The 57,671-nt window shown below is 36.5% G+C and carries 58 protein-coding genes and 1 pseudogene (1 of these 59 running past the window's edge); 33 read left to right on the top strand and 26 right to left on the bottom strand.

Annotated elements, in window-relative coordinates:
* The 4 genes and pseudogenes from EXE09_RS09980 to EXE09_RS09965 all read left to right on the top strand — a co-directional run.
* A protein-coding gene (locus EXE09_RS09980; protein ID WP_130117163.1) for an RHS repeat-associated core domain-containing protein crosses the window boundary here: on the top strand, positions 1-1,591 show its 3' portion. It extends 3,158 nt beyond the left edge of the window; the window shows 1,591 of its 4,749 coding nt (coding positions 3,159-4,749); the start codon falls outside the window, past its left edge; the stop codon is at positions 1,589-1,591.
* On the top strand, positions 1,581-2,057 hold the full coding sequence (locus tag EXE09_RS09975) for a hypothetical protein (RefSeq protein WP_165382052.1): 477 nt from the start codon (positions 1,581-1,583) through the stop codon (positions 2,055-2,057). The genes EXE09_RS09980 and EXE09_RS09975 overlap by 11 nt, the downstream gene beginning before the upstream one ends.
* Positions 2,058-2,159: 102 nt before the next feature.
* Positions 2,160-3,012: pseudogene (locus EXE09_RS09970) on the top strand (IS5 family transposase).
* Positions 3,013-3,082: 70 nt separating this feature from the next.
* On the top strand, positions 3,083-3,496 hold the full coding sequence (locus EXE09_RS09965) for a hypothetical protein (RefSeq protein WP_130117161.1): 414 nt from the start codon (positions 3,083-3,085) through the stop codon (positions 3,494-3,496).
* Between the two features lie 285 nt (positions 3,497-3,781).
* Here EXE09_RS09965 and EXE09_RS09960 read toward each other — a convergent pair whose 3' ends face one another.
* Complete coding sequence (locus EXE09_RS09960; RefSeq protein WP_130117160.1) at positions 3,782-5,008, bottom strand: pyridoxal phosphate-dependent aminotransferase; 1,227 nt, start codon at positions 5,006-5,008, stop codon at positions 3,782-3,784.
* Between the two features lie 221 nt (positions 5,009-5,229).
* On the opposite strand from EXE09_RS09960, the gene EXE09_RS09955 reads away from it, so the two are divergent.
* Positions 5,230-5,412, top strand: a complete 183-nt coding sequence (locus EXE09_RS09955) for a hypothetical protein (RefSeq protein WP_068974356.1) — start codon at positions 5,230-5,232, stop codon at positions 5,410-5,412.
* 301 nt (positions 5,413-5,713) lie between these two features.
* Here EXE09_RS09955 and EXE09_RS09950 read toward each other — a convergent pair whose 3' ends face one another.
* Positions 5,714-7,129 carry a GGDEF domain-containing protein gene (locus EXE09_RS09950; protein ID WP_130117159.1) on the bottom strand — a complete coding sequence of 472 codons (1,416 nt, stop codon included), beginning with the start codon at positions 7,127-7,129 and terminating at the stop codon, positions 5,714-5,716.
* A gap of 64 nt (positions 7,130-7,193) precedes the next feature.
* On the bottom strand, positions 7,194-7,976 hold the full coding sequence (locus tag EXE09_RS09945; protein WP_130117158.1) for a hypothetical protein: 783 nt from the start codon (positions 7,974-7,976) through the stop codon (positions 7,194-7,196).
* Between the two features lie 178 nt (positions 7,977-8,154).
* Between EXE09_RS09945 and uvrB the strand changes: the two genes are divergently transcribed.
* The 6 genes from uvrB (at position 8,155) to EXE09_RS09915 (ending at position 15,411) form a co-directional block, all read left to right on the top strand.
* On the top strand, positions 8,155-10,176 hold the full coding sequence (uvrB, locus tag EXE09_RS09940) for an excinuclease ABC subunit UvrB (protein ID WP_130117157.1): 2,022 nt from the start codon (positions 8,155-8,157) through the stop codon (positions 10,174-10,176).
* Positions 10,177-10,303: 127 nt separating this feature from the next.
* The gene (locus tag EXE09_RS09935) at positions 10,304-10,894 is read left to right on the top strand and encodes a lipocalin family protein (protein WP_087554008.1); all 591 of its coding nucleotides are present in this window, start codon (positions 10,304-10,306) and stop codon (positions 10,892-10,894) included.
* A 150-nt stretch (positions 10,895-11,044) separates the two neighbouring features.
* The gene (gene rarD, locus EXE09_RS09930) at positions 11,045-11,977 is read left to right on the top strand and encodes an EamA family transporter RarD (protein ID WP_130117156.1); all 933 of its coding nucleotides are present in this window, start codon (positions 11,045-11,047) and stop codon (positions 11,975-11,977) included.
* Between the two features lie 273 nt (positions 11,978-12,250).
* On the top strand, positions 12,251-13,708 hold the full coding sequence (locus EXE09_RS09925) for a glyceraldehyde-3-phosphate dehydrogenase (protein WP_068972795.1): 1,458 nt from the start codon (positions 12,251-12,253) through the stop codon (positions 13,706-13,708).
* Between the two features lie 238 nt (positions 13,709-13,946).
* Complete coding sequence (locus tag EXE09_RS09920) at positions 13,947-14,720, top strand: MFS transporter (RefSeq protein WP_416332365.1); 774 nt, start codon at positions 13,947-13,949, stop codon at positions 14,718-14,720.
* Positions 14,721-14,730: 10 nt separating this feature from the next.
* Entirely contained in the window at positions 14,731-15,411 is a 681-nt protein-coding gene (locus EXE09_RS09915) for a hypothetical protein (protein ID WP_130117155.1), read from the top strand.
* A gap of 104 nt (positions 15,412-15,515) precedes the next feature.
* Here EXE09_RS09915 and EXE09_RS09910 read toward each other — a convergent pair whose 3' ends face one another.
* Positions 15,516-16,373 carry an SDR family oxidoreductase gene (locus tag EXE09_RS09910; protein ID WP_130117154.1) on the bottom strand — a complete coding sequence of 286 codons (858 nt, stop codon included), beginning with the start codon at positions 16,371-16,373 and terminating at the stop codon, positions 15,516-15,518.
* A gap of 125 nt (positions 16,374-16,498) precedes the next feature.
* Between EXE09_RS09910 and EXE09_RS09905 the strand changes: the two genes are divergently transcribed.
* On the top strand, positions 16,499-16,873 hold the full coding sequence (locus tag EXE09_RS09905) for a winged helix-turn-helix transcriptional regulator (RefSeq protein ID WP_068972798.1): 375 nt from the start codon (positions 16,499-16,501) through the stop codon (positions 16,871-16,873).
* 210 nt (positions 16,874-17,083) lie between these two features.
* Here EXE09_RS09905 and EXE09_RS09900 read toward each other — a convergent pair whose 3' ends face one another.
* Positions 17,084-17,722, bottom strand: a complete 639-nt coding sequence (locus EXE09_RS09900; protein WP_130117153.1) for a DUF2238 domain-containing protein — start codon at positions 17,720-17,722, stop codon at positions 17,084-17,086.
* A 210-nt stretch (positions 17,723-17,932) separates the two neighbouring features.
* On the opposite strand from EXE09_RS09900, the gene EXE09_RS09895 reads away from it, so the two are divergent.
* Complete coding sequence (locus EXE09_RS09895) at positions 17,933-18,175, top strand: hypothetical protein (RefSeq protein WP_130117152.1); 243 nt, start codon at positions 17,933-17,935, stop codon at positions 18,173-18,175.
* Positions 18,176-18,570: 395 nt separating this feature from the next.
* On the opposite strand, the gene purB is transcribed toward EXE09_RS09895, so the two are convergent.
* The 4 genes from purB to EXE09_RS09870 form a co-directional block, all read right to left on the bottom strand.
* Complete coding sequence (gene purB, locus EXE09_RS09885) at positions 18,571-19,959, bottom strand: adenylosuccinate lyase (protein ID WP_111858760.1); 1,389 nt, start codon at positions 19,957-19,959, stop codon at positions 18,571-18,573.
* 59 nt (positions 19,960-20,018) lie between these two features.
* A complete protein-coding gene (gene hflD, locus EXE09_RS09880) occupies positions 20,019-20,750 on the bottom strand; it encodes a high frequency lysogenization protein HflD (RefSeq protein ID WP_068972802.1) in 732 nt (243 codons plus the stop codon).
* A 67-nt stretch (positions 20,751-20,817) separates the two neighbouring features.
* Positions 20,818-21,954 carry a tRNA 2-thiouridine(34) synthase MnmA gene (mnmA, locus tag EXE09_RS09875; RefSeq protein WP_130117151.1) on the bottom strand — a complete coding sequence of 379 codons (1,137 nt, stop codon included), beginning with the start codon at positions 21,952-21,954 and terminating at the stop codon, positions 20,818-20,820.
* Positions 21,955-21,958: 4 nt separating this feature from the next.
* Complete coding sequence (locus EXE09_RS09870) at positions 21,959-22,444, bottom strand: NUDIX hydrolase (RefSeq protein ID WP_130117150.1); 486 nt, start codon at positions 22,442-22,444, stop codon at positions 21,959-21,961.
* Positions 22,445-22,681: 237 nt separating this feature from the next.
* Between EXE09_RS09870 and EXE09_RS09865 the strand changes: the two genes are divergently transcribed.
* From EXE09_RS09865 to EXE09_RS09845, 5 genes are all read left to right on the top strand, one after another.
* Positions 22,682-23,437, top strand: a complete 756-nt coding sequence (locus tag EXE09_RS09865) for a hypothetical protein (RefSeq protein WP_130117149.1) — start codon at positions 22,682-22,684, stop codon at positions 23,435-23,437.
* A gap of 13 nt (positions 23,438-23,450) precedes the next feature.
* Positions 23,451-24,497, top strand: a complete 1,047-nt coding sequence (locus EXE09_RS09860) for a linear amide C-N hydrolase (RefSeq protein ID WP_130117148.1) — start codon at positions 23,451-23,453, stop codon at positions 24,495-24,497.
* 9 nt (positions 24,498-24,506) lie between these two features.
* Complete coding sequence (locus EXE09_RS09855; RefSeq protein WP_068972807.1) at positions 24,507-24,989, top strand: hypothetical protein; 483 nt, start codon at positions 24,507-24,509, stop codon at positions 24,987-24,989.
* Between the two features lie 306 nt (positions 24,990-25,295).
* Positions 25,296-26,258: a protease SohB gene (gene sohB / locus EXE09_RS09850; RefSeq protein WP_130117147.1), complete on the top strand. Its 963-nt coding sequence runs from the start codon at positions 25,296-25,298 to the stop codon at positions 26,256-26,258.
* A 203-nt stretch (positions 26,259-26,461) separates the two neighbouring features.
* Complete coding sequence (locus EXE09_RS09845) at positions 26,462-27,604, top strand: acyl-CoA dehydrogenase family protein (RefSeq protein ID WP_068972809.1); 1,143 nt, start codon at positions 26,462-26,464, stop codon at positions 27,602-27,604.
* A gap of 136 nt (positions 27,605-27,740) precedes the next feature.
* Here the strand turns inward: EXE09_RS09845 and EXE09_RS09840 are convergent, their stop codons facing one another.
* A complete protein-coding gene (locus EXE09_RS09840) occupies positions 27,741-28,259 on the bottom strand; it encodes a DJ-1/PfpI/YhbO family deglycase/protease (protein ID WP_130117146.1) in 519 nt (172 codons plus the stop codon).
* Positions 28,260-28,514: 255 nt separating this feature from the next.
* Here EXE09_RS09840 and pheA point away from each other — a divergent pair, with 255 nt between their 5' ends.
* The 3 genes from pheA to EXE09_RS09825 all read left to right on the top strand — a co-directional run bounded on the left by pheA (position 28,515) and on the right by EXE09_RS09825 (position 32,423).
* Positions 28,515-29,621 (top strand): prephenate dehydratase, encoded by a 1,107-nt coding sequence (gene pheA / locus EXE09_RS09835; protein ID WP_068972811.1) that lies wholly within the window; start codon positions 28,515-28,517, stop codon positions 29,619-29,621.
* A gap of 33 nt (positions 29,622-29,654) precedes the next feature.
* Positions 29,655-31,919, top strand: coding sequence for a bifunctional prephenate dehydrogenase/3-phosphoshikimate 1-carboxyvinyltransferase (locus tag EXE09_RS09830; protein WP_130117145.1), 2,265 nt, complete (start codon positions 29,655-29,657; stop codon positions 31,917-31,919).
* 126 nt (positions 31,920-32,045) lie between these two features.
* On the top strand, positions 32,046-32,423 hold the full coding sequence (locus EXE09_RS09825; protein ID WP_068972813.1) for a hypothetical protein: 378 nt from the start codon (positions 32,046-32,048) through the stop codon (positions 32,421-32,423).
* A 75-nt stretch (positions 32,424-32,498) separates the two neighbouring features.
* On the opposite strand, the gene EXE09_RS09820 is transcribed toward EXE09_RS09825, so the two are convergent.
* The 9 genes from EXE09_RS09820 to EXE09_RS09785 all read right to left on the bottom strand — a co-directional run bounded on the left by EXE09_RS09820 (position 32,499) and on the right by EXE09_RS09785 (position 39,736).
* Positions 32,499-32,939: a DUF2147 domain-containing protein gene (locus EXE09_RS09820; RefSeq protein ID WP_068972814.1), complete on the bottom strand. Its 441-nt coding sequence runs from the start codon at positions 32,937-32,939 to the stop codon at positions 32,499-32,501.
* A 214-nt stretch (positions 32,940-33,153) separates the two neighbouring features.
* Positions 33,154-34,185: an RNA 3'-terminal phosphate cyclase gene (gene rtcA, locus EXE09_RS09815; RefSeq protein ID WP_068972815.1), complete on the bottom strand. Its 1,032-nt coding sequence runs from the start codon at positions 34,183-34,185 to the stop codon at positions 33,154-33,156.
* A gap of 491 nt (positions 34,186-34,676) precedes the next feature.
* The gene (locus tag EXE09_RS09810) at positions 34,677-35,138 is read right to left on the bottom strand and encodes a DIP1984 family protein (protein ID WP_087554025.1); all 462 of its coding nucleotides are present in this window, start codon (positions 35,136-35,138) and stop codon (positions 34,677-34,679) included.
* A gap of 12 nt (positions 35,139-35,150) precedes the next feature.
* Positions 35,151-35,888 carry a hypothetical protein gene (locus EXE09_RS09805; protein WP_130117144.1) on the bottom strand — a complete coding sequence of 246 codons (738 nt, stop codon included), beginning with the start codon at positions 35,886-35,888 and terminating at the stop codon, positions 35,151-35,153.
* A 23-nt stretch (positions 35,889-35,911) separates the two neighbouring features.
* Entirely contained in the window at positions 35,912-36,310 is a 399-nt protein-coding gene (locus EXE09_RS09800; RefSeq protein ID WP_130117143.1) for a hypothetical protein, read from the bottom strand.
* 3 nt (positions 36,311-36,313) lie between these two features.
* Positions 36,314-37,573 (bottom strand): RtcB family protein, encoded by a 1,260-nt coding sequence (locus EXE09_RS09795; protein ID WP_130117231.1) that lies wholly within the window; start codon positions 37,571-37,573, stop codon positions 36,314-36,316.
* A 549-nt stretch (positions 37,574-38,122) separates the two neighbouring features.
* Complete coding sequence (locus tag EXE09_RS18800; protein WP_162994939.1) at positions 38,123-38,269, bottom strand: hypothetical protein; 147 nt, start codon at positions 38,267-38,269, stop codon at positions 38,123-38,125.
* Positions 38,270-38,359: 90 nt separating this feature from the next.
* Positions 38,360-38,635 carry a hypothetical protein gene (locus EXE09_RS09790; RefSeq protein WP_130117142.1) on the bottom strand — a complete coding sequence of 92 codons (276 nt, stop codon included), beginning with the start codon at positions 38,633-38,635 and terminating at the stop codon, positions 38,360-38,362.
* Between the two features lie 123 nt (positions 38,636-38,758).
* Positions 38,759-39,736 (bottom strand): ribonuclease Z, encoded by a 978-nt coding sequence (locus tag EXE09_RS09785; RefSeq protein WP_130117141.1) that lies wholly within the window; start codon positions 39,734-39,736, stop codon positions 38,759-38,761.
* 214 nt (positions 39,737-39,950) lie between these two features.
* Here EXE09_RS09785 and EXE09_RS09780 point away from each other — a divergent pair, with 214 nt between their 5' ends.
* Together EXE09_RS09780 and rtcR are read left to right on the top strand one after the other, a co-directional pair.
* Entirely contained in the window at positions 39,951-41,456 is a 1,506-nt protein-coding gene (locus tag EXE09_RS09780; RefSeq protein ID WP_130117140.1) for a hypothetical protein, read from the top strand.
* Between the two features lie 92 nt (positions 41,457-41,548).
* Positions 41,549-43,141, top strand: coding sequence for an RNA repair transcriptional activator RtcR (gene rtcR, locus EXE09_RS09775; RefSeq protein ID WP_130117139.1), 1,593 nt, complete (start codon positions 41,549-41,551; stop codon positions 43,139-43,141).
* A 9-nt stretch (positions 43,142-43,150) separates the two neighbouring features.
* On the opposite strand, the gene EXE09_RS09770 is transcribed toward rtcR, so the two are convergent.
* Complete coding sequence (locus tag EXE09_RS09770; protein WP_130117138.1) at positions 43,151-43,783, bottom strand: alpha/beta hydrolase; 633 nt, start codon at positions 43,781-43,783, stop codon at positions 43,151-43,153.
* A 123-nt stretch (positions 43,784-43,906) separates the two neighbouring features.
* Between EXE09_RS09770 and yaaA the strand changes: the two genes are divergently transcribed.
* From yaaA to EXE09_RS09740, 6 genes are all read left to right on the top strand, one after another.
* The gene (yaaA, locus tag EXE09_RS09765; protein WP_130117137.1) at positions 43,907-44,686 is read left to right on the top strand and encodes a peroxide stress protein YaaA; all 780 of its coding nucleotides are present in this window, start codon (positions 43,907-43,909) and stop codon (positions 44,684-44,686) included.
* Positions 44,687-44,720: 34 nt separating this feature from the next.
* Entirely contained in the window at positions 44,721-45,335 is a 615-nt protein-coding gene (locus tag EXE09_RS09760; RefSeq protein WP_130117136.1) for a metal-dependent hydrolase, read from the top strand.
* 188 nt (positions 45,336-45,523) lie between these two features.
* A complete protein-coding gene (gene thiE, locus EXE09_RS09755) occupies positions 45,524-46,144 on the top strand; it encodes a thiamine phosphate synthase (RefSeq protein WP_130117135.1) in 621 nt (206 codons plus the stop codon).
* 65 nt (positions 46,145-46,209) lie between these two features.
* Complete coding sequence (gene hemL / locus EXE09_RS09750; RefSeq protein ID WP_130117134.1) at positions 46,210-47,502, top strand: glutamate-1-semialdehyde 2,1-aminomutase; 1,293 nt, start codon at positions 46,210-46,212, stop codon at positions 47,500-47,502.
* A gap of 85 nt (positions 47,503-47,587) precedes the next feature.
* Positions 47,588-48,004, top strand: a complete 417-nt coding sequence (locus EXE09_RS09745; protein WP_130117133.1) for a GlcG/HbpS family heme-binding protein — start codon at positions 47,588-47,590, stop codon at positions 48,002-48,004.
* Positions 48,005-48,083: 79 nt separating this feature from the next.
* Positions 48,084-48,992 (top strand): pyridoxal-phosphate dependent enzyme, encoded by a 909-nt coding sequence (locus tag EXE09_RS09740; RefSeq protein WP_130117132.1) that lies wholly within the window; start codon positions 48,084-48,086, stop codon positions 48,990-48,992.
* A 108-nt stretch (positions 48,993-49,100) separates the two neighbouring features.
* Here EXE09_RS09740 and EXE09_RS09735 read toward each other — a convergent pair whose 3' ends face one another.
* The 3 genes from EXE09_RS09735 to EXE09_RS09725 all read right to left on the bottom strand — a co-directional run bounded on the left by EXE09_RS09735 (position 49,101) and on the right by EXE09_RS09725 (position 51,489).
* Positions 49,101-50,165 carry an amidohydrolase family protein gene (locus tag EXE09_RS09735; protein WP_130117131.1) on the bottom strand — a complete coding sequence of 355 codons (1,065 nt, stop codon included), beginning with the start codon at positions 50,163-50,165 and terminating at the stop codon, positions 49,101-49,103.
* Positions 50,166-50,649: 484 nt separating this feature from the next.
* Entirely contained in the window at positions 50,650-51,048 is a 399-nt protein-coding gene (locus tag EXE09_RS09730) for a DUF3144 domain-containing protein (RefSeq protein ID WP_087553988.1), read from the bottom strand.
* 63 nt (positions 51,049-51,111) lie between these two features.
* Entirely contained in the window at positions 51,112-51,489 is a 378-nt protein-coding gene (locus EXE09_RS09725) for a DUF3144 domain-containing protein (protein ID WP_068972830.1), read from the bottom strand.
* Positions 51,490-51,578: 89 nt separating this feature from the next.
* On the opposite strand from EXE09_RS09725, the gene EXE09_RS09720 reads away from it, so the two are divergent.
* Positions 51,579-52,211 (top strand): hypothetical protein, encoded by a 633-nt coding sequence (locus EXE09_RS09720; RefSeq protein ID WP_130117130.1) that lies wholly within the window; start codon positions 51,579-51,581, stop codon positions 52,209-52,211.
* Positions 52,212-52,303: 92 nt separating this feature from the next.
* Here EXE09_RS09720 and EXE09_RS09715 read toward each other — a convergent pair whose 3' ends face one another.
* The 3 genes from EXE09_RS09715 to EXE09_RS09705 all read right to left on the bottom strand — a co-directional run bounded on the left by EXE09_RS09715 (position 52,304) and on the right by EXE09_RS09705 (position 55,290).
* Positions 52,304-53,371, bottom strand: a complete 1,068-nt coding sequence (locus EXE09_RS09715) for a hypothetical protein (RefSeq protein WP_130117129.1) — start codon at positions 53,369-53,371, stop codon at positions 52,304-52,306.
* A 395-nt stretch (positions 53,372-53,766) separates the two neighbouring features.
* Positions 53,767-54,792 carry a hypothetical protein gene (locus tag EXE09_RS09710; protein WP_130117128.1) on the bottom strand — a complete coding sequence of 342 codons (1,026 nt, stop codon included), beginning with the start codon at positions 54,790-54,792 and terminating at the stop codon, positions 53,767-53,769.
* A 264-nt stretch (positions 54,793-55,056) separates the two neighbouring features.
* The gene (locus EXE09_RS09705; protein WP_068972834.1) at positions 55,057-55,290 is read right to left on the bottom strand and encodes a hypothetical protein; all 234 of its coding nucleotides are present in this window, start codon (positions 55,288-55,290) and stop codon (positions 55,057-55,059) included.
* Positions 55,291-55,578: 288 nt separating this feature from the next.
* Here EXE09_RS09705 and EXE09_RS09700 point away from each other — a divergent pair, with 288 nt between their 5' ends.
* From EXE09_RS09700 to EXE09_RS09690, 3 genes are all read left to right on the top strand, one after another.
* Positions 55,579-56,190: a LexA family protein gene (locus EXE09_RS09700; RefSeq protein ID WP_130117127.1), complete on the top strand. Its 612-nt coding sequence runs from the start codon at positions 55,579-55,581 to the stop codon at positions 56,188-56,190.
* 201 nt (positions 56,191-56,391) lie between these two features.
* The gene (locus tag EXE09_RS09695; protein ID WP_130117126.1) at positions 56,392-56,631 is read left to right on the top strand and encodes a hypothetical protein; all 240 of its coding nucleotides are present in this window, start codon (positions 56,392-56,394) and stop codon (positions 56,629-56,631) included.
* A gap of 267 nt (positions 56,632-56,898) precedes the next feature.
* Complete coding sequence (locus EXE09_RS09690) at positions 56,899-57,651, top strand: class II aldolase/adducin family protein (protein WP_130117125.1); 753 nt, start codon at positions 56,899-56,901, stop codon at positions 57,649-57,651.
* Positions 57,652-57,671: the final 20 nt, after the last annotated feature.

Here is a 57,671-nt window from a genome sequence, read left to right as displayed (position 1 = left end):
GTTGGCAAATGGTTTAATTCAAACCAAGAACTACAATGATGTTGGCTTACTCAGTTCACAGATTATCCGTCCTGAACAAGAAACAACAGACCAATTACAACAAGCAAAACACCAAGCTGAGCGTCACTACCAATACGACAATAACTATTTACTGACTCAAGTGAATGATAGTCGCTTAGGTAAATTGAATTACCAATATGATCCGATTGGACGCTTAATCAAAACACAAAGCCCACATACAACAGAAAGCTTCGCCTTTGACCCAGCAGGCAATTTGATCGACCCGATTGCCACTCAATCCTCGCAAGTAAAAAATAACCTGATTACGCAATATCAAGGTAAACACTACAAATACGATGCTCAGGGTAATGTCATTGAAACCACGCAAGCAGGTAAAACGCTGAAACTGACTTGGGACAACCTTAATCGCTTAATTCAAAGTGAGAATAATGGTCAAATCACCAGCTATGGTTATGATGTATTTGGAAGACGATTATTTAAAAATAGTCAAAATTCAACCAATAGCACAAATAGCGGCTTAACCTTATTTGGTTGGGATGGTGATTTGATGGTGTGGGAGTCATATCAATCAAACTTAAATAAAGAAAACTCTGAAAATAATCAAAACTACACCAAACATTATGTCTATGAACCAAATAGCTTTGTGCCATTGTTTCAAACGGGTTATACAGGTTTTATTAAACTGATAGAAACACCAGACTACTCAAGATTCCAAACAGAACCTTACTCAATTTATAAAGATCCCGTTTGGAAAACTGAAATGAGAAAGAACAAAGCTGAGTTAGAGCGTGTTGCATTTTATCACTGTGATCAAGTGGGTACACCGCAAACGCTGAGTAATGAGTTAGGTGAGTGTATTTGGGAAATTAAGCAGGATACATGGGGGACAGCTTTAGAGATCAATACCAGTGACAACTTGCTTGAGCAAACTAACCTGAGATTCCAAGGGCAGTATTACGACTATGAAACAGGATTACACTATAACCGTTACAGATACTATGAGTCATTTAGTGCAAGGTATGTTAGTAAGGATCCGATAGGATTATTTGGTGGATTAAATAATTCTGCATATGTGAATGATCCGAATCAGTTGGTGGATCCGATGGGGCTTTATGTAATATTAAATTATGATAAAGCAAAAGGAATTATTACAGGTTATGACAGAGAAACAAAAAAAACAATAAGTATAAAAAATGTGTTTACAGGTGGAGATGTTTATGCAGGAGTGTTTAATTCAAATGGTACAGCTATACCAAATGGAAAATACTATTTAGTTCCAGCTAGAGGGCATTCTGATTGGTATGCATTATTTAAAGATGATGAGTGGATTGATGATTTTGATAGTAAGGGTCGAAGTGGGTTTAGATTACACCCTGGGCAAAATAGTTTGGGGTGCGTTACCGTAAATAAAAATGACAATTTTGAACAGTGGAATAAATTAGATGGTTTTATTTTTAATACTAAAAAAGAGAAATTAGGAGTTTGGAGTGGAGGGAATAATAGTTGGTATTCTGGTATGGGGTGGAAAAGAGAAAAAGTTAATAATTGGGGTGAGCTGCATGTTAAATAAATTAATTTTAGGGTGTTTTTTGATGTTAAGTATAGGATGTTCTGATTTTGAATATAAAAAATGCTTATCAAATATTAATAGTAAAAATAGTATTTTGTTTAAAGAAATGAATTTAAACGAAAAAATAATTGGTTTTGATTTAAGGGAATATTGTAATTCTGATAGATATGATTTCATAAATGATGTCAATACTTATGCAAATAAATTGAAAGGTGATGAAAATAAATTTTATACTTATTTAATTTATGCTTATTTATATCGAGATCAGCATCAATTAAGTATGTTTTTAGATTTTTTATTCAATAATAATGTTAATATAGAAAAAAATTTTTTTGAGATATTAAATAATACAAAATTAATGAGTAAACTGAATTATAGTGATGAAGAAATAAATAGTCTGAAGATTGTAGGTTCTTCACTAAAAAATATGGATAAAGGTTATAAATTGAAGTATAATAGGAGTTAAAATATAGTTGTGATAGTTTTGAAATCTTTACGGTTATTTATGAATGGAAGGCTTTGTTGCACAAACCTACCGTTAAGGCTTATTCAACATTATAATTCTCAAATGAATAAGCCCACACCTAAAATCTATCGTACAACCAATTGGTCTTTTTATAACAAAGCATTAATAAATCGAGGAAATATCTCTATTTGGTTTGATCCCAAAACTCAATGGTACGCTCAACCAAAAGGTAAACATGGTCGAAATCAAACCTATTCTGATGCAGCTATCCAATGCTGTCTGATGATTAAATCCTTATTCCGTCTGTCTTTACGTATGGTCACTGGCTTTGTAGTTTAGATTGGACAGCGCCAGATTATTCCACTATTTGTAGAAGACAAAAGCATATTGATATTGCAATTAACTATCAAAAAAGCAGTAATTGTCTCCACCTACTCGTCGATAATATCGTCGCCAATGGCGTAAACTACATATTGGTATAGATGCCAAAACCCTACAAATACGCGCTATTCAGCTCACAACCAATAATGTCAGTGATTCACAGGTGCTTGGTGATTTACTTAATCAGATTCCACAAGATGAGCAGATTGACTCTGTTTATACCGATGGAGCTTATGACACCAAGCAATGCCGTCAGGTCATTGCAGATCGGCAAGCGCATGCGGTGATTCCACCTAGAAAAAATGCGAAACCATGGAAAGATACAAAGAGTAGCTCGCTAGAGCGAAATGAATTACTTCGAACAGTTAAACATTTAGGCAGGACATTATGGAAAAAATGGTCAGGCTATCATCGCCGCAGTTTGGTGGAAACCAAGATGCATTGCATCAAATTATTAGGCGATAAGTTGTCAGCTAGGCATTTTTCAAGTCAAGTAAATGAAATACATGCCCGTATAGCCGTACTAAATAAATTTACGGAATTAGGTCGACCTCATACTCGAGTTGTAACTTAAATTTGAGTGAGTTGGGGAATGCTTCAAATTATAAACCTTTGTGCAACAAAGCCTATTAGAGGTAAAATAGATGACTATAAAATTAAAAAAAATCTTAATTTTAATAGGGGGGATATTAATAATTTTTTTAATATGGAAAAGTTATAATCTAAAAGAGTGTGATCTTGATGAAAAAGTTTTTTTAGAAAGAGTTGGAAAACTTGAACACGAATCTATGTTGTTAAATAACATAAAAAAATTAGAATTAATGTGTTCGAGAGATGATTTAAATTTAATTATTAGTAAAATTAATGGTGAACCTGAAAAAGATAAAATATATGCATTATTCATTCTAGCTTATTTAGAAAGCAGGCCTGAAAGAATTGGTGAATTATATGAAAAAACACCTTTAATTATTAGGAAGAATATAATAATAGAAATTCAAAAAATTAAAAAAAAGATAATAATATCGAAAAATTTCCAGAATATTATTGGAAAAGAATAGAAACAATAGAGGAGTATTTTCGGAATTAAAATTTAATTCGTATTTATTTAGAGGTTGTTGAGATTTATTATTTAAATGATCACATTATGATGTGTTTTTATAATAAGAGACTTTGACTTGAGAGATTTTAAGTAACTAATTTGCAAGAGTCTTACGTTATTTAATTAAATTAAATCAATAAGTTAAATTTTAATTTATTTTGAAACTTGTATACATTACCTAAATGAAAGTCAGTTTGTAATGCAATAAAAAGGGCGTATAAAACGCCCTATTTTTTAATACCGATTATTTTTCAGCAGCAATTGAAGCAATCGCAGCATCTACGCCTTCGATTGAATCAGCAGCTTTTTTGATACGTGCAAGTGCATCAACAAGAACTTCGTCAGCAGTTGCATAAGAAATACGCATATAACCGCCTAAACCGAACGCATCACCAGGAACAACAGCAACACCAGTTTCTTCCAATAACCATGCAGAGAACTCTGTGCAAGATTTTAAACCTTTCGCACGAATCAATGGACGGATGTTCGCATATGCATAGAATGCACCATCAGCAGGAAGACAAGTGATACCTTTAATGTCATTCAAGCCATTTACCACTAAGTCATGACGACGGTGGAACGCTTCGATCATAGGTTGAAGAACGTCTTGAGGACCATTCAATGCAGCTTCAGCAGCAACTTGTGAAATAGAAGTTGGGTTAGAAGTAGATTGAGATTGGATTTTTTTCATCGCACCAATCAATTTTGCAGGACCTGCTGCATAGCCAATACGCCAGCCAGTCATGGCATATGCTTTAGATACACCATTGAGCACGATTACACGGTCATAAAGGTCTGGTGCAACAGTTGCGATGTTGTAGAACTCATCATCCCAACGGATTGGTTCATACATATCATCAGAAGCGATGTAAACTTCAGGATATTTACGAAGAACTTCAGCCAAAGCTTCTAATTCAGCTTTCGTATAGATCATACCTGTAGGATTAGATGGGCTATTTAATACCACTAAACGCGTTTTGTCAGTGATAGCAGCTTCAAGTTGAGCAGGCGTAATTTTGAAACGTTGTTCTTCACCACATTTTACAACAACTGGCACACCTTCAGCGATGATCACCATATCTGGGTAGCTTACCCAGTAAGGTGCAGGGATGATCACTTCATCACCTTTGTTTAACAAAGCAAGTGCCAAGTTAAAGAATGATTGTTTACCACCGCAAGAAACCAAGATTTGGTTAGCAGCGTATTCAAGATTATTGTCACGTTTTAATTTTGCAATAATCGCTTTTTTAAGGCCTGGTGTACCATCAACAGCGGTATATTTTGTGAAACCGTTATTAATTGCAGCAATAGCAGCATCTTTGATGTGTTGTGGGGTGTCAAAATCTGGTTCGCCAGCACCGAGTCCAATTACGTTTTTACCAGCAGCTTTTAATTCAGCAGCTTTGTTGGTAACAGCAAGCGTTGGAGACGGTTTGATGGCATTTACACGATCAGAGAGACGTACGTCCACGGCAGTATTCCTTCTTATAGGGATTAAAAAATAAAAAGCAAACTATCATAGCTTAAAAATAGCAAGTTGGTCGTCCAAAAAATATGCAAATTCACTAAAAATGCACGAAAATTCAAAATATACTGTATCAAGAAAATACAAATGTAGGCTGAATTTGCCAATCACTCGCATCGATGCAGAAATTTTCGTACAATATGCACAGTTAAAATTGAGTGAATCACATGAGCACCCAAAATACTCCCAAGAAAAAGCCCGTAGTAAAACTTCCATTTCCTGTTAAGCATGCAAATGATGCGAAACCTGCGGATGAAGATGTGGAAGACATGCGTCCAAAACCACAGCAATATGCAGATCGTACGTGGATGCCACCACGAGGTACTCGTCGTTCGATGGGTAAGCGTTAAGTTCAACATGAAATAAAAAAATAGGTGCTTTAAGCGCCTATTTTTTATTATAGCGTTTTTATATTTATCAGAATTTATTCTTCAATAATTTGTTCAAAATATTGATAATATTTTTCTTTTTCATACATGTTAATATCAGCGAGACATAACATATTTTCAACTTTTTTCATGAGGTTGAGACATTGCAAAACCCATAGCAGAGGTTAAGGGTTGCGAGGCATAATATTGATTATCAATATTTAATTTATATTTTAAAACATTAAGTTTTATTAATTATTTAGTGTAGCTTATTATTTTAATGTTAATCTTTGAGAGATGAATTATAAAAAGCTTGCTTATTGGAATACATAATTTCATCAGCTCTTTTAAGCAAGGCTTCAATGGACTCATTTGACTGTGTCGTTGCATAACCAATTGCAACATGAATAGGGAAGTCCGGATGTTTGATTTGGTCAACTTCTAATTCATAACGAATTTTATCTAATAATCTATTGATATGAATTTGCTTTGCTTTCGGCATGAGAATGACAAATTCGTCTCCGCCAAGTCGAGAAGCTGAATAATGGGTTTGAGTAATACTTGTTTTTAAAATTTTGCCAAATCTTCTCAGAATTTGGTCACCTTGGTCATGCCCATAGATGTCATTAATTTCTTTTAAACCATTGAGGTCGAAAAATACACAGGATACCGGGTAAAAAATTGTAGATTGGAGTTTTAAAATCTCATCATTAAAAAAAGTACGGTTATAGAGTTGAGTGAGCTGATCGTGCTTACTGAGATGTAATAAATGATTTTCTAATTTTTTTCGCTCAGAAAAATCTGTAAATGCAATTTGCACTGTGTCCCAATTATTATGTGAATTTGGAAAGATCACCAATTGTTCACGTATATTGAGAATATCTCCATGAACAGTTTGATACTCACATTCTCTACTTTGTTGGTGTTCGTCATTCCATAAAGCTAATAATTGGGCATGGAAATTTTGCTGACTAGATTCCCGAAGAATTTGCCATAAATTGTCAAAGAACAATTGTCTATTACCAGCTTTAAAAAGGTCTAGTAAAGCTTGGTTAACGCCGATATTCTTTACACTTTCAAAGCATTTTTTGACAAACTCCGGATGTTTTGTCATGTGGCGGACGAGATCATTTACGCCTTGTTGTTTTAGTTGGTCAAATATTACTTTGATCTGGCTATAGTCTCTTACCCACAATGCAGTAGGGGAATGTAAAAATAAAGTTTCAGCAAATCGTCGCGCATTTTGGTAATCAGAAATATTTTCAGTTGTCAGTAACAAACGCTCCCAGCTGTCTTCATAGCCAGGCATAAAACTGGCTTTAAGTTGAATGTCAATTTGTTTGCCTTTACAGGTATAGTTTACAGATGGACAAATGTATTGTGTTTTCTTATTCCATAAAGAAACAAAAAAATTAACCTTTTCTATACTGATTTTTTCTGAGTGTAAGTTTGCAAAGCTATGTAAGATTTCATCGAGATTGGATGCTTCATACATATCTAAAGTGCTTTGATTCACACGAATAGTGCGAATCATTACTAAGCAAGGTTGTAAGCGTTCAGGATCTTCTAGAAGGTATTGTTCTAGGTCTTCAACACCATCGTCTAGCCATTGCTGGAAAGTTTTTTTGACCGCACTAAAGTCTTGGATCCACATTGCCATGGGAGATAAGTTGAAAATAGATAGATCGACTTCTCCCATAATGATTTCCTTGTTTTTATAAATGTTGTAAAAAATTTAAAATAAAGCCTTGGTATAATATAGCTTATTTTTTAGCCTTATTTGCAGCTTTAGGTGGAGAAATTTCTTTTTGAGCATTCCACGCTTCTATAAAATCATGCTCGTTAATATTATACAACTCTAAAATTGCTAAAATTACCCCACCAAGTGTTTTTGTTTCATCATGCTGAATATCAGCATCAATCACTTGCTTGCTCTTAAGCGTATTTAGAATATCACTGATTTCAAAGCTACGATCTCGCCCATTACTATCAGTAGGATACATTGGTGTATTAATCACGATTTGGGCTAAACTCTTTTCAGCTTCAGTTAAATCTAAATCTTGAACTTTTTGTTCTAAATTTGCGCTGAAAATAACATCTGCTGTGAGAAAACTGTGTAGCAGTTTTTGTGTCAGTTTAGGCAGTGTTTTTTCTACAAATGGACGGAATGAAACTGGGAAAATAACATTGCGTGAAATGCCTTTAAACATTGGTGCAATTTCTTCGACTTTATAACCTGCGACACCACAACCCACTGAGGTAATGAAGTACTTCATTTTAAGGTGATTTTTAGTATAAATTTTAAAATCATCAATATAATGTTGGATTTGAGAAAGTGGCATTTGTTGTAAATGCTCATTCATGGTTGGAATCGCAAAGCTTTGCCCCGCCCAGCCACGACCAACTCCTTTCGTCGCACCGAAGTATAATAATGCTGTTTTTGCAGCACCACCTTGATGAGTGCCCGCCATATTACTGCCAAAGACAAAAATTGTGTCTTCAGGTAACTCTTTGATTATGCTTTCATCATGGTAGTGATAAGTCATGTTTTTTCATCTTGTAATCGGCTTGTTTCCATGTTGCTATTGAAACCCAAAAGGGTCAAGGGTATTTGTTGAATATTGTGTAAAAAGCCCCATTTAAAATGAGATGAAACCGTTGTTTCAATCGCTTTCTGTTAAACTAGAAGCTGTGTCTTTCAAATTGGTCAAAGAGTGAATTATTGTGAGTGAAAATCAACCTTTTGAACTTGTGACAAATTATCAACCTGCGGGAGATCAGCCCCAAGCGATTGCTAAATTGGTTGATGGGGTGAATAAGGGCTTTCACGATCAACTCTTATTAGGTGTAACGGGTTCAGGTAAAACCTATACCATGGCAAATGTCATTGCACAAACGCAACGACCAACCATTATCATGGCGCATAATAAAACCTTAGCAGCACAACTTTATGGCGAGTTTAAAGCATTTTTCCCCAATAATGCGGTTGAATATTTCGTCAGTTATTATGACTACTATCAACCTGAAGCTTATGTACCATCATCGGACACATTTATCGAGAAAGACTCCGCGATTAATGATCATATTGACCAAATGCGCCTTTCTGCGACACGGGCATTATTAGAACGCCGTGATGCGATTATTGTGGCTTCTGTATCTGCCATTTATGGTTTGGGTGATCCAAATGCCTATATGAGTATGTTGTTGCATATCGTGCAAGGTGACCGAATTAGTCGTGATGACATCATTCGACGCTTAGTTGAAATGCAATATACGCGGAATGAATTAGAATTCTTACGTGGTACTTATCGTATTCGTGGGGAAATTATTGATATTTTCCCTGCGGAATCTGATCAACATGCAGTACGGGTTGAATTGTTTGATGATGAAGTGGATTCGATTCGTTGGTTTGATCCAATTACTGGAAAATTGGTACGCAAAGCACCGCGTGTGACGATTTATCCCAAAAGTCACTATGTGACACCGAAAGATAATCTAGAACGTGCGATTGGTACGATCAAAGAAGAACTCAAAGAGCGTCAAGTTTATTTTAAAGAAAATGACAAACTGATTGAATTGCAGCGGATTGAGCAACGTACCCGTTATGATTTAGAAATGATGCAACAATTGGGCTATACCAATGGTATTGAAAACTATTCTCGTCATTTATCTGGACGACCAGCAGGTGAAGCACCGCCGACTTTGTTCGACTATATCCCAGACGATGCTTTGTTGATTATCGACGAATCTCACGTGACTGTTCCACAAATTGGTGCAATGTATAAAGGTGACCGTTCGCGTAAGGAAAACTTAGTCAATTATGGTTTCCGTTTACCGAGTGCTTTAGACAATCGTCCGATGAAATTTGAAGAATGGGAACGTATCGTTCCTGCAACGATTTATGTCAGTGCAACGCCTGCAAAATATGAACTAGAAAAATCTGAACAAGTGGCAGAGCAGGTAGTACGACCTACAGGATTGGTCGATCCTACCATTGAAATACGTCCAGTATTGACCCAAGTCGATGATGTTTTATCTGAAATTAATATTCGTAAAGAATTGGATGAGCGCGTACTTGTCACAACTTTGACTAAGCGTATGGCGGAAGATTTAACTTCTTATTTAAAGGAATATGGGGTTAAAGTTGCTTATTTGCACTCTGATATTGATACTGTAGAACGTGTGAAAATTATTCATGAACTGCGTACAGGTGTGCATGATGTCTTGGTTGGAATCAACTTATTACGTGAAGGTTTGGACATGCCAGAAGTGTCTTTGGTTGCTATCCTCGATGCAGATAAAGAAGGTTTTTTACGTTCTGAACGCTCTTTAATTCAAACCATTGGTCGTGCTGCTCGTCATGTGAAAGGTAAAGCAATTTTATATGCGGATCGTATAACGGATTCGATGCAAAAAGCGATCGATGAAACTGATCGCCGTAGAACCAAACAAATTCAATTCAATGAAGAACACGGCATTACACCACGCAGTGCAGTAAGACAAGTGATCAAAGAGATTGATACAGGTGAAGTGCTAAAAGATGAAGAAATTGAAGCGGGGATTGCAGAGCAGCATCAAGCATTGACTGCTGATGAACAACATTTATTGTCTGATCCTAAATTATTTACCAAGCACATTACCAAGCTGGAAAAAGAGATGTTAAAAGCGTCGAAAGAATTGCAGTTTGAACAAGCCGCGCGATTACGGGATGAAATTGTGCGTCTGAAAGCCAGATTATTGCAGTAATAATTTGGGTGAATAAAACTTAAGGCTGTCGTATTTTGTATCGTGGAGGATACATAATGCTACAGTCGTTTGTTTAATTTATGATTATTTTATTATAAATATTAGAAAGTCATTTTGAGGGGATAAGGTGCAATTATTTAAAACATTACCCAATATTGATAATATGAAGAAAGTAATAATAATTGGCGGAATTTTTTTTGCGGCTGGAATTTTTCCTAAAGCTTATGCCGAAAATACAACTTTAGCTGCTGTTCCGAAATTAGAGTTAAGCCAATACCTTGGATTATGGTATGAAGTTGCACGAAAACCGATGTATTTTCAAAAAGAATGTAAATCTGATGTAACAGCACGCTATACGGTAAATGAGTATGGAAATGTTGCGGTAGATAACCGTTGTATGACCCATGATGGAAAAGAACTACGCTCATTAGGTGAGGCTTTTATTAGCAATGAGCCATTTAATTCTAAATTTAAAGTCAGTTTTATTCCTGAAGCGATTCGTTGGTTGCCCGTTGCTCGTGGTGATTATTGGGTGCTCAAAATAGATCCACAATATCAGATGGCTTTGGTCGGAGAGCCAAAACGTAAGTACCTATGGTTACTATCTCGAAATCCTCATCCAGATGAAGCACAGGTGACAGAATTTTTGCGCTATGCGCAAAGTGTAGGATTTAGTGTTAAAGATTTGATCAGAACGAAGCAAAATGTGACTGAATAATATTCACTTTTAAGTGGAACAGTTTGAATCGAATCATCTTCAAAAAATATGTTTGGGTTAAAGCTTAAAAATAAATGAAAGTTCAAGTTAATTCGCTCGGAAGATGTTTATAATACTAGGGAATGTTTTTTAATCACCGTGAGGCGACTGATGTTTAAAGGCGTAGCATTGTCTATATTGGCATCGGTCACTTTTGGGGTTTTGTATTTTTATTCCAAGCTACTTGGGGATTTTGACAGTCAGCAAACGTTTGGTTGGCGAATTATTGCCACATTGCCTTTTTTAACGGCATTTATGTTGTGGAGTGGGGACTTTGCACATGTTAAAACTATTTTTCAACGCTTAGTCAAACAACCTTTATTAATTTTACTTTTAATGATTACCTCTGCATTAACATGCTTCCAGTTATGGTTATTCCTTTGGGGGCCAATGAATGGCCGAGGATTACAAGTTTCGCTGGGATATTTTCTTTTGCCGTTGGTATTGGTGCTCGCTGGAAGTCTAATTTATAAAGAAAAATTATCCAAATTCCAGATGCTTGCGGTAGCTTTTGCGATTCTAGGTGTTGGACATGAGTTGTGGCGTCTAGGCAGTATAGCGTGGGAAACGGTATCTGTTGCAGTCGGTTATGCGTTGTATTTTCTCATTCGTAAGCAAATCAAAACAGATAATTTAGGTGGTTTTTGGTGGGATATTCTGATTTGCATCCCTGTTGCAATTTATTTCGCACATTCGGGCTTAAATGCTTATGGTAAATTCGTTGATTCACCGACTTTAATTATTGTCGTGCTAGGGCTAGGGTTACTGAGTGCAATTGGTTTAGGGAGTTATATTCTCGCCAGTCGTTTTTTACCGATGGTTTTATTTGGTTTGCTGAGTTATTTAGAACCTGTGTTATTGGCTTTGGTTTCACTGGCACTGGGTGAAGTGATTCAGGCAGATGAATGGCTGACGTATATTCCGATTTGGTGCGCAGTTGCGATATTGGCTTTAGAAGGTGCTTTGCATATTTATAAGCAACGAAAAAATACTGAGCATTTGAAATACAATGTTGAAAAGCTTCCAGAGCGTTTGAATGATTAGAACTTTTAAATTAAATCTTTGATGAATAAAAGATAGGCAATGAGAAGAATGAGAAAACAAGAAAAATAATGAATTGCTTGAGCTAAGGTCAAAGAATTGTATAAAAATAGACCATCATTTAAATAATTATTGGTATTTTGTAAAATTATAGTGAATATATGCGAAATTTTGCATTGGCATCTCAGCTTTTGATTCAATCTTGCAGAGAATTCCTTTACAATTGTCTCGATTTAAATCCATGTCTAGATATATACATAAATAGAGGACGTATCTGTGAGCAAAGACACTATCATCGCCCTACATGCAGAGCACCAAGGTCGCTGGAAAAACCGTGAAGAAATCGCGGAACGTATGATTGCATTAATTGGTCAATTATACCGTGAAAAAAACATTGTGACTTCTGTGTACGGTCGTTCTTTAGTGAACCGTTCAGTTATTCAAATTCTTAAAGCACACCGTCGTACACGTATGATGGATGTTGAGCTTTCAGTTGTTCATACTTTTCCTATTTTAGAAGCATTAGCAAAATTAGATAATATCGGTTCTGCTGAAGTTGATTTAGGTAAACTTGCTGTTGAATATAAAGAAAAAGGCGGCGACGTTGATGCATTTGTTGCTCAAGCAGTAGCTTCTTTAAATGGTCGTCCAGCATTGGTTGAGCCGAAAGATGTTGTACTTTACGGTTTTGGTCGTATCGGTCGTATCTTAGCGCGTTTAATCATCAGCCAATCAGGTCTTGGTCGTGGTTTAAGCCTTAAAGCAATTGTTGTTCGTAAATCATCTGATGGTGACTTAGCGAAACGTGCTTCATTGTTACGTCGTGACTCAATCCACGGTTCTTTCGAGGGTACAATCTCTGTTGATGAAGAAAACGAAGCAATCATTGCAAATGGTAACTTCATCAAAGTGATTTATGCATCTAGCCCTGCTGAAGTAGATTACACAGCTTATGGTATCAACAACGCACTTGTAATTGATAACACTGGTAAATGGCGTGATATCGACGGTCTTTCTCAGCACTTGAACTGTGCTGGCGTAGGTCGTGTGGTACTGACTGCTCCTGGTAAAGGTGATATGAAGAACGTGGTGTTTGGTGTAAACCAAGCTGACATCATTGATTCAGACAAAATCATTTCTGCTGCAAGCTGTACAACTAACGCGATCACTCCTGTATTGAAAGTGTTAGAAGACAAATACAAAGTAATCAATGGTCACGTTGAAACAGTTCACTCATTTACAAATGACCAAAACTTGATTGATAACTACCACAAAGCGGATCGTCGTGGTCGTGCTGCAACGTTGAACATGGTGATTACTGAAACTGGTGCTGCAAAAGCAGTTGCAAAAGCTTTACCTCAATTGCAAGGTAAATTAACTGGTAACTCAGTACGTGTACCTACACCAAACGTATCGCTTGCAATTCTTAACTTAACACTTGAGAAAGAAGTTGATCGTGAAGAAGTGAACGAATACATTCGTCAAATCTCAATCAACTCAAGCCTTCAAGGTCAAATTGGTTATACAAACTCAACTGAAGTTGTATCATCTGACTTTATCGGTTCGCGTACAGCGGGTGTATTTGATGCGCAAGCAACAATCACTTCTGGTAACCGTTTGACAGCGTATGTTTGGTACGATAACGAAGTGGGTTATAGCTGCCAAGTATTACGTATCGCAGAACAAATGTGTGGCGTAAGCTATCCGAAAGCACCTGCTGAGACAAATGCATAATTTTAAACGTATTGTTTAAATTGTATTTGTAAGTATGAAAAACCCAACTTAATGTTGGGTTTTTTATCGCCTATATAAAGATAATAAAATTTAAATTCGGATGTTTGCTCTTAAATTCTTCAAAAAGAAAAGAATAATCGCAGAAATAAAACAATATTAATCGACTTTAATACATAAAAATGTAAATTAAATCACAAAGTAAATTAAAATAAATCATGGTCAAAACCTCAAGGAATGAATTTTGCAACTCAAGCATGGTATTTCAATAATTGCTTTTATACTTATTGCTACAGTTTGTGGTGTATTGATCGCTATTTGGGTTTTTAAGCATTTTAGTATCTATATTCCTTTAGAGAATCAGGCGGTTAGTATTGACCTGAAAGCCCCGTTACAAGCAAAAGTACAAATACATGATGCTTTGGATGTCGATGTCACAGGTAAAGTAAACGCGGAAATTCCAATCAATGAAAAACTGAATGTGCCGATTACACAGACTTTAACGCCACGAGTTTATTTTGATAACCAAGTTCCAATAGAAACGATGATACCTGTAAAAGAAATACTTAAAATTAACCAAAACATGCCAATCGATACTAAAGTTAAAGTTCAAGTGTTGGGTAAGGATATTACTTTACCACTTAAAGGTACGATTCCGATTCAGATGGATGTTCCAATTGACTTACAAGTTCCATTAAAACAGCAGGTTCATTTAAAGTTTGATGCACCAGTCAAAACTGTGCTTAAGGAAAATTTACATGTACCACTGGTCACAACATTAAAAGCCAATATTCCGATTCAAGGGCATTTAAATGTTCCAATTAAATCAGCACTTGAAGCAACTGTGGATGTGCAAAATACCTTACCAGTAAAAATAGAAAAAGGGCAACTCACCATTCCACTCAATAGTCTACGTTTATCTCGAAGTATAGAAGAACTAAATAATTCTAAAAAGCATGACTTAAGAGAAAACATGACGAAAGCGGATACTTCACAATCCAATGTTGTGAAATAGGATATTTGCGATGTGGATTTTTAATTCTTTTCGAAACTTACTGCTCGCATTTATAAGTGTGGTGCTTTTGATTGCGATTGGTGTTTGGCTATATCTGAATATACAAGCGTCAATGTATGTATCTGCACAACACGCTCAAATCAATTTACCAGATTCTTTACCCACTAAAATTCATGTGGGAAATTATTTAGAAACCCAAGCGAAGGGTGTATTAGACACAGAGCTGAATATTGATCGGCAATTAAACCTACCTTTGCAAGGTAAGTATTTAGCAGGTTTGGCGTTTGAAGTTGCGACACCAATTCAAGTTGATATTGATTATAGTACGACCATTCAAATTTCAACGGTAATGCCTTTGGAGACCACAACAGATTTGGTTTATCAAAATAAATTACTACCTAAATTTCCTTTAAAATTAGATATTCCTGTCAAACTATCTGTTCCTTTTCAATTGAAACGACGTTACCAAGTTCCGATTCGAATCATGTTTAATGGAAATGTTTACTTTGAATTTGATGAAGTGGCGCATTTGTACGTCAAACATCGCTTAAAACCTATTTTGAATATTAATGATCCGATGACAATGAAAAAAATAGCTGTGTTTAATGCCACGATGTACAACACTCAGCGTCAGTCACTTGCTGATTTAGAAATGAATATTGATTTACCTGTAAAAAATATTCATCCATAAATATTTAAAATCTAGCGACTCTCTCATAGAGAATGGCTCTATAAGAGAATGCAATTGATTGATATACAATGTGATTACTGAAGAAGGCTATTAATTTAATAAAGCTACTTACTCAACGAAGCTTTCACTTGATCTTGAATGCTTGTGGTTTTGCGACCAATCAAATTTTCTAAATCGTTACTGTCACTAAACATTGCACCTTTTGCTGTTTGTACATCCGCATCCACAATCACTTCGACCAATCCTACAGGAAGCCCAGCTTCTGTTAATGCTTTGCTATAGTCATTTGCGCTGATGTTTTGATATTGCACGGATTTACCTGTAGCTAAACCAATAAATTGTGCTAAATCGGTAAGGGTAAAACTGGTTGAACCAGCCAATTCATAGATTTTATTTTCATGAGCATTTGAAGTTAGAACTTTGGCAGCAGCTTCTGCATAATCCTGACGAGAGGCTGAATTGATTTGCCCATTTTCAGCACTGCCATAAAGTGTTCCAACATCGGCAGTATGTTGAACATTCGCAAGATAATTTTCGCTGTACCAATTATTACGCAAGAAGGTGTAGTGCAAACCGCTTTGTTGGATCAGCGCTTCTGTTTCACGATGCTCTTGCGCCAATCCTAATGGGTTTTTATCCGCATTGAGTAAACTGGTATAAGCAATATAAGGCACATTTGAGGCAACTGCTGCTTCAATCACAGCTTTGTGCTGTGGCGTACGACGACCAATTTCATTGGCTGAGATGAGCAATAATTTATCAATTCCAACGAGAGCAGGTGCGAGCGTTTCAGGTTGATCATAGTCGAATAATCGTAACTCAATGCCTTGTTGTTTGAGTGATTCAGCTTTTTTAAGATCTCGTACTAAGGCGATAATATTATTTGCTTCAACTTGTTTAAGTAATTCTTGAATAACCAAATGTCCGAGTTGACCTGTAGCACCTGTGATTGCAATTTTCATCATTTCACCTTTATCCATATTAAAATTGGATGTTTTTTAAACTTGATGCTATTATCTTAATTGTTAAACTTACCAAATGTAAGTACATACCTAAAAGTAAGCTTATAACTGAGCGGAGAGAATTGATGAGCATCTATGCTTCAAGTCATTTGATTGGACAAGTTTTATCCAGTGAATGTCCTTCACGAGAGATATTGGAACACCTTACCAGTAAATGGTCAGTATTGGTTTTGCGTTGTTTGAGTGATGGTGTGCTACGTTTTAGTGAGTTGCGTAATCGTATTGAAGGCGTGAGTGAGAAAATGCTGGCTCAGACCTTAAAAGTGTTAGAGCAAGATGGCTTTGTTTTACGTACAGTTTATCCCGAAGTTCCACCTAGAGTAGAGTATCAGCTTACGATTTTGGGTGCGCAAGCTGCTGAAAAGTTAAATTATTTAATCGGATGGATTGAGCGTAGTTTGCCTGATATTTTAGAAAATAAGCAAAGACTAGCCAAATAAGCTGTTTGAAAATTTAAGCTTTAAATGATTCATGATGGCTTAAATTAGTCAGTCATAAGCTATGCGTGCTTAATAAAAGCCCTAGATGCTAAATGGAATGATATTACCATCTGAAAATCATTGTTAGGGCAAATACTTAATCAATATCATTGCAATATACAATTTACTGTAATGCAAATTACAGGAATTATATTTATTCCTAAATGTTAATTACTTAGTGTTAAGTTTAGGCTTTGATTTTAAATACATTAAACCAGTGAAGATTGCACCAATCGTCGCCAAGAACATATCTTTATGTGCATCCCAAATGTCGCCTTGCTGACCATTATAGTTTTCAGCTTCTTCAGGTGATAAGCCGATTGCGATCCACCATTCTATCCATTCATAAAATAAACTGGTTGCCATGACAAATTGAATCACCAATAAAAATAATACTTTAGGTTTTAAACTTGGTAACCAAACTTGGAAAAGGCGATAGAAAAATGGATAAAGGAATAATCCATAGAAAAAATGCACAAAACGGTCGAACATATTCCGTGTCCAACCCATAGCCTGATTTAAATCAAAACCTAAATATTTGATTGCCCAATCATTATAAGGCACATAGGAATAGAGATAATGCGCTGCAATCACGTGAATAATTAAAAAACCAATATAAAGTGCAAATGAAGAAAAATTCAGCCCGATTTTTTTTAAGCAGTAGAATAGGGCTATGAGCATCAATACTGTACCAATTTGATGCAACATATAGGATGGAAATTCTAAAGGATTGATACTCGCTAAAATAATGGCAATTGCGAGTACAGCAAGCACTATCCAATGCTTTTGAGTAAGAGAATGGTAAATCATTAAGTATTTTTTCTTAAATTTATTGTCAGCATTGTAATCAAAATATAAACAAAATGCGAAATTTTAAACCTTATATTTCGAGTGTTAAATATTCTAAATAGGTTATTACAAACTTATTTTGTATGTGGTTTAACCACTTTTAGCAACCAATCTAAGTTTTTAGCAATCGAATCTATTACACTGTATTTTTTTTGAAGTTAGGGATTAGGCGTGGCTTTGATTGAAGCATTTGAGGCAAAACAAAATTGTTATTTTAATTATGATTTTGAAGAGTTGTATCAATTGACAGATGATTTTCCTGAAGAGTTCTCTGTATCTTTACGTGGCATGTTGTATCGTCATGAAATCCAATATCCTGATGTGACGTATTATATTTATTTCAGTGATATTTTAACGGGTGAAGAACTCGAAAAAATGAAAGCGGATTGGATGCGTTATTGTCCGATGTCTTAGTTTCAAAATCAATAACTGATATACACATTTGAAAAATGAAGTATTTCTGTTCAAATTGTATTAATATTTCTCAGCGGAGTCTTGCGTCAAAAGTTTTGATTTAGGGACTTGCCTTCGGCTCGACCTACTTTTTTTTCGGAAAAAGTAGGCAAAACCATTGTCATCCACAAAACTCGTCCACTACCGTCAAAATATCGTATACATCGCAGAAACATATCTAATTAAAAGTAGTCTGGCCTCAAACACTTGTGGATGACGTTATCGCGTATCCAATTTTATCTAGAAACAACAGTACTTTTTATGTTACTGCGTCACATCGGTTAATAATATTTATAAAAATCCAATAAAAAAACGAAGCCGAAGCTTCGTTTTTTTATTTTAAACGGGTTTAAAAGTTAGATTTTAGAAATTAAATCTTTGATTTGTTTTGCTTGTTCAGCAGCATTACCTGTATATGTTGCAGGTGTCATTTCGGCTAAACGAGCACGGTCAGCAGCAGGAACGGCTTCAAGCTCGTTACCATTGACGAAATCAACCATCATGTCACGTGTCATTGCTTGACCACGAGTCAATGCTTTTAATTTTTCATAAGGTTTTTCAACGTTATAACGACGCATAACAGTTTGAATCGGTTCAGCTAAAACTTCTTGAGCATGATCAAGATCTTCAAGAATACGAGCAGCATTCAATTCAAGTTTACCAATGCCTTTTAAGCACGCTTCAAAAGCGATTAAGCTTTGTGCCAAACCAACACCCATGTTACGAAGCACAGTAGAGTCAGTTAAGTCACGTTGCCAACGAGAAATTGGTAATTTTTCGCCAAGGTGTGCAAGTACAGCATTCGCAATACCCAAGTTACCTTCAGAGTTTTCGAAGTCAATTGGGTTTACTTTATGTGGCATAGTTGAAGAACCCACTTCGCCATCTTTCAAACGTTGTTTGAAGAAACCAAGTGAGATATAGCCCCAAACGTCACGATTAAAGTCGATCAATACTGTGTTGAAGCGACGTAAAGCATCGAACATTTCAGCGATATAATCGTGTGGTTCGATTTGAGTGGTGTACGGGTTGAATGTTAAACCTAAAGATTCAACAAATGCTTGTGAGTGCGCAGGCCAGTTGATTTCAGGGTAAGCAGAGTAGTGTGCATTGTAGTTACCTACAGCACCGTTAATTTTGCCCAATAATTCAACTTGGTTGAATTGTTTGATTTGGCGAGCTAAACGGTAAGCCACGTTCGCCATTTCTTTACCCAAAGTTGTTGGGCTTGCAGTTTGACCATGTGTGCGAGACAACATTGGTTGTTCTGCATGAGTTTCAGCCAAAGCAGCAATCGCATCCACGATTTGTTGCATAGACTCAACCAGAACAGCACGACCATTTTTCAACATTAAAGCATGTGAAAGGTTGTTGATGTCTTCAGACGTACATGCAAAGTGAATGAATTCGCCCGCATTTTTAAGTTCTGCGATATCAGCAATTTGTTCTTTCAAGAAGTATTCAACTGCTTTTACGTCATGGTTGGTTGTGCGTTCAATTTCTTTAATGCGGTTGGCATTGTCTTCTGAGAAGTTTGCAACAATTGCATCTAAAGCAGCATTGGTTTCTGCTGAAAATGCAGGAACTTCAGTGATTTCAGGACGGTTAGCAAGCGCTTGTAACCAACGCACTTCAACTGTCACACGAGCATGGATTAAACCAAACTCAGAGAGGAAAGGACGGAGTGCATCACATTTGCTAGCATAGCGTCCATCTAATGGAGAAAGTGCGGTTAAAGCGTTCATAAAGATTCCCTAAACTTTGGAATTAAACGTAAAACTGAAAAAACTGTATTGAACATCAGTTATACAACCTGATATTGAAGTCGAGCAAGATCTTGAATATCTTGAAGAAGTTTACGCTTGCTAAAGATCATGTTCCATGAACTTCCACCAAGCTGACGCCAAAGATGCGCCATTTGTAAACCTGTAAATAAGCTGGCACGAATGCGATTGGTATGTGACGAATCTTTAAATGCTTCTGCATTACCACGGACGAGAATGCGTGGATTGATTTGACCTGCGGTATCTACATAGGTCTGCGCTAAATTGGCAATAATACTTGGATGTAAATAATTATGATCAAAAAATGACAATTGCTTTAATATTTTTTGTTGGGATTGCTCAATGATTTCTACAAATTTCGGATTGCTATACACCTTTTTTTCTAAAGCCAAAAGTGACATGGCATAAGACATAGGTAATTTTGCATTGGCAAGTTTAGGAATTCGAGATTTTGGTGATGTTGAAAAAGGTTGGGTAATGCTACTTTCTAAGGTTTTTAAACCCAGTGAAATATCAGCAAGTTGATGAAAAAAATCTAATGTTTGTGCTGATTTATTATCGGAAGGGCGGATATTTAAGCTGGCTTTTATGAGTTGTTCAAAATAAAAATTACCACTTTCACCAATACTTTGACGACCTGTCATTGCAGTCATGTGCGTCAGCTGTGTTGCTTGGAACACAGCTGCTAACGCCAAAGCTTTGTTTTGGCGTTGATTCAAAGTTTGAGGCTGTTGAAAGGGCAACTCAACCATGCCTAAATTCCTTTAAATAAATTGCAATGATTAACACGTCTTTATTCAATAAAGCTATTTAATAAACTCATTCAATAAAATCAGGTTTTGGTGCATTGGTATGATGAATCACCCCGCCACCTAAACAAACTTCATCGACATAGAACACAACACTTTGTCCAGGTGTAACAGCACGTTGTGGTTCATCAAATTCAACACGAACACCATTTGGTGCATCAGTATCTTTATAAATTGTACATGCTTGATCAGGTTGACGGTAACGAGTTTTAGCCGCGCATCGGAAACCTGTTTCAGGAATCGCTTGCTCGCCTGCAACCCAGTCAATCGCTTCAGACCATAACACGGTACTTTGCATCAATGGATGCTCATGACCTTGACCAATCACGAGGCGATTATTTTCAATATCCTTATGTAGAACAAACCAAGCACCTTCTTCAGCACCTTTAAGTCCACCTAAGCCGATACCGCCACGTTGACCGAGCGTATAGTACATTAAGCCATGATGTTCACCAACCTCTTTTCCTGTATCTAGGACAATTTTTCCAGGTTGAGCGGGTAAATATTGTTTTAAGAAGTCATTAAAGCGACGTTCACCGATAAAACAAATACCTGTTGAATCTTTTTTCTTGGCTGTGATTAAACCTAATTCTTCCGCAATTTTACGCACTTCAGGTTTTTCAATTTCACCGACAGGGAACAAGGTTTTGCTAATTTCACGACCATGCACTGCATGCAGGAAATAGGTTTGGTCTTTATTATTATCTACACCACGAAGCAATGGCGCATATTCCTCACCACGTGAATTGGTTGCAGTTTCACCACGACGGCAATAATGCCCAGTTGCGATAAAGTCAGCACCTAAGTTCACCGCATGATCGAGGAATGCACGGAATTTGATTTCTTTATTACAGAGAATATCTGGATTCGGTGTACGACCTGCTGCATATTCAGCAAGGAAATGTTCAAAGACACGATCCCAATATTCCATCGCAAAGTTTGCTGTATGGAGTTTGATGCCAATTTTGTCGCAAACCGCTTGCGCATCCGCAAGATCTTCCATTGCCGTACAGTATTCTGTGCCGTCATCTTCTTCCCAGTTTTTCATGAAAAGTCCTTCAACTTGATAACCTTGTTGAAGAAGTAGTGCGGCAGAAACAGATGAATCTACACCACCAGACATACCGACGATGACACGTTGTTGCATAGGACTAGGCATCCAAATTTGAAATTAAAGGAGAATTTTGGTGCTCATAAACGAGCGAAAGCGGGTATTTTTGCCCAGAAAGTGCATCTTGTACAGCTTTAATCACCAATGGACTGCGTGCGCGTGCAGATTCTACTAATTCTTCAAGCGTCATCCACTTTGGACCAATAATTCCTGTATCCAGTTCTGCTTCTGGAAAATATTCAAGCACATGGGCTAAAAAGCAAAATCTAAAATAGGTACGATCTGGAAACATCGGCGGGGTATAGGTATAGATTCCGAGTAATGAATCGACCGCTACTGCATGTCCAGTTTCTTCCATTGTTTCACGAATTGCTGCTTGGATGATAGATTCACCACATTCCACATGCCCCGCAGGTTGATTGAACACTGTGTGTGTCACACCTTCGGTATGTTCTTCTACAAAAAGAAATTTTCCGTCTTTTTCGACGACAGTCGCGACAGTAACATGAGGTGTCCAAGTGGTCATAACCAGCACCGTGGGAAATAAAGCGATATTCTACAAAATTTTAGACGTGGTGGCTATGGTGGATATTTCCTATTCACATTGATCAGTATATTTTTAAATCACAATATAAATCAGTTATTAAAGAATTTGGTTTAGTTTTTATTAAATTTTATATTAGATTAATTAAATTAAAAATTTAAATAATTCATATACTTGTAGTTTAACGTGTGATAAAAAATACTCATACTGGAGTATTTTATGAAAATTAATAGATATTTATGTTTTTCACTGGGTATTCTTTTAAGCCAAGTGACTTTTTCGGGTGAGTTATCAGAATCGTTACAAGGTTCACCGAAGCTGAATGTCAATCTATATGCGTTTGCTGCGGATGTAGATGGAAAGATCAGTAAAGGTAAAGTGAATTATGATGTAGATCAGCCTTTTAAAGAAACTTTAAAAGATTTAGATCGTTCTTTTATGGGACATGTGGATCTAAGCAAAGGCAAATGGGGAATTTATGCAGATCTACAAAAAGTAGAAACATCACAAGAAAAAAGTGTCATGCATATTCCTATAGCATTGGGGACGAAATTAGATCAGCGCAGTTATGGCATTTACTACCAAGCTTATATTTCACCTGAAAAGACAGCAAAAAACCAAGCAAAACTTATTGTTGAACCTACAGTGGGTACACATAGAACAAAAGCAGAAGCAACACTCGTTGTTCTCAATCAAGGGATTGATGTTCATGCAACTTGGGATGAGTTCTTTTGGGGTTCACGCTTTAAATATAATTTTGACTCATTGTGGAATTTAGCTTCAGAAGTGACTTTTGGTAGTGAAAATACCATTTCTGCACAAGCTTATATCGGGTATCGAATTCCAGTTTTAAGCCGCGATTTAAATCTCAGAGCGGGCTATCGTTATTTTGAACAAGACTATAAATCGGATCATTTTCATTGGGACATTCGTCAACATGGACCAGTCATCGGTATAAATTTACCTATTTTCTGAGAGGGACTGAAGTATGAATAATGCGCTAAAAAAAGTATTGTTTGCAGCAGGGCTTATGGTTGCTGCAGAAGTCGCGACGGCTTGTACACGCGTTGTCTATTTGGGCAATAATGATGTAATGACAGCACGTTCTATGGATTGGAAGAGCGATGTCGGAACAAATCTATGGATTTTGCCAAGCAATGTAAAGCGTACAGGTATGGCAGGACCACATTCCATCCAATGGACGTCTAAGTACGGTAGTGTTATTGCAACAGGCTACGATATTTCCACAACAGATGGTGTCAATGAGAAAGGTTTAGTTGCAAACTTATTGTGGTTGGTCGAGTCTGAATATCCAGATGTAAATAAGAATAAAAAACCACCGTTAAGTATTTCATTATGGGCACAATATGTCTTGGACAATTATGCAACTGTGAATGAAGCGATTGCAGCACTTGAGAAAGAACCTTTTATGGTTGTGACCGATCAAGTGCCTGGTGAAAAGCGTTTAGCGACCTTGCATCTATCTATTTCTGATTCAACTGGTGATAGTGCAATTATTGAATATATTAATGGACAACAAGTGATTCATCACAACAAAAAATATCAAGTGATGACGAACTCGCCGACTTTTGATCAGCAATTGGCATTGAATACCTATTGGAAACAAATTGGTGGTACAACCATGTTGCCTGGTACGAACCGTGCAGCAGATCGCTTTGCAAGAGCGTCATTCTATATCAATGCTATTCCAAAAGATGCAACACCGGAACACTCTTTAGCGAGTGTATTCAGTGTGATACGTAATACCTCAGTACCGTTTGGATTAAATACTGAAGAGGAACCGAATATTTCTTCAACTCGTTGGCGTACTGTGGTTGACCATAAGCGCGGTTTATATTTCTTTGAATCTGCTGTATCACCAAACGTATTTTGGGTAGACTTAAAAGATATAGATTTTAAAGATGGTAAAACCAAAAAACTGGAGTTAGGTGTCGATCAAGCGAAAGTCTATGCGGGTAAGGCAAACTCTTCGTTTAAAGTGACTCAACCCTTTAAGTTTTTGGGCATCCAATAGGACATCAACATGATCAATAAACTTTGGTATATTCCGCTAGCTGCGCTGCTTATCACAGGTTGTGCATCAAATTCGGTTAACAACACATCAAATTTGGGTACTCAAGGACTGTTAATTTGTCAGCCGAATGAAATTTGTCCAATCGTTACTGTGGTTTGGAACGAAGCGCACAAAGATATTTTAAAAGTGAAGCTGAGTTTAAATAGTGCTTATACGAAATATAATATTGAAAAAGTTGTATTTAGTGATGGTGTGAAAAGCCATTCATTTAATGCAATTGGACCAACTGAAATTGATTTTGCGTTCAAGGCGAATCGTTCACGTAATAGTGTATTAGTGCCAGTGAATGTGATGGCTGATTTTAGAGGCTCTCAAAGTGTATTTATGGAGATTCATACCGATCAAGGCGTAATTACGCGATACTTATTGAAAGATAATGTGAAAGCTCCTGTATTTGAAGAGCTGAGCAAATATTATAAAGTTTCGAAATAATGAATTGAGCAAGATCAAGTCATTTGATCATGTTTAAGTGTGCAATTTCATTGTATGTAATGGAATTGCACACCACCTAAAATAAAAATAGTTCGTCTGTTTATACAATTTTTAATATATCTTAATGTTTTGAAGCTTAAGTCTTTTTTTGTTCAAGCATTCATGTTGCATGATTTTAATCATGTTGGCTTTGGGGTGAATCATTAAAAATAGTAGATTATTTCAAAAAGTGTATTGAAATTTGGACAATCAATCCGCATCTTAATAAAAAAGCATTTAATCAATATTTAAGAGAATACAAATTCTATGTTATTTCATTTACCTAAAGCGCCTGCTGAGATTCGTATCAGTCATTTAAATGCCCGAATCAATGAGCAAAGAAAAAGAATCGCGCAGACTACTGCATCTAAGTTAGAGCTTTTGCAACTCACGCAACAGCTTGTAAAAGAAGCACGCGCGCGTAAAAAGAACAATCAAAAAATTTATATCCTAGATTTTAAAGGTGATGTTCAAGCTTCTGCGGTTGAAAATTTACGTGAAGAAATCACGCTGATTTTAGCGACTGCAAAAGCAGGGCGTGATCGTGTTGTGGTACGTTTAGAAAGTCCAGGCGGTATGGTGCATGGTTATGGCTTGGCAGCAGCACAATTGGTACGTTTACGTGATGCAGGATTTAACTTAACTATTTGCGTAGATAAAGTAGCTGCGAGTGGCGGTTATATGATGGCGTGTATTGCCAATGAAATCGTTTCAGCACCCTTTGCTGTCGTAGGTTCTATTGGTGTGGTTGCACAGCTACCGAATTTCAATCGTTTACTGAAAGAACATCATGTTGATTTTGAGCTTTATACAGCAGGTCAATTCAAACGTACTGTGACCATGTTTGGTGAAAACACCGAAGAAGGTAAAGCCAAATTTGAAGAAGAATTACAACAAACCCATCAGCTCTTCAAACATTTTGTGGAAAAATATCGTCCGCAATTGAATGTTGAAAAAGTAGCAACAGGTGAGCACTGGTATGGTGAAGATGCGCGTGAATTAAACCTTGTCGATAAATTACAAACTTCGGATGAGTACTTACTTAGCCTATTGCCACAACATGATGTGTATGTGATTCAAACTCGTCGTAAACCAACTTTAGGTGAAAAGTTAGGGCTACAAGCTGCTCAAATAGCAGATGCTTTGATTCCATCAGTAGTGAATAAGTTAATGAATGAAGTGACGAAATTAAATTCATCATTGCCGATGTTTAAAGACAATAAATTTTAATGATTGATTGAAAAGTTGATCGTAAATGAAAGAGTAGGTTAATTGCCTACTCTTTTTTTATATAAATTTCTTCACTTCAAAACACCTTATTGACAAAATTGCCCGAAAAAACTGACCTTATGCGGTCATGACAAGTGTTAAAAAAATGATTAGCATGCTTGTGATCATAAAATCAAAAACTCGGATACAAAGGAATATAGAAAATGTTGGCATATGATGCAGATTTAGAATTATTTAGAGATAACTTTAAACGCTTTATGAGCGAAAACATTGCACCACATTATGAGCAATGGGAAAAAGAAGGCTTGATGCCACGTTCAGTCTGGACGCAATTGGGTGAAAATGGTTTCCTTTGTGTCGATGTGCCTGAAGAATATGGTGGTTATGGCGTACCTACAGAGTATTCTTTGATGCTGATCGAAGAATCAGCACGTGCAGGCTATGGCGCTTTATCTACCGCGATTTCTTGCCATTCTGAAATTGCAGCGCCATACATTCTACATATTGCCAATGAAGAGCAAAAACAGTATTGGTTACCGAAAATGGTGGCAGGTGAAGTCGTAGGTGCGATTGGCATGACTGAACCAGGTGCGGGTTCAGATTTACAAGGTATGCGTTCATCGGCAATTCTAAATGGCGACCATTATTTACTTAATGGTTCGAAAACCTTTATTTCAAATGGCCAACATGCAGATTTAGTGGTATTGGCTGCGAAAACTGATCCGCAAGCACGTGCTAAAGGTGTTTCACTTCTACTTGTAGATACACATTTGGAAGGCTTTAAAAAGGGTACGAACTTAGACAAGATCGGTTTACATTCTCAAGATACTTCTGAATTGTTCTTTGATAATGTCAAAGTACCAGCTAACCAGTTATTAGGTAACGCAGGGCAAGGCTTTGCGTATTTGATGCAAGAATTACCTCGTGAGCGTACAGCGATTGCTGCAACAGCTTTGGGTGCGATTCGTGGTGCGATTGATGTGACAACGCAATATGTACAAGAGCGTCAAGCTTTTGGTCAAAAAGTGAGTTCATTCCAAAATACTCGTTTTGTCATGGCACAAGCGAAAATTGACGAGTTAGCAACGGCTGCATTCTATAACCAAAACTTAGCTTTATATAAAGAAGGCAAATTGGATGTAGAAACTGCGGCAGCATTGAAAAGTTTTAGCTCAGATATGCAAATGAAAGTGATTGATAGCTTACTGCAATTATTTGGTGGTTATGGCTATATGACTGAATATCCAATTTCACGTTTCTTTGTGGATGCGCGCATTCAGCGTATTTATGGCGGAACCAATGAAATCATGAAAGAAATTGTTGCGCGTGGTGTTTTAGGGCGTTGATTGAAAGAAATGGATAGAAGTTATTTTTAATCCCCCTCATCCTAACCTTCTCCCAAAGGGAGAAGGGACTTTCAATACTGATTTTTTGTTTATTTATATTCACTTAAAGTTCAAGCTTTGATAAAGAACGCTACTTCTAAGCCCTTAAAACCGTTAAACATTCACGAATAAAAATAGGTAATTCTTGGGTAGAGCGTGAAGAAATATATAAGTTATTGTCATTTACCACATCACGGTCAAAAATCACCGCACCTGCATTTTTTAACTCTTGAATCATAGTTTCGATAGACGTCAGTCTACGTCCAATGGCAATTTGTGCATCAATCAGTAAATGCGGGCTATAGCAGGAAAGGAAAATCGGTTTCTGTGCATTGGCAAAACAACGTAAATAATCAATAAAACGTTCATCTTTTTTAAGATGGTAAGGGGATTGACCACCTGGAATCATCAGCGCATCAAAATCTCTGACTGAAATATCATCAATACTTAAATCAATACTGACCGAAGATTTACGCTGTTGGCTATAAACAATATTGCCTGCTTGTTTTTCGATATTACGTACAGAATGACTTGCCGCCCGAAAGGCTTCGACGGGATGATGATATTCGGCATCTTCGAAGTCATGGGTGATGAGAACAGCGATTCTTTTATTCATATTTTATGACTCGATCTGCACGTTATTCTATTTATCATAAATCTCAATGAATAATTTTCTATAGGGGCTTTGTAAACTGCTTTATCTTGTGGGTGACATTACTTTAAACATTATTTTCAGATGAAGAGTAGAGCTGCTTAAAAGCAAGATAAAAGCAGTATTGTACAACAAATTCGCCTGAACTATTGTTATACTGTGGACGGTTTAAAATTTAAACCGCTTGTGATTCCAGACTTTTAAAAGGGCGATATATCAATGATCAACGATGATCAAAACACGACTTCTCTCGATCTTGCTCAAATCCGTGAAGATATTGACTCAGTAGATCAGCAACTTCAACAACTGATCAACCGCCGTGCGCGTTTGGCTGAAGCAGTTGCAAAAGCAAAATTTGCCGCAGAAGAGAACCCGTTGTTTTATCGTCCTGAACGCGAAGCACAGGTGTTACGTAATGTGATGGAGCGCAATGAAGGCCCATTGTCAGATACCACGATGGCACGTTTGTTCCGTGAAATTATGTCTGCATGCTTGGCACTTGAAGCACCGCAAAGCATTGCGTTCTTAGGTCCAGTTGGTACATATACGCATTCAGCAGTGCTGAAACACTTTGGTCAAGATGCTGTGGTTCGTCCATTGCCAACCATTGACGAAGTGTTCCGTGAAGTGGAAGCGGGCAGTGCGCACTATGGTTTAGTGCCTGTTGAAAACTCATCTGAAGGTGTGGTTAACCATACTTTGGATTGTTTTAAAGCATCGCATTTAAATGTGATTGGTGAAGTTGAATTGCGTATTCATCACCAATTCCTGATTTCTTCAAATACCCGTAAAGACAGCATTAAACAGATTTACGCGCATCAACAAACCCTTGCACAATGTCGTAAATGGCTTGATGCACATTATCCAGGTGTAGAGCGTGTTGCACTTAGCTCAAATGCTGAAGCGGCGCGCCGTATCCGCAATGAATGGCATTCTGCTGCGATCGCATCGGATGTTGCGGCAAGCATTTATGATTTAGAAATTTTACACGGCAACATTGAAGACAATCCTGAAAATACCACACGTTTCCTTGTGATTGGTCGTGAGAAAATTCCACAAAGTGGTAATGATAAGACTTCATTGCTTATTTCTGCGCATGATCGTGCAGGGGCGTTATTGGAAATTCTTGCACCATTTGCAAAACATCAAATCAGCTTAACCAGTATTGAAACCCGTCCTGCATTGCCTGAGAAATGGGCTTATGTGTTCTTCATCGACCTTGAAGGTCATGTGGAACAGGATAATGTCAAAGCGGCGATTGAAGAAATTCGTCCGTTGGTCAAAGAAGTGCGTGTTTTAGGTTCTTATCCTGCTGCTGTACTTTAAGTTGTTGTGAAATAGAGGGATATAGAACTCATCATGTCACAACCTGTTTTAAAAGATCAAAAAATGTTTAAAAAAGTGGCATTTATCGGCTTGGGCTTAATCGGCTCAAGTTTGGCACGTGTCATGATTGCTGAACATTTAGCTGAAAATATTGTCGCATCTACACGTTCTAAAAAAACTTTGGAAGATGCTAAAGCTTTGGGCATTATTTCTGAGGGTTTTAGTGATCCTGCTGAAGCGGTGAAAGATGCAGATTTAGTTGTATTGGCATTGCCTGTACGTGCGACGCAAAAGGCTTTGGAAAGTATCAAACCGTATTTGTCTGAAAATGTCATCATTACTGATGTAGGGAGTACTAAAGGTAATGTCGTCGATGCAGCCAAAGCAGTGTTTGGTGAAAACTTACCCGTAGGTTTTGTTCCAGGACATCCGATTGCAGGCGCTGAACATACAGGTGTACATGCAGGTAAAGTCGATTTATTTGCCAATCATAAAGTGATTCTGACGCCATTACCAAGCAGTGCAGATTGGGCAGTCGAAAAACTGATTCAACTGTGGCAAACCGCTAAAGCGGAAGTGATCTGTATGGATGTTGATAAGCACGATGAAGTGCTTGCGCATACCAGTCATTTACCGCATCTGATGGCGTTTAACTTGGTTGAACAACTTGCCAATCGTGAAGATAATCTCGATATTTTCCGTTATGCCGCAGGTGGTTTTCGTGATTTCTCTCGGATTGCCGCCAGTGATCCGCAGATGTGGCACGATATTTTCTTTGCCAATAAAAAAGCTATTCTCAACGCTGTAGATGGTTTTGAAGCTCAACTCGCAACATTGCGCCAACTCATTGAAAATGAAGATTCACAGGCATTGATGGGACTGCTTGGACATGCGCAAGCCGCACGTCAGCATTTCAATCACATGCTCGCCAATAAACCTTTGATGGAGAAAAATAAGGTGACACAACAATTTACCATTTTGCCAGGTGAGAAGACATTTAAAGGTAAATTTACCGTGCCAGGTGACAAATCAGTGTCACATCGTTCCATCATGTTTGGGGCGATTGCGGAAGGAACAACGCATGTGACAGGTTTCCTTGAAGGTGAAGATGCTTTGGCAACTTTACAGGCGTTCCGTGATATGGGCGTAAGCATTGAAGGACCTAAAAATGGCGAAGTGACCATTCATGGTGTTGGAATCAATGGTTTAAAAGCACCGAAAACAGCGTTGTATATGGGCAATTCAGGTACATCCATGCGTCTGCTTTCAGGCATGTTGTCTGCACAGCAATTTGATTCTGTGATGACAGGTGATGCGTCATTGTCTAAACGTCCGATGGAACGTATTGCCAAGCCTTTACGTGAAATGGGCGCGCAGATTCAAAGTACAGGTGAACGTGGTACACCGCCGATTTCGATCACAGGTGCGCAAGCGCTGAAAGGCATTCATTATGATTTGCCAATGGCATCGGCTCAGGTGAAATCAGGCATTTTACTTGCAGGTTTGTGGGCAGAAGGTGAAACCTCTGTAACTGAACCTGAACCGACTCGTGACCATACTGAGCGTATGCTTCGTGCATTTGGTTACGATGTCAAAACTGAAGGTAACCGTATTTCACTGCAAGGAGGTGGAAAATTAGTCGGTACTGAGATTCAAGTGCCTTCTGATATTTCATCAGCAGCATTCTTTATGGTGGGTGCAGCAATTACTGAGGGTTCAGATGTAACACTTGAAGCGGTAGGAATTAACCCAACGCGTACAGGTGTGATTGAAATCCTCAAGCAAATGGGTGCGGATTTAACGGTTGAAAATGAACGCATTGCAGGCGGTGAACCGATTGCAGATATTCGTATTCGTGGTAGCCGTACATTGAAAGGTATTCACATGCCTGAAGACCAAGTGCCTTTAGCGATTGATGAATTTCCTGCATTGTTTATTGCTGCGGCATGTGCCGAAGGTCAAACCATTTTGACAGGTGCTGCTGAACTACGTGTCAAAGAATCTGACCGTATCCAAGTGATGGCTGATGGCTTAAAAACTATGGGCATCGACTGCACACCAACTGATGATGGCATTATCATCGAAGGTAAAGGTAAATCAGGCGAGTGGGGCGCAATCTTCACGGGTGGTGAAATTGAGTCACATCATGACCACCGTATTGCGATGAGCTTCTCAATGGCAGGTCTGCGTAATTCAGAAGAAATTAAAATTGTTGGTACTGAAACAGTGGCAACAAGTTTCCCGACATTTACTCAACTTGCAACGCAAGCGGGTTTAAACATTCAAGTGGATGAATAACTGCTGACTGAGTAATTGGTCTAATTTTTGTATATTTGTTCGACAACAGCCAAGCTTTTGCTTGGCTGTTTTGTTTTTATTGCTTATTCTAAAACCATACAACTATAAAGCCTTTTGGATGAAGCAATGAGAACATTACAATTTACTGCAAACTGTGAAAATCATATTAAAAATGATGCTCAGGGCAATGCATGTCATGTCACTCAAGCCTATGTGACAGACTTATTATCGACACAACTTGCTGAATATGGTTTTAAAGCTGAATCAACAAGTTCAGAAGAAAACTTAGCAGTAAGTGTGGAAAATCATCCGATTGGTTTAGGTGTGAATTGTCGTTTAAATGATGATGGACTTTTGACTTGTCAAATTTCAGCACATGCTGATGAAGAACAAGTATGGTTTAAAAAGATTGCGACACAAAGTATGATCAAACAATTAGCAAACGCAGTAGAGAATACTTTAAAAAAAGATGAAGCATTTAGCGGCTTTGAATGGAAAGTTTAGACAAAATTAGTTTTGGAATGGCAACTTAAATTTGCCATTCCATTCACATATAAAATTAATCAATACGCTTTAAAATTATTCTACTTTTAACCACGTCTGACTACGACCAACAGCAGAAACTCCTAAATAACCGCGTAAAAATAGCTTCTTCCCATTTGGGCTTACACGACCTTTGAGGCGGTAAATTTTACCTGAAACAGGGTCAATGATTCGTCCATCTGTATAATTCACTAGATCCGTTGTTTTTAAACCTGAGATCACTTGCATTCCAATGATGGGTTTATTGGTATAAGGTGCAGGGCAGTTGGTACAAAATTCTTTTGGGGTATAACCTGGACGTGGTGTGGATTTTAGTGCCGTGCCAGAAAATGTACCATTACTTTGCTTTTCGATTTTCACCAGACCTTTGGCTTCACCAGTTTTATCATCAATGTAGCGCCATGTCCCTGTGATATCGTCTGCATATGCAATTGAACTGATACATACGATTGCCAATGTCCCAATAAGAGTTTTCATTATTCCCTACACCTAAGTTAAAATATTTTAATTGCATTAAAAATAGTTAAGATATTGATTATATAACTAAAGATGGATAATTTTATTCGCATAAAACGCCAATAATGAATGAATAATCAGTTGAAATAGCAAGTAATGCTTGAGATTTTAGACAATAAAGAAAAGCCTTTTAAACATTTCTAATTATGATTGATAAGCTAAATTAAAGTGAGTGCTATACACAAACACTCACTTTGAAAATATTATTTAAATTCTCGAATTTTATTTCACAATTGATAAATTTTTGAATCATCTCTGCTTGGGTTTTGGTATGTTCACTAATGATTTGAGCTGTAAATTCACCACCTTGACCTAAAGCCATTGGTAGAAGGAGTTGGTCAGCTAGATATTCATCTGCAATTGCTTCAGTTGCTAAATAAGCTTTTACTTCTTTGGCTAAATCATGCGCAACTTTCTCTGCACTTTTCTTCATTTCACCTAAGGCTGAAAAGACTTGTTGGTGGTGTTCATAGTTAAGCACCACGAAAGCCGTATTTCCCTGACTAATACCTTGGAAATTTAATCGCTTACGATTGTTTAAATCCAATTTATTATGCAAAACTTCAAGTTCTCGATCTGCAATATTACTTGGAATATTTAAAGCCGATGCATAGCCATTTATTTCAATCAATTTACCACGATCTAAAGCTGTATATTTGGTCTGTTTTGCCCAAGGATGAATTGTTGCATTGATCTGACCTGCTCCAATTGGGAAAAAACCCGCACGTTCGCACTCAAAATCAATATAAATTTCTAAGCGCTGAATGGTTGGCAAAAAGCATTGTTCAATAAAATCAGCAGTTGGCGCCATTGGGTTATGTGTTCCGCCGTGGATGCTGATTTGACTGGTTTTGTCTTGCATCATCAGCACAGGCAGTAAAGTTTGTAAAACTAAAATAGTGCTACCTGCGGAACCAATTTGAAAATTGTAGTGTCCTGCTTGAACCTGTTGTGGCTGAAAATACAAGCGTTGCGAATGCAGTTCAGCACCCTCAACGGTTGCATTGCTGATACGTTGTGAGGCTTGTACACAAACCAGATGTTGGCGCATCAAGCCTGGTTTTTTTCTTCCTGCACGGATATTCACTAATTCAAAAGGAATGCCAGTGAGCATGGATAATGAAAGGGCAGTGCGGAGGATTTGTCCACCGCCTTCGCCTTGTGAGCCATCGATTCTGATGGTTTTGTTTTTTACTCTTGCATTCATATTTTTTCTTTATAAATAATTAAGGTGAACATACTGTCAGTACATGGTAGTGTTGAGTGAGTTGTAACTTTGCTTTCGCAAAGGTTTTCCTTGTACATTGTGATGGGTTGATGTGTGCTTAATTTTTTAAGCTGACCCACTCGCTCTGCAAGCCGCTACACATTATTTTCAATCCTGTGTTGTGGAGGTAGGGGATCTTGCACTCGCTCAGTATGTTCTGGTTTATTCTAAAACATAAAATTGCTTTAGAAAAAGTGAAATATATTGTCAGCACTTGGTGATGCAATGTGAATAATGACTTTGATTCACAAAGATTTAATGGGTGAATAGTGATGGATTGATTGGTGCGATTGCGCCATAAATCCACTTAGCTCATTACCCAAAAATGTTGCCTACTTTTATTTCAATCTATTTGGCATTAGATCTAGTACTCGCCCAATATATTTCGGATTTGACATAGTGAACTACATCAAAACTGTGTATGGATTGATTTAAAGCTCAAGTAAATCTACTTGCCAGTTGGTCGCTTGAATCAATACATTTAAATCTCGTAATTTGGCACTGATATCATCGGCTTGTTTTTGCAATGATGATACAGGAATCACTTTGTGCCATTTGATCTCACGGGTACTGTAACGATCAGGTTCACGGTGTGTATTGCTGATCGCAGAGGTCAAAATCTTATGACGTTCCACAAGTTCATCACGTTGCGTCAATAACGCCAGTAAAGAACGTCCATCCGTTAGTTTTGCCAAAGCATTGGTTTGATGAATCGCTAAGACTAACTTTTGTGATTCCTGCGTTAAAGCAAATACTTGCTTTAATAGCTCGTTTGGATCTTCTGATGGTTCATCACCATCTTGTACCAATACGTTTGCATTGATACGTTGTTTGAGTGAAGCGAGTTTCTTTTGTTGATCGCTTCGTAAGAGTAATGCTTCTGCAAGTTTCATTCTATTTTCCTTTTAATTTAAAATTTGTAATTGATCAAATGCCGAGTCATACATATATTGATATTCAGGTGGAATATCATTGCGTTCAACTGTTTTGGTTAGTGCATTGATCAGAATTTCATTTGTTCTTAACTCTTTAAACCATTGATTCATTGTAGAAATCAATTTTTCATTTGCAAAAGCTTGATCATAACTATCGTTCGAAAAATCGTAATGAAGCATTTGAATCAAATTAAGCAATGCTGTTGGATGATTGAAGTGTTGTTTCCATGTTTTTAATAAAGGTCGAATATCCAACCCTGCCAAATCAAACATAATGATGAACTGATCAACTGATTCAGTTTCTTCAAATTTCATTAACTGCATTTGGAAATAGCATTGTGCAAAACGTTGCATAAATTCAATTTCTTCAGCTAACCATGCATTTTTCAGTTGTATATGGCAGTTTCTGAGATTGATTTCATTGCTGTGACAAATTTTTAAATCTTGTGCTAAAAAGTCCAAAATTTTAGGTAATAAATACTTCATTTGTTGTGATATTGCATATTGATCATTTGTTTCAGCCGCATTTAAATATTGGTAAATCAAACGATGATCAAGCTGTTCTAATGGCAGAGTAAGCAGTAATTCACAATCTTCCATTGCCATACAATGCCCACAACAGGCTTCGATTTTTGAACCAATTTTATAAGAGGAAAATAATAAATATGCTTCCTCAACTAAGGCTTTTAATTCAGTTACATCATTCATTTTACTTTCCTCATTTCATTCTTTTAGCGAATATTTAAAATTACAACTTGTTGAACATGTTCATCGGGTGAATAGCCTGTACAAAATTTTGCATGTTCAATCATTTCCTTAAAACTTTCATTTTCATGCCAAGTAGTCAGAAACATTACATCATCAGGTGGATCATAATTAAACTGTTCAATAAAGCTTAAATCTAAATCCAATTCCCATTGTGAACAGTCAAAACCCCATGTCATAGCGTGATAACACTGCGCATTTTTTACAATCCAATCACAAATTGCATAATGCCATTCTTTCTCTACATTTTGACTATGAATCGCAATCACCAAAATGTATGGTGTTTGCGGTAAATCACAGAGAATCTCTTGATTGACCATTAATTCAAAAGACAAAATATTAATTTTAGAATGGCTAGTATTCATGTTTTAACCCTTCACACAAACAACCTGATTCAGTGTATAAACCACTTCCACCAAATCACTTTGCGCTTTCATCACATCTTCAATCGGTTTATATGCAGATGGAATCTCATCAATCACAGCTTCATCCTTACGACATTCCACACCTTGAGTTTGCTCAATCTGATCTTGCACAGTAAACAATTTCTTGGCAGCAGTACGGCTATGCACACGACCTGCACCGTGTGAACATGAACAAAAAGATTCCTGATTTCCTTTACCTTTGACAATAAAAGACTTCGCACCCATTGAACCCGGAATAATCCCATACTCACCCAAACGCGCACGTACAGCACCTTTACGCGTCACTAGAACTTCCTGACCGAAATGTTCTTCCTTATCGACATAATTATGATGACAATTCACCGCTTCAACTTTGGCATTAAACGGTTTATTAATAATAATCCGTAAAGCTTGCACTGCTGCTTCCATCATTAACTCACGGTTTTTCATGGCAAAACGTTGTGCCCAACCCACAGCAAACCAATAATCATCAAAATGTTCAGTTCCTTCAACCAAATAGGCTAAATCTTTATCAGGTAGGTTAATGAAATGCTTTTGCATATCTTGTCGTGCAAGCTCGATAAAATGATTTCCGATCGCATTTCCAACACCACGAGAACCTGAATGCAACATAATCCAAACCTGTTGATGTTCATCTAAACAGATTTCAACAAAGTGATTTCCAGTTCCCAAAGTTCCCAATTGTTTACGGTTATTGGTATTCTTTAAACGTGGATGTTTGGCACAAATATATTCAAAATCTGTCACCAATTCGGCCCAAACTTGATCTACACGTTCAGGTGCATTTTCCCAAGAACCTCGGTCACGACGTCCACGTCCTTTGGTCATTCCATGTGGGATTAAACGCTCAAGTTCAGTACGCAATCCATGTAAATTATCAGGTAAATCAGAAGCAGTTAATGAAGTACGTGCTGCCATCATTCCACAACCGATATCTACACCGACTGCAGCGGGAATAATCGCGCCTTTGGTTGGGATGACGCTACCAATCGTTGCACCGATTCCTACATGCACGTCAGGCATTACCGCCATCCATTTATAAATAAACGGCATTTGCGCTGTTTTTAATAATTGATCTTTCGATTTCTCATCGACAGGGACGCCTTTAGTCCACATCTTAATTGGAACACCTTTAGCATCCTGAATAATGTTATAAGCACGTTCATTCGACGCTTGTTTTTCGATTTGTTCAATTACTGACATTGTCATTGCTTTATCCTTTTTCTAAACCTGCCTGCCAAGCGGTTGCAGGCAGGTGATGTTGTTATACATCCCATGATGTATGACTCTTATATTGCAGAGAGTGTGCCAAGTTTGATATTTAATCTTAAATTAATTTATAAGTTATTAATAAATTTAAATAAAAATAAAATATTTTTTAATTTGAAAGTTTTGAATATGGGTTTTTGAATGGTTTATATATCTTTAAATATATATAAATATATATTTTTATATCTACTAAATCCTATATCTAAGGCGTATTTATCACCTGTAATGATGAGATAATAATTAATCTCACCATCAGGAAAATCTAGTTTGCTAAAGTACATGGGATGATTTGGAAATTGATAGCCGTAGCACTGAGCAATATAATCAAGTATTCGGAATGTTAGAAAACTCCTTTTGTCTTCTAGATTTTGAGTTGGTAGGTGTATATTAAGTAATAAAAATAAAGGAAATATTTTACTTTCAAGTTCACCAAGTGAAATTTGCTTTGCAGTAAATTTATATTCTTTGAAAAAATGATAATGTTTAAAAAAAATTGCTTTCTAAATCTAAACTCTCATCATATTTGATGTAGTTAGCTGTAATTAAAAATTCCCTGATTTGCCCATCTGTTTCGGAAATACCTTCTAAATATCCTGAAAGATGGCGAACTTCTCTTTTATTTAATTTCATAATTTCACATTTTTTGAGAATCCATATAGGAAATATGGATTCTATAGGTGAATTTTAGCTAAAACGACGGAATGCTTTTTTCAGAAACGTTTACTGAATATCCCACACTGTATTTTCATCAGAGTGTTGATAATGTTCTTCGATATGGATTTTTATCCTTAGTGCCAGAGGATCGTCTTCTAAGATTTGACTATGCCCATGTAAAAGTTTTAGTTCGCTATTTTTACGACTTTTACTTGGTGGTTTTTCATGGTAGTTCTGGCATTTTTTATACCAGTGGTTGGTTTCTAAATAATATTTTTTGACTCTTAGCTTTTCTAAGGCTAGATCGAGGTTGTTATCTTCAACAATAACGTGTATAGACATGATTTGCGTTTTAGAGACTGACACCTGTCTATGGTTTTGAGTTGTATAATAAAATTAGCAGAGGATGATTTAAAATTCAAGATTGAATTAAAAGTATGCTTCTTTGTTAAATACTTGGGAAAATTACTTCTCCCAAGGTTTTCCTGAATCAATCAGTGTTAAATCACCATCAGCATTGAGTTCATAGCGATCAAAATCATTTGCCACAAAGAACTGACCTCGATAATGCTGAGCAATTTCATCATGAATCGTTTGAATGCCTTGCTCATCGTGATAACGTGGGCTGAGATGCGTCGCAATCAAATGTGGTAATTTCACCGATTCAACAAACTCAGCCACCATTTTCGCTGAACTGTGCATTGGTCCCGCGCCCACTTTATCCAATACAGCTTGGGTGTAGGTGGTTTCATGAATCAGTAAATCCGCATTTTTACATTGTTGTGCCAATAAATTTGGCTGATCATTATCACCACCGACAATGGCATAAACTTGTTGTGTAGTTTCAATGACTAAGTCTTGATTGAAAATGGTTCGCCCATTCCATTCAATATTCTGACCTTGTTGTACGTCGCCCCAAAGTTTTCCTTTAGGAATTTCAAGTTGAGCTAGTTTTTCAACATTTAACTTACGTTGAGTTTGAATCGCTTTAATTCCAAAAGCATAGCTTTCGACACGATGACTGAGTTGAATGGGTTCAATGGAAATACTTTCATTCAATTCATAAGGTTGAGTGAGTGCATTTACATCTAAAAACTCAATCGGATAAGGTAGAAATAACTCAGTGAATTGGCAAGTTGCATCAAACCATTGCTGAATTTCTTTCGGTGCAATGATGATCATAGGTTCTTTACGACCATTCATGCCTGCACTGGCAAGTAAGCCCATCAAACCATAACAATGATCGCCGTGAACGTGAGTAATGCAAATGGCTTTTAGATGTTGTAAGGATAATTTAGCCTGTTGAATACGATGTTGCGTACCTTCTCCAGCATCCACAAGAATCCAATCTTTGCTTTTATTTAAATGAATCGCTAAGCCAGACACATTACGTGTAAGTGAGGGTACGCCTGAGGATGTCCCTAAAAATGTAAACTGTAACATTGAGGATAAAACCTAATAAATTTTACTATGATTATTGTGTGCGAAAATCAAAATTGAACCATCAAGGAAGTGTCGAATCAGACGGTGATGGGGAAAATAAGAAAGGAGAAATTTTCACATAGGCGAAAGTATAACATGCTTCAATGCTAAAGCATCAGCAATATGGATTTGAAATCAGGTAGAATGAAATAAACAACACAATATCAGGCTTATGATGTCAAATGATATAATGATTTCTTTAGAAAAAGCACAGACATTATTATTGGATTTACTTGATCAGCAAGATTATTTCAATGTTGAACTGATGGATCAAATTCAACGTTTAGTGATAGGGCATGATCATTATTTTGAAGTGCAGTGTTGGCAAGATTTGTTAAAGCAAGATACCGCTATACAAAAACATTTTACGGATTTTTTAAACTTTTATTTGGAAACTTTTCCAAAAATTCAGCAAGGCTTTGAGCAAAGTATGACTGTGCAAATGCAGAAATTTGACACGGCACTGCGAAAATATCAAATCAATTTGATGGCGAATGATCAAACTGAAATCTGGAATCAATTACAGTCAGATTCAGAAATGGCTTCGATTTTTCAAGAGCAATCAGGACAGCAACAATTAATATACTTAAACTATTGGTTACAGGCATTTAGCCCATTTGCAGAACATAATGTGAGTTTGTTTTGGCAAGTATTTCAAACATATCCAATGGAAACATTTGACTTGTTACTGCAATTGCCTAAATCGTACTTAAAAGCAGAAAATATAGAAATTTTCTATCAATTATTTAAAGATGAAAAATTAGGTTTTGCAATTTCTGGTGTTCGTCCTACACAGTATATTCAATATTTTTATGATCAATTTCCAGAATTTTTAATGGAAATTCCAGAGCGTTTTGGGCAAACATCTTCTGATCATTTAAAGGAAAAATTAGTCGGTTGTTTATCTGACCGTCCTGTACTTCTGCCTGAATCTTTACAGCAATTTATTCTAGATACTTTCATTGAGTATGCTAAGCACCCGAATCAAAGCATATTTAATATGAGTTTAGATGCTTTAGCACAATGTAAAACAATCATTATTCCCGCCGAAGTGATTCAAAATTTAAAAGATTTATTACATGATGATGAGGTCTGGTTTCGACCTATGTCAGCTATGCGAGCATTGCATGGTATAGGTGTGCAAGAGCAATGGTTTAAAGATCATTTACTTAATGCTTTAGATCAACCCTATGGTTGTGATGATGAATCTCCACAAAATACCAGTATAGATTTATTGGTACAGTTGAAAGAAAATGGTTTATATGTTACTGATAAAATTACACAATTATTAAATGAAGCAATTTTAGAAAATGATCAAGATGCCATTAAAAATCTAAGTGTATATTTAGAAGCCTATCCACAATTGGCAAATCATTATCAACCGATATTGTGGCAATGGATTGAATCTCTAAGTCAGCAAGCTGAAGACGAATGTTGGCTTAATGGTAAAATTTTAAAGACATTTTTGCAATTGAGTGAATGGGCAAAATGGCAACCGAATGCTCAGCAATGGCAAAGTTTAGAGATTGTTTTACATGAGGTTTTAGAGTATTTGTCAGCTGAAGATCGTGGAGAGTATTTTGAATTATTAACACAAAATTTAAAGCTAGATCAGAAGATCATTCAGGATTTAAAACATTGGTGTGTGGCTAAAGATCAAGAAAATCATGGAGAAAATTAGGAGAATTAAACTCACAAAGTTGCAAATAAAATTTTTTTTAAATAGGATTGGCTATATTAAAACGATTGAAACTATAAAATTTTATAGAAAATATGCAAAAACCTAAAAAAACGATCGTCATTGGCTTTGTTGGTTCAACGCTTGATCAAGGTAAAAAAGAGGAGCGTTGGCAACGTTGGCGACCAACTTTAAGTCTATTGATGCACGAAGACTTATTGGTTGATGAATTGGTTTTACTGCATGATCGTCGTAGTCTGAGTTTGATTGAGCATTTACAACGTGATGCTTCGCAGATTTCACCACATACACAAATTAAGGGCCATCAAGTCAATATTCGTGATCCGTGGGATTTTTCCGATATGTATGGCGCATTGTATGACTTTGTAAAATCCTATCCATTTGATACAGAAAAAAATAATTACTATCTGCATATCACCACAGGTACACATGTTGCACAAATTTGTTGGTATTTACTGATTGATGCACATTATTTACCTGCTAAATTGATTCAAAGTTCGCCCGCAGGTAAGCAACAGCCCGAAGGTGAATATCGCATTATTGATTTGGATTTATCCCGTTATGCAGCTTTAACACAGCGTTTTGAAAATGAACAATCTGCCAATTGGCAACAACTCAAAGCCAATATTGCCACGAAAAATAAAAACTTTAATCAACTGATTCAAGAAGTTGAGTTGGTTGCAACACGTTCCACAGCGCCAATTTTAATTATGGGTGCAACAGGGGTGGGGAAATCACATTTAGCCAAACAAATTTATCAACTGAAAAAAGAGAAATTTCATTTAGAAGGACGTTTGGTCGATGTGAATTGTGCGACTTTATGCGGTGATGGCGCAATGTCAGCGTTGTTTGGACATATCAAAGGTTCATTTACAGGTGCAGCCAATGCCCGTACAGGCTACTTAAAAAGTGCCGATGGCGGGATTTTATTTTTAGATGAAATTGGCGAATTGGGGCTCGATGAACAAGCCATGTTACTCAAGGCTTTGGAAGATAAATCCTTTTTTCCTGTTGGCGCAGACAAAGAAGTTCAGGCGGATTTTCAACTGATTGCAGGAACCAATAAGGATTTACGAACAGAAGTGCAGGCGGGACGTTTTCGGGAAGATTTGTGGGCACGTTTAAATACTTGGACTTTCTTTTTGCCTGATTTAAAACATCGCCGTGAAGATATAGCCCCAAATATTGAGTTTGAGTTACAGCGTTTTGCCATGCAACAACAGCGCCAATTGCGTTTTCATAGTGATGCTTTGGAAAAATATTTAAATTTTTCGCAATCTTCAGAAGCGACGTGGCAGGGTAATTTTCGTGATTTAACCGCAAGTGTAACCCGAATGGCGACTTTGGCGAATGGCGAACGAATTGGTTTACTTGAGGTTGAAGCAGAGATAAAACGCCTACAACGCTTATGGCAATTGAAGACTGAACCTGAAAAAGTCTCCAATTTAACCACATTATTCAGTACAGAACAGTTGGCGGAAATCGATGAATTTGATCGAATTCAGCTTGAGGGGGTGATTAGTGTTTGTCAGCAGTCAAAATCAATGGCAGATGCAGGCAGACGTTTATTTGCCATTTCCCGTGAACAACGCCAAAGTACCAATGACTCAGATCGGGTCAAAAAGTATTTGGCGAAGTTTGGTTTAACGTGGGCGGATATTGGTTAAACCTTGAATTTAAGGCACCAAAAGAAAACGAGAGATTGCGATACGCAATTGTTTCAAATAACCGGTAAAGAAGTGATTTGCACCTGGTAACACTGTGATGATATGACGTTGTGGTTTCGCCCATTCCAACACATCACACAGTTTAGTCGTTGGATCAGCTTCGCCATGTACAAACAAAATATCCCCTTTGATTGCAGGGGTTTCATAATGACGAACACCATCGACAGTCGCTGTGGGTAAGCCACATAAGATCACTTGTTTCGGTTTAATTTCATCAGGCAAGTGATAATAGGCTTTCGCCATGACATGCGCGCCAAAACTGAATCCACCGACATAGAAAGGTAGACTTTTGTGTAATTGCCGAACATGTTTGATGACAGTTAAAATATCGTCAGTTTCGCCAAAGCCTTCATCGTGAACACCTTCACTTTGACCTGAGCCACGGAAACTTGGACGATAAACGATACAACCCTGTTCATTCAGGATTTGTGCGAGTAAAGCTGGAACTTTATGTTGAGGAGTACCACCTTGTAATGGATGGGGGTGACTAACGACAGCAAATCCTTTTACTTCGCCTACAGGGTAATCAACAAATACTTCGATTTTGCCGACCACGCCTTGAATGAACATTTGTTCGGACATAATTTAAACGATCAGAGCAGGGAAGTGATATAGTTTAGCGATTTTGTTCACAGAAAACACGAATTGGATTTAAAATAATCCGACTGTTATAGTTTGATTAGTTATTTTTTGATCAGGAAAACCATGCTCGCCTTAATTTCCCCTGCTAAGACGCTCGATTACGAAACTGCACTTCCGACTGATATACATACTTTACCAAGACTACTCGACCAATCTCAACAGCTTATAGACCTAAGTCGTAAACTTTCAGCGTCAGAAATTGCAAAATTGATGATGGTGAGCGAAAAAATTGCCAATCTGAATGTGGAACGTTTTCGTGACTGGAATGCTGATTTTAGTTTTGCCAATGCACGTCAGGCGATTTTTGCCTTTAAAGGCGATGTTTATACGGGTTTAGATGCGTATAGTCTGTCTGAAGATGATTTGCAATTCGCCCAAAATCATTTGCGTAGTTTGTCAGGATTGTATGGTTTATTACGTCCATTAGATTTGATGATGCCGTATCGTTTGGAAATGGGTATTCGTCTGAAAAATGATCGTGGTACAAATCTTTATGATTTTTGGGAAGATCGAATTACCAATTTAATTAACCAAGATTTAGAACAAGCGGGTTCAAAAGTACTGGTGAATATTGCGTCTGATGAATATTATAAGTCAGTCAAAGAAGCCAAAATTAATGCAGAAATGATCAAACCTGTATTCTTGGATCAGAAAAATGGCAAATATAAAGTCATCAGTTTCTATGCCAAAAAAGCGCGTGGTTTAATGGCACGTTATATCATTCAAAATAAATTGGAAAAGTTAGATGATTTAAAATCATTTAATACTGATGGTTATTATTTTGATGCGGAAAGCTCAATTCAAGGTGAATTGGTGTTTAAACGTGATGAGCAAGTGGCTTAACTAAATGAATTAAAATAAATAAGGATTGTGTTCAATGCAAAATTTTACCGATCAATTTCTGCAATATTGGGCGCAATTCTCAGCTGAATTAAATATTCCTAAGAACCAGTCTGAATCATTATTTTCGATACTTTCATTCTCTTATTCACAAAATTATTATCATACACATCAGCATATTATTGAATGTCTTGAATTATTTCACCAAATTAAAGACCGATTAGAAGATCCAATCGCTATTGAATTGGCAATTTGGTTTCATGATGTGGTTTACAATCCCCAAGCCTCAGACAATGAAGAACAAAGTACAAAACTCATGCAAAAGCATTGCGTGGGTATACTTAAAAAAGAAAAGCTAGAAAAAGTTGCGCAATGGATTATTGCCACAAAGAAACATCAACCCTCAAAAGATCATGATTTAAATTATTTACTGGATATAGACCTCGCAATTTTAGGTAGTTCACCACAACGTTTTGCTGAATATGAACAACAGATTCAACAAGAATATTCATGGGTTGAGTCTGAAATGTATAAGATAAAAAGGGCAGAGGTTTTAAAGCATTTTTATCAGATGAAGCCTTTGTATCAAACTGAATATTTTAGAGATTTGTTGGAAGAACATGCGAAAAGAAATCTTTCTTTAATCGGCTAATTCATTGATAAGCAGGTCACACGTGAATATTAGATTAGATTTTTGAATTTCGCTGACAGATTTTGACGTCGATGTAGGTTACTATTCCAAGTTCATCATAGTACAGCTCAAATACACAGCTAAGATTCTAAAAAGTCGCTACGATTCTCAGCTATAATCAATCCACATTAAAATTTTTGGATGATACTATGCGCGGTCTTTACCTCATCACCAACGATGACCCTTTAGAATTATTACTGGCAAAATTGGAAGGGGCAATGGCAAATGGCGGCATCGCTGTGTTGCAATATCGTCGTAAAAAAGTCGCAAAAGAAGATCAAATTTACGAAGTGGAATATATGAAAGCCATGTGTGCAGAATATGGCGTGCCATTCGTAATTAACGATGATCTTGAAATGGCAGTCAAATATGGCGTTGGTGTACACTTAGGACAAGGTGATGGCTCTATTGTTGAAGCTGTAGCACAATTACCAAATAATGTTTTGATTGGATGTAGTTGTAATAATTCTTTGGAATTGGCTGAACAAGCGATTGCAGATGGTGCAAATTACGTGGCGTTTGGTGCAATCTATGCAACAGATACTAAACCAGAAGCAGGGAATATTGGTTTAGAAACTTTAAAACAAGCCAAAGCTCAACTTAACGTACCGATTTGTGCAATTGGTGGCTTAACTGTTGAAAATTCAAAAATTGTGATTGAGTCGGGTGCAGATTATTGTGCTGTGATTAGTGATATATTAGGTCGTCCAATGAATGCCATTCCTGAACGTTTGGATGAATGGTCTGCGCTTTTTGATACTACAGCATAAATATGTATTGGGTATTATCGTAATAGTATTAAAGTTTTTGGTTGAATTTTAGAAAGGGTAAATTTATGAGCTTATCTCCAAAGCAAGAGCAATTGTTTAAACAAGCCAGCAAACATATTCCAGGTGGTGTGAATTCACCTGTACGTGCGTTTAATGGTGTGGGTGGTACGCCAGTATTTATCGAAAAAGCCAAAGGGGCTTATTTATACGATGTCGATGGTAAACGCTATGTCGACTATGTCGGTTCTTGGGGACCAATGATCTTAGGTCATGCACATCCTGAAATTATCAAAGCAGTTCAAGAAGCAGCAGTGGATGGCTTGAGTTTTGGTGCGCCAACAGTTCACGAAACCACTTTAGCGGACATTATCTGTGAAATTGTACCCTCTATTGAATTGGTTCGTATGACCAACTCAGGTACTGAAGCAACCATGACCGCGATTCGTTTGGCACGTGGTTATACTGGTCGTGACATGATCGTGAAATTTGAAGGCTGTTATCACGGTCATTCAGATTCACTTTTAGTCAAAGCAGGTTCAGGCATGTTGACCATGGGCGAGCCAACCTCTAAAGGTGTACCTGCGGATTTTGCGAAGCATACATTAACTTTGCCATATAACGATATTGACGCTGTAAAAGCATGTTTTGCTAAGTTTGGTAATGAAATTGCAGGTGTGATTGTTGAACCTGTTGCTGGCAATATGAACCTTGTAAAACCAATCCAAGGTTTTTTAGAAACAATTCGTGAGCAATGTGATCAATATAAATCAGTGTTTATTATTGATGAAGTGATGACAGGTTTCCGTGTTGCATTGGGCGGTGCGCAAGCGTATTACAATGTAAAACCTGATTTGACTACATTAGGTAAAATCATCGGTGCAGGGCTTCCAGTCGGTGCATTTGGTGGTAAACGTGAAATTATGGAATGTATCGCGCCTTTAGGTGGTGTATACCAAGCAGGGACTTTGTCGGGTAATCCATTGGCAATGCGTGCAGGGATCAAAATGTTTGAAACCTTGCGTCAACCTAACTTTTATACAGATTTATCAGCAACATTAGATAAATTGCTAAAAGGTTTACAAGCTGCTGCAGATGAAGCGGGTATTCCATTTTTCACGCAACAAGCGGGTGGTTTGTTTGGGATTTATTTTACAGATCAAACTGAAATTACCAGTTTCGACCATATCTTGAAATGTGATGTTGACGCATTCCGTAAATTCTTCCACGGTATGTTGCAACGTGGTGTAAACCTTGCACCATCTGCATTTGAAGCAGGCTTCATTTCGGCTGCCCATAGTGATGAAGATATTCAGTTCACCATTGATATGGCAAAAGAAGTTTTTGCGGAAATGAAATAAAAGTCTACTGATTTTGATCATCACTCCATTTAAAATGAGCTCGTAGTTCGCTACGGGCTTTTTTATTGCAAATAGGATTTTGAGAATGCAAACCAAACATTATTTAACGCTATCTGATGCTGAATTTTTGTTAAATCAGGCGCATCAATATGCTGTAGATCATGCGTTTAATGTCAGTATTTGTATTGTCGATGAAACAGGCAATTTATTAGCGATGAAGCGTATGGATGGGGCTTCGCCCATGACTGCAAATTTGGCTGTAGAAAAAGCCAGATGTTCTGCGATCAGTCGTCGTCCATCAGCTGTGTTTGAAAATTTGATTAAAAATGGTCAAATGGGTTTTCTCACTATGGATACTTTTTCAGGTATGTTGGAAGGTGGTGAACCGATTTTGTATGACGGACAATTGATTGGTGCTGTAGGTGTTTCAGGTGTGAAATCTTTTCAGGATGCAGAGATTGCTCAATTTGCAATTGAAAATTTTTTAGCGCAGTTTGTATAAAGTTACTGATTTTTGATTTAAAGACAGCAAAATTGGATTAAGATCAGCTTTCGATCATTCTATGATATGAAATAAAACAATGAAAACACCACTGATCCGTTCGAAAAAACTGAGTGATTTAAACAGTTGTAATATTTGGCTGAAAATGGAATCTGCACAAGTCACAGGTTCTTTCAAAGAAAGAAGTATTGGTCAAGCATGTCAAAAGTATGCTCAGCAAGGTGCAAAAAAGTTTATTAGTTCATCGGGCGGGAATGCAGGAATTTCAGTTGCGTATATGGGCAATATGCTCAAGATTCCTGTCACAGTAGTTGTCCCTAAAACGACATCGCAACAAGCCATTGATTTGATGCGACAAGAAAATGCTGAGGTAATTGTGCATGGCGATTCTTGGGTGGACGCAAATGATCTTGCCTTAAGCTTTGTCAATTCAGAAGCAATTTATATTCATCCTTTTGATCATCCATATTTGTGGGAAGGCGTTGCTAAAATCATAGATGAAGTAATCGAAGATGGTGTCCAACCTGATGCTGTGATTTTATCAGTCGGTGGTGGGAGTTTATTGTCTGGCATTAGCCAAGGTTTAAAAAAACATGGATTAGATGTGCCAATTTATGCGGTTGAAACTGAGGGAACAGCATCACTGAATACCGCGATGAAAGCCAAACAACATATTCAACTCAATCAGGTCACAGGCATTGCCACGACGCTAGCTGCAAAACAAGTCTGCGCAAATGCTTTTCATATTTCTCAAAATGAGCAAATCGTGGGTTTAACTGTTTCAGATCAAGAAGCACTTTCGGCATGTTTTAACTTTTTGGACGATCATAGAACCTTGGTTGAACCTGCTTGTGGAGCGACATTATCGGTGTTGTATGATCAGAAGATTGACTTTGAACCTACTGCAAATGTTTTGGTGATCGTGTGTGGTGGGGCATCCATTGGTTTGCAGAAACTTCTACAATTTGCAGAAGATTTAGCGGTGTAAATGTATACAGAAATTATATGCTAACTTTAAGCATTTATTTTTAAAAACAAAGCTCATATTAAAAATACAATAAGTTAAGTTTTGTGCGCTTAACTTATTGAAAATAAATTATAAGCGATAGAACTGTTTGGCATTATGATGGAATACTTTTTCTAAAGCCATTTCATCATATTGCTGCACAATATCACTAAAGGCATCAATGATATTGACCAGACTGGTATTGACACGATCCATAGGAAAGTTTGAGGCAAACATGACACGATATGTCCCAAAACTTTCTAAGGCATGCAAAATCAGTGGAGAAACAAGGTCAATAATTTGCTGTTTTGAAGCCAATTGTTTCTTTTTATAAAATTGATGCCCCAAAACTGGCATAAATAAGCCTGACATTTTCGTATAGACATTCGGACATGTCGATAATTCAGCAATATAGTCTTGCCATTGGTAAAAAATATTTTCACGCGCCGTTTGAGTGAGCCCAGTATTTTGCCCCACTTTTCCAAATAATCCTGCTGGCGTACCCAAATGATCTAACACAATGGATGTTTCAGGAAATCTTTTTGCTAGCGCAATCACATCTGGAATTTGTTGTGAATAGACCCATGCATCAAAGTTGAGATTGTGTTGTGCGAGTTGCTCAAAACCTTTTAGAAATTTTTTATCGGTATATAAACTTGGGTTTTCTGTCCAATTGTGAATGCCTTTATCTTCATGATATGAAGCCATCCGACGTATACCACGCAAATGCGGTGAGGCTTTTTGATGTAATTTGAGGATCTTTTTAAAATTACTGTCACAAGGATCAGCTGTTGCAACAATCCCACCGAGTTTTACTGTGTCTTCACCAAACGGAAGTGATTCAATAAATTCTGTTTCTCCTACAACACCTTTACCTTTATGTTTCGCCCAACTGGCTTCGATATGAACCACTTGCTCCACATGATATTGTCCAAGATCATTTTTATAATCTTGAGGTAAATAAGGGCGAGTAATATGCGAGGTCAACCCAATGGTTTCAATCAAATCTTTAGATTTGACTAAACGAACCATTTTATCCAATAGATAAGGACGTTTACCTAAAAGTTTGACCGCAAGTGCGGCTGCATGTGGGGTATTGTAGGGATCCCATTGATGAATATGTGGGTCAATAATGGCGAAGTCTAATTTTTGCATATAACGTCCAAATTGTTATTTCTTATCAATTAAATACAATACCTTATTTTTATAAATTGTGAATGTAGTGAGTTGTTAAATTTTATGCATTATCTTTTTTACTGATGTTACATAGTGACATCAGAACATTTTTGCTTCTGAATAAAATTGGATACGCGGTAACGTCATCCGCAACGTGTTTGAGGCAGGACTACATTTATAAGTTAATGTTTCTGTGATATATCAATTAAAAGATGGTAGTTGACGAGTTTTGCGGATGACAATGGTTTTGCCTACTTTTTCCGAAAAAAAAGTAGGGCGAGCCGCAGGCTAACCCTGAAATTAAAAGTTTAGATGTAAGACTCCGCCGAGTATCTTCTAAATCAGTTTTAAAGGTGAATTGTTTTTAAAGTACGTAACATCAGTTATTTATATTGAAATAAAAATACGCGCGATCTTATTCAGACAGCGCGTATTTTAAAACTATGACTTTGATTTAAATCAATCAGTGTTTATGGTCATCGTGATCATGCTTGTGAGTATGAAAATCTTCATTTTTACGGAAACGTAAATAGTTTTCAAACTGTTCACAATATTCGTCGTAGTTATCTTCAAGCATCATTTGAAATTGCTGTAATACATAAGACATCACTTGTTCTTTGGCATCACGCATTTCATCGCCATCTTTAAAGGTGTTAGCAGCAACCCAAGTATTAAAACGTGCAGTTGCAAATAACATCGCGGCACTGACTTGACCACGTAATTCTTCAGGGTTTGGCTGTTGCCCTTTTGGTGGACGGCAAAATTCGTTGGCTTGTTTGATAAATTCATCAGCACGCTCAAAAAAAACAGCATTTAAAGCTTCTTCTTCGGTGACATCAGTAGCATCGATTTTTTGAGACATGACTTTTCCACATAGCGTATTTCATTGGTTGGGTATTATAGGCAATCTATGCCTGACAATCCATTAACTAAAAGACTGCTTTACGTCCTCATCATCTTCCGTTTTTGGGAAATATGTTTCAAAATTATCCGCATATTCATCCAGATTATTTTCCAGCATGCTTTTAAATTGTTCCATGTAATAATCTAAAATGACTTGGCGATCTTTGATAAAATCAGAAGCTTCACGATATGAACACGCTGCATTCCAGACACTATAACGTGCATTTGCAAACATGAATGATGCACTTACTTTTCCAGGTTCAGCAGTCAAATGTGTCACTTGATGAGTAGAATCAGCAAAGTTATTCGCTACAGCAATGAATTCATCTGCACGCTCGAAAAATTGATCTTCAGCTTCAGCATTTTCACTATCTTCATATAAATCATCATTATTAGACATCATATTTCCTTAAAGAGATGTTGTTTCAATACGTTGACTATAGCATACTCAAAATAGCCTAAGCATTATAATTACTTAAGGAGTAAATCATGCAGGATGCGATTGCCATACAAAGTCTAAAAAGTGATATTGCTTTATTACGACAAAATATTTGGCCGCCTGCAAATTTAGCCCATGTTGAAGGTTTACCGATTTATTATGGTTCAAAATCAGAGGTAGATACTTATTATCGACAATGGATAGGTCTGATTGAAAGGGCGCAAGAATTGTTTCAACCTTTTATGGAAGACGAAGTCTTGGATGCGATTCAGCTACCGAGCCATTTAAATTTACCATTGTTCTTTTTTCATGTAGATCGTATTCGTATCAATAAAACACGGGCAAAAGAGTCGAAAACGTTTCGTGGAATTGCATCACTGATTGAAAAGTGTGGTCAATTTGAACCTGAACAAATTTTGAAAATGACCCATTGGCTGAATAGTGATGATACAGCTGCATTGGTTGCGCATCGTGAATTTATTGATTTAAGAACTTATATTTTTCAACATGGTGCGAGTGAATATACCCGTACTCGTTTTTATGTGAATGGTTTGATTTTAAGTACAGAAAAAGATTTTGAATTGGTTGATGCACGAGATAAGCCACGTAAACAACGCAATGATAGTTATAGTGATCCACTCGCGGATAATGACGTTTGGAAAGTTTTTGGGAAATATCGGTAAAATTGCTGTGAATAAACAGGCAGATTTAGCTGGCAAGCGTGATATTAAAAAGGTCAGATTGAGAAATTTAATCTGACCTTTACACTGTGTGTTTAAAATTTCAAATAATTGCTTTCGATTGTTTCTGAAGCAACCTCATTATAAAATTCACAATTATTGTATTTTAAATGCTCTAGATCTTTTTTGAATTTTACTTTTTCATCTTCATCAAAAGATTCAACAATGCTCTCAAGACTGTTAATTTTGTCATTAATATTATAATAGATTCCACCTCTAAAATACTCAACAAAGCGGCGAACGCCGTTATACTCAATAATACCGTAGTCTGATATATAGTTATTATCTTTTTCAAAAAAGCCTGTGATATTGAACATATTCACGATGAAAGATGTTGGTGAGTTTTTTAATTCACTCCAACTTTCAATATCATATTCATATGTAGATGTTTGGCTTAGCAAACTAATATCTGTGCGAATAAATGGAATATTAGATTCTTCAGTAATGACGCTAAAACACTTCGATCCAGCTGGAAAGGTGGTTTCATTTTGCCTTTTGAACCAATTGTACATGGCTGTACCAACTATACTATTGACCCATTTCCAATCTTGATAACTGGTCATGATATTGAATTGTTCATTAAATACATTATTGAGTACTTTTTGTCCTGATATATCTATGGTTCTAATCTTTTTTGTGAAAAATAAATCAGCTGTATTTAACTGAGTTGTATATGGTGTATACGTAATTTCTGTATCAGATTTCTTTAAAATATTGCCAATTTGAGTGCCATATTTTGTCGAAGTTTGATTGTTATGATAAATACCCATTGGGCTAAAATATAATGGATCTAATGGTTTGTATAATGATTCAGCTGTATTTATTATTTGGTTATATACGTTTCCATTTTCAATGGTCAAAGTTTCTTTTTGAAAACTAACACTATCAAAACCAGTCGCTGTATAGTTGCTCCATGTTCCATTATTGTTTTGTGGAGTTGTATTTACAGGTGCTTGTTGCGGTTCTATAGAAGCTTGCGCTTGGTTAGCAGCTAAGTTTTGATTATCATTGTTTGGATTGTTGGATCCTGAACCTCCACCACCGCCACAAGCTGTAAGTGTTAAACAAGATACGATGATGGAAGATAATATTTTAACATTCATGGTGTCACCAATTATTTTAATAGTGTGATGTAATTCTCGTAATAAAAAATACACTAGAATTTTGAGAACACAATATTAATGTGATGGGTGTCACATTATTTTGTTTTAGCTAAAATAAAGAAAAAATAAAGAATAAGGAAGATTTTTTCATTTCCATTAATTTTTTTCTAGTTAAAGTTTATTGTTGTTAAGTTGCTCTAAATTTAAACACGGAATTATGAGTGAATTTGATTTTGTAAAATTATGTTATTGTTAAGTATTGGTAATTTATTTAATTAACAGAATTGAATTAAAGATGGTTGATTTGTAGAAATTACCGTAGGGAAAATATTGTTGTTTAATATAAATCTCTAGGTATGAAATACCTAGAGATTTATAGTCATTTGATTTAAAAATTATTTGAAATTACTGATTGTAGTACGAATTGCTTTTGATGCAGTTTCATTAAATAATAAACATGTGTTTTTATAAGCATCTATATAGTCATCGGCAATTTCTTTATTTTGTCCAGTATAATTATTTGCATCTTGCTTTAAATCATCAATGAATTCTGCAAGGCTAAACTCTAAACCTTTAGAGTAATAATTTCCTGAGAAAAATTTGCTCTGATATTGTGCATAAGTATCAGCGTCTTCATATTGATAAGTAATATATGCAACTGTGTCTTTAAATATTTTTTTATCTGTATCGCTCGTTTTAGCAGCTTCTCTTTCCCAAATTTTTTGTACATTTTTATCATTTTCAGTGTCTAACTGAAGTTCAATGTATTCTTGAGTGTTTTCAATTGTATCAAGTCGTAAACAGGTTGAACCTTCTGGAAATCGAGTTGCATTATTTGTCGTATAGAAGCGTTTTAATGTATTACTGATTGGATATGTGTTAGTTAAATTATTTCTAATTGCCCATGCATCTTGTGGATTAATGACTTCATTAAATGGCTTACCACTAATATCAATTGATTTGTAACTATGAATAAATTGTAGTCCTGATGAATTAGTTTTTGAATATGGTGTAAGCGTCCATTTGTTATTATCAATTTTTGCAGTACCAATATAGGTGCCGTATTCAGCATGTACATCGCCATCTTCATACACACCATTCTGAGTAATGATAATGCTATGACCTAAATCATCTTCATTTAGGGTATTGGTATTCTTTGCATAGTATTTACCATCTTTAATAGTAATGTGGTCTTCGTCAGAACCTAAAACGCCATCATCTGAATCAGAATAGATTTGATCAATAAAAAAGCTAGACCATGATTGGTCAGAAGTGGTACTCGGATTTTGTCCATTATCTGTGGGATTATTATTGTCTGGAGTTCCATTCACATTCGTATTAGATGAATCTGAACCTCCACCGCCACATGCCGTGAGTAATAGTGATGATAAAACTGCAAAAGAAAGTGCTTTAATTTTCATGATTGACCCTAAATTTTAATAAAGTAGTATAAAAAACACTTTGTAATAATAGGTATTTTTTTATTTTTTGCAATATTGTTTAAACAATAGTCTATGAATGATTCTGCTAGGCAAGACTTCTAAGGCTATATCAACTTATTTTTTCATACTCAAATAGTCGTTGTGTTGTAAGTTACGCAACGACATTTGTAGGTATTCATTTGAGTTTAGCTATTGAAGATAGACATGTTAACTTCTATTTTGACACAAAATTCATTCATTAAATTAAAGTGCTAATGGTTCTAAGCCTTTTACAATATCGTTAAATTCAGAGCCATTTAGCCAAAAGGATTTCTTTAAAAACAAGGTAGTCATAATACTTTCAGCATCGTCGCTGTTGGTATTTTCACAGAACAAACCATACTGACTGCCTAGGACGTTATTGTTTTCGATCAGGCGGATATAGTACGCATGTTGTTCATCTGCATAACCAAGAATTGCATCACGTTGAGTCGCCATTTTTATGTCTCCACATAGAAAATCATTCAATTAAGTGCATATTGTGACCAGAGAACTTATTCATAGAGATCAATACATTAGTAGAAAATTTTAGTTGGATTTTTCATTCTAAGTTATTGATTTATGATAAGTATATTGAATATCTTCTGACTTCCATGTACAACAAGATGGTTCAAAACTGATCGATAGCGTTATTGTTATGCAAAAATAAATTTACGTCAACTTGAATTTGTAACTTTTTCGAGTTATATTGATTTTACTGGTTTTATATAGCATACAGGATAAAAAATGACTAAAAAAGTGGAGTTTGAGCATGGAGGTGCTAGGGCAAATGCAGGGCGAAAGGCGCAGTTCAATGAGCCGACGAAAGTTATTCGTGTACCTGAATCTCAAGCTGATTTTATCAAAAATTGGTTACTCAAAAATTTCAAAAATGCACAACAGAGTGACTTGTCTACCTCATTGAATATTCAAACTGTACAAGCAAAAAATGATAAAATTTATCAAATTCCCTTAGCAACAGAGCGTGTTGCAGCAGGGATGCCAGTTGCTGTTCAAGATACGATAGAACAGTCTTTGGACATGAATGAATATTTAATTCGCAATGAAAACTCAACATTTATTGTCAAAGCCAATTCGTTGTCTATGCTAGATGTAGGCATTGATATTGAAGATCCTTTGGTTGTTGATCGGAGTATTTCTGCAAAATCTGGCGATATTATCATTGCACGAATAGACAATGATTTTACGGTGAAACGTTTGATGATCGATAAACAGTTTGATCCACCAAAAGTATGGCTCAAAGCTGAAAATCCTGATTTTAAAAATATTTATATAGAAGAAGGGCAAGAGTTTGAGATCTGGGGTGTTGTGACCTACAACTTAAAACCGATGCGCTAAATATTTCTATTTCATGGTTTTATCTTAATATTATTCTTTGATGATTCACGTTGATTATATTTTTTGTAGTCACTTTTTTAGTTTTATGTGCTGATTAACTGTGCCTAGTACGTCATTATTTGTCGTGTTCGGTGTTTTTCAGCCTAGTTTTCATCTCTATCTTAAATATAATAGATACTATAAACACGATGAGATCTAAGAATGAAAGATTTAAATAAGATACGCGAAACTTTAAAAAATATTCAAAATCGACAAAATAAGAATCAAGCCATTTTTTTAATTGGCATGGTAGATTTAAATGATTTAGATATTTCATGGCTAATTGATGAAAACTATATTGAAATTGATGATGCAATTTCTTATTTAGATAATAAGGATATTATTTTTATTAAAGATATAACTTTTAAGGGTAAGAAACTTTTATATCAGCTAAGTATTTAATTGATTGAAAATTTTTTTAAAACAAAAATTTATTTTTTATCATAAGGTTAAGTGAAGATACTAATGAATTAAGTCGGTTTGAAATAACAAAAAAATGCTTTATTTGATCCAAACCAATTTTGATCAATTGATTTGGATTTTTATTTAAATTAATCAAACATCATTATAGACCGTTTTTTAAATGCACTTTAAGTAGCAATTGCTTGTTTATTTTCTAATCTCACGTTAAATATAGATTGATAAAATTCGAAAATAAAAGGATTTAGAGTGAAAAGACCAAAGCACATTCACAAATCGGAATGGAACGCGCGTTGTCAGTTGGCTGCACTGTATCGTTTGATTGCTTATTATAAAATGACGGATTTAATTGATACACACATTAGTCTGCGTGTTCCGGATGAACCCAATCATTTTTTGATTAATTGTTATGGTGTAACTTTTGATCAGATGACAGCATCAGATTTGGTTAAAATTGATCATGAAGGAAAGATCGTTGCAGACTATGATCAAGGGAAAATGGTCAATGTCGCAGGTTTTGTGATTCATTCTGCATTGCATCATGCGAATGAAAATATTCACTGTGTAATACATACTCATACCGCAGATGGGATTGCAGTTTCTGCTCAGGAGAAAGGTTTACTCCCTTTATCACAACATGCGCTCAAGTTTTATAATAATATCGCGTACCATGAGTATGAGGGGATTGCATTTTCTACCGAAGAGCGTGAGCGATTGGTGAATGATTTAGGCACACATCGTTGTATGATTTTGCGTAATCACGGGTTGTTGGCGACAGGGGACTCAATCGCACGAGCATTTCATGAGATTTATTTTTTGGAGCGAGCTTGCCAGATTCAAATCAAAGCAATGAGTAGTACTAAATTGCATTACCCAAATAAAGAAGTGTGTGAATATACGCTAAAACAATTTGAAAGTGATGCTGCGGAACCTATTATTCATGCTGCTTGGAATGCAGCTTTATCACTCATTAAAGATCAAAAGAAAGATTATTGTTCTTGATTCATTTTTCAGAACTTCGT

The sequence above is a fragment of the Acinetobacter sp. WCHAc060025 genome (assembly GCF_004209355.1).
Taxonomy (GTDB): domain Bacteria; phylum Pseudomonadota; class Gammaproteobacteria; order Pseudomonadales; family Moraxellaceae; genus Acinetobacter; species Acinetobacter wuhouensis.
This window is presented reverse-complemented; position numbering and strand designations above follow the sequence as displayed.

Coding starts and splice junctions, on each gene's coding strand:
- pheA (WP_068972811.1), top strand. CDS start 28,515: ATGATCAACGATGATCAAAACACGACTTCTCTCGATCTTGCTCAAATC.
- EXE09_RS09720 (WP_130117130.1), top strand. CDS start 51,579: ATGCAGGATGCGATTGCCATACAAAGTCTAAAAAGTGATATTGCTTTA.
- EXE09_RS09770 (WP_130117138.1), bottom strand. CDS start 43,783: ATGTCCGAACAAATGTTCATTCAAGGCGTGGTCGGCAAAATCGAAGTA.
- EXE09_RS09860 (WP_130117148.1), top strand. CDS start 23,451: ATGAATAATGCGCTAAAAAAAGTATTGTTTGCAGCAGGGCTTATGGTT.
- rtcA (WP_068972815.1), bottom strand. CDS start 34,185: ATGAATGCAAGAGTAAAAAACAAAACCATCAGAATCGATGGCTCACAA.
- EXE09_RS09845 (WP_068972809.1), top strand. CDS start 26,462: ATGTTGGCATATGATGCAGATTTAGAATTATTTAGAGATAACTTTAAA.
- EXE09_RS09870 (WP_130117150.1), bottom strand. CDS start 22,444: ATGACCACTTGGACACCTCATGTTACTGTCGCGACTGTCGTCGAAAAA.
- EXE09_RS09910 (WP_130117154.1), bottom strand. CDS start 16,373: ATGAAAATTGCAATCACAGGTGCTACAGGTCAACTCGGACATTTGGTT.
- yaaA (WP_130117137.1), top strand. CDS start 43,907: ATGCTCGCCTTAATTTCCCCTGCTAAGACGCTCGATTACGAAACTGCA.
- thiE (WP_130117135.1), top strand. CDS start 45,524: ATGCGCGGTCTTTACCTCATCACCAACGATGACCCTTTAGAATTATTA.
- EXE09_RS09900 (WP_130117153.1), bottom strand. CDS start 17,722: ATGATTTACCATTCTCTTACTCAAAAGCATTGGATAGTGCTTGCTGTA.
- EXE09_RS09760 (WP_130117136.1), top strand. CDS start 44,721: ATGCAAAATTTTACCGATCAATTTCTGCAATATTGGGCGCAATTCTCA.
- EXE09_RS09905 (WP_068972798.1), top strand. CDS start 16,499: ATGAGCATCTATGCTTCAAGTCATTTGATTGGACAAGTTTTATCCAGT.
- rarD (WP_130117156.1), top strand. CDS start 11,045: ATGTTTAAAGGCGTAGCATTGTCTATATTGGCATCGGTCACTTTTGGG.
- mnmA (WP_130117151.1), bottom strand. CDS start 21,954: ATGCAACAACGTGTCATCGTCGGTATGTCTGGTGGTGTAGATTCATCT.
- EXE09_RS09740 (WP_130117132.1), top strand. CDS start 48,084: ATGAAAACACCACTGATCCGTTCGAAAAAACTGAGTGATTTAAACAGT.
- EXE09_RS09975 (WP_165382052.1), top strand. CDS start 1,581: ATGTTAAATAAATTAATTTTAGGGTGTTTTTTGATGTTAAGTATAGGA.
- EXE09_RS09810 (WP_087554025.1), bottom strand. CDS start 35,138: ATGAAACTTGCAGAAGCATTACTCTTACGAAGCGATCAACAAAAGAAA.
- EXE09_RS09950 (WP_130117159.1), bottom strand. CDS start 7,129: ATGGGAGAAGTCGATCTATCTATTTTCAACTTATCTCCCATGGCAATG.
- EXE09_RS09700 (WP_130117127.1), top strand. CDS start 55,579: ATGACTAAAAAAGTGGAGTTTGAGCATGGAGGTGCTAGGGCAAATGCA.
- EXE09_RS09780 (WP_130117140.1), top strand. CDS start 39,951: ATGTCAAATGATATAATGATTTCTTTAGAAAAAGCACAGACATTATTA.
- EXE09_RS09785 (WP_130117141.1), bottom strand. CDS start 39,736: ATGTTACAGTTTACATTTTTAGGGACATCCTCAGGCGTACCCTCACTT.
- EXE09_RS09825 (WP_068972813.1), top strand. CDS start 32,046: ATGAGAACATTACAATTTACTGCAAACTGTGAAAATCATATTAAAAAT.
- EXE09_RS09745 (WP_130117133.1), top strand. CDS start 47,588: ATGCAAACCAAACATTATTTAACGCTATCTGATGCTGAATTTTTGTTA.
- EXE09_RS09945 (WP_130117158.1), bottom strand. CDS start 7,976: ATGACTTATCACTACCATGATGAAAGCATAATCAAAGAGTTACCTGAA.
- EXE09_RS09725 (WP_068972830.1), bottom strand. CDS start 51,489: ATGTCTAATAATGATGATTTATATGAAGATAGTGAAAATGCTGAAGCT.
- EXE09_RS09955 (WP_068974356.1), top strand. CDS start 5,230: ATGAGCACCCAAAATACTCCCAAGAAAAAGCCCGTAGTAAAACTTCCA.
- EXE09_RS09735 (WP_130117131.1), bottom strand. CDS start 50,165: ATGCAAAAATTAGACTTCGCCATTATTGACCCACATATTCATCAATGG.
- EXE09_RS09695 (WP_130117126.1), top strand. CDS start 56,392: ATGAAAGATTTAAATAAGATACGCGAAACTTTAAAAAATATTCAAAAT.
- EXE09_RS09965 (WP_130117161.1), top strand. CDS start 3,083: ATGACTATAAAATTAAAAAAAATCTTAATTTTAATAGGGGGGATATTA.
- EXE09_RS09790 (WP_130117142.1), bottom strand. CDS start 38,635: ATGTCTATACACGTTATTGTTGAAGATAACAACCTCGATCTAGCCTTA.
- EXE09_RS09795 (WP_130117231.1), bottom strand. CDS start 37,573: ATGTCAGTAATTGAACAAATCGAAAAACAAGCGTCGAATGAACGTGCT.
- EXE09_RS09805 (WP_130117144.1), bottom strand. CDS start 35,888: ATGAATGATGTAACTGAATTAAAAGCCTTAGTTGAGGAAGCATATTTA.
- EXE09_RS09800 (WP_130117143.1), bottom strand. CDS start 36,310: ATGAATACTAGCCATTCTAAAATTAATATTTTGTCTTTTGAATTAATG.
- EXE09_RS09705 (WP_068972834.1), bottom strand. CDS start 55,290: ATGGCGACTCAACGTGATGCAATTCTTGGTTATGCAGATGAACAACAT.
- EXE09_RS09715 (WP_130117129.1), bottom strand. CDS start 53,371: ATGAATGTTAAAATATTATCTTCCATCATCGTATCTTGTTTAACACTT.
- rtcR (WP_130117139.1), top strand. CDS start 41,549: ATGCAAAAACCTAAAAAAACGATCGTCATTGGCTTTGTTGGTTCAACG.
- EXE09_RS09730 (WP_087553988.1), bottom strand. CDS start 51,048: ATGTCTCAAAAAATCGATGCTACTGATGTCACCGAAGAAGAAGCTTTA.
- EXE09_RS18800 (WP_162994939.1), bottom strand. CDS start 38,269: ATGAAATTAAATAAAAGAGAAGTTCGCCATCTTTCAGGATATTTAGAA.
- EXE09_RS09915 (WP_130117155.1), top strand. CDS start 14,731: ATGTGGATTTTTAATTCTTTTCGAAACTTACTGCTCGCATTTATAAGT.
- EXE09_RS09855 (WP_068972807.1), top strand. CDS start 24,507: ATGATCAATAAACTTTGGTATATTCCGCTAGCTGCGCTGCTTATCACA.
- sohB (WP_130117147.1), top strand. CDS start 25,296: ATGTTATTTCATTTACCTAAAGCGCCTGCTGAGATTCGTATCAGTCAT.
- EXE09_RS09830 (WP_130117145.1), top strand. CDS start 29,655: ATGTCACAACCTGTTTTAAAAGATCAAAAAATGTTTAAAAAAGTGGCA.
- EXE09_RS09840 (WP_130117146.1), bottom strand. CDS start 28,259: ATGAATAAAAGAATCGCTGTTCTCATCACCCATGACTTCGAAGATGCC.
- hflD (WP_068972802.1), bottom strand. CDS start 20,750: ATGGTTGAGTTGCCCTTTCAACAGCCTCAAACTTTGAATCAACGCCAA.
- EXE09_RS09710 (WP_130117128.1), bottom strand. CDS start 54,792: ATGAAAATTAAAGCACTTTCTTTTGCAGTTTTATCATCACTATTACTC.
- purB (WP_111858760.1), bottom strand. CDS start 19,959: ATGAACGCTTTAACCGCACTTTCTCCATTAGATGGACGCTATGCTAGC.
- EXE09_RS09865 (WP_130117149.1), top strand. CDS start 22,682: ATGAAAATTAATAGATATTTATGTTTTTCACTGGGTATTCTTTTAAGC.
- hemL (WP_130117134.1), top strand. CDS start 46,210: ATGAGCTTATCTCCAAAGCAAGAGCAATTGTTTAAACAAGCCAGCAAA.
- EXE09_RS09820 (WP_068972814.1), bottom strand. CDS start 32,939: ATGAAAACTCTTATTGGGACATTGGCAATCGTATGTATCAGTTCAATT.